Genomic DNA, 54417 nt, shown 5'->3' on the forward strand with positions numbered 1-54417 from the left:
GAAAGGTAAACCGCGCCATCACTTGTTGATGCACCCTGATGACCTGCGTCAGCGCCAACTGCAGGATGGCCAGCAGGTCAGGGTGCGCTCGCGAGCAGGGGCGGTGCAGGTGCAGGTGCAGGCATGCGAAAGCATGATGCCCGGGGTGGTAAGCCTGCCCCATGGCTTCGGGCATGACCGTCAGGGTGTGCGCCTTCAGACTGCCCAGGCGCAGCCCGGCGTCAGCGTCAATGATCTTACTGACGAGCTGCTGCGTGACTCGGTCTGTGGCAATGCTGCGCTCAACGGCGTTCCGGTGTACGTCGAAGCCGCTTGAGCCTTGGCAAGGCCGAGCATGCTGCTCGGCTTTCCGTTACAATGCGTCACCGTGCCGACGCCCGTGTCGGAAAGTCAAGCCGAGGTGCTACATGGATATCATCGAAACGATCAAAGAGCAGATTGCCAACAACACCATTCTGCTTTACATGAAGGGCTCGCCGAATGCGCCGCAGTGCGGCTTTTCGGCCCGTGCCTCCCAGGCAGTGATGGGTTGCGGCGAGAAGTTCGCCTACGTCGACATCCTGCAGAACCCGGAAATCCGCGCCAACCTGCCCAAATATGCCAACTGGCCAACCTTCCCCCAGCTGTGGGTCGGTGGTGAGCTGGTCGGTGGCAGCGACATCGTGCTGGAAATGTTCGAAAAGGGTGAGCTGCAGACCCTGATCAAGGATGCCGCCGCCAAGGCGAAGGCTGCCGAAGCGTAAACACTGCGCTCATAAAAAAACCCGCCATTGGCGGGTTTTTTTGTAGGGGCGTCTTATTCTTCGCCCATCTGCGACTGCAGGTAATTTTCGATACCGATCTTGTCGATCAAGCCCAGCTGGGTTTCCAGCCAGTCGATATGCTCTTCTTCGGACTCCAGAATATCTTCGAGGACGTCACGCGAACCAAAGTCACCCACTGTTTCGCAGTGGGCAATGGCCGCCTTCAGGTCGATCAGGCCTTTCTGCTCGATTCGCAGGTCGCATTCGAGCATCTCCTTGGTGTGCTCGCCAATCAGCAGCTTGCCCAGGTCCTGAACGTTAGGGATACCTTCGAGAAACAGAATACGCTTGATCAATTTGTCAGCGTGCTTCATTTCGTCGATGGATTCTTTGTACTCGTGCTTGCCGAGCTTGTTCAGGCCCCAATCTTCGTACATGCGGGCATGCAGGAAGTACTGGTTGATTGCGACCAGCTCGTTTCCGAGGATCTTGTTGAGATGCTGGATGACGCTGATGTCGCCTTTCATTGGGGTTCCTGCCCTGTCGAAGTGTGCCAATGCAGGGAAGTTTGAGCCTGATGCTCAGGCCTGTCAAACCTAAGTAATTGAATAATAAATGAAAATTAATAGGAATAAGAATGTTTGTGAACCGCGTTGGCGCGCTAACTTGTTGAATTAAAGCGAAAAAAAACCGGACACAGGGTCCGGTTTTTGTCAATCTGGGTATCAGGCAGTGGTGAATTCTACCGGATAGGGCAGGGCGGCCTGGCTGACCTGAAGTTTGGTCAGTGTCTCGCGCACCACTTCCTTGGCCAGGCAAGCGCACTTGCCACACTGGCTGGCGACATTGGTGGCGGCTCGGACTTCCTTGTAGCTGCAGCATCCTTCATAGATCGCATCGCGGATCTGTCCGTCGGTGACGCCGACACAAAGACACACATACATAGGGCTGACCATCGCTGGCGGGTTCGATGGGTTGGAGCTTAATGTGAATGAGAATGCTTGTCAAAGTGGTTTCAGAAGGCATTCGGCCCGGCTGACCAGCGGTCGTACGCTCAGCATTCGGCCTGCCATCGTAACCTGTGTATGATGGTCAACCTTTGCTGCATGTCGGGTCGGCGACTCGGCCTGGCAATGGTTCTTCACTCACATCAGGAGATAACAATGAGCGTACTCGTTGGCAAGAAAGCCCCCGATTTCACCGTACCTGCCGTACTGGGCAGCGGCGAGATCGTCGACAGCTTCAACCTGGCCTCGGCCATCAAGGGCAAGTACGGCCTGGTGTTCTTCTACCCGCTGGACTTCACCTTCGTTTGCCCGTCCGAGCTGATTGCCCTGGACAACCGCATTCCTGACTTCCAGGCGCGCAACGTAGAAGTGATCGGCGTATCGATCGACTCGCACTTCACCCACAACGCATGGCGCAACACCCCCGTCAACAATGGCGGCATCGGCCCGGTCAAGTACACCCTGGCTGCCGACATGACCCACGAAATCTGCAAGGCCTACGACGTGGAGTCCGAAGGCGGCGTGGCCTTCCGTGGCGCCTTCCTGATCGACACCAACGGTGTCGTGCGCTCGCAGATCATCAACGATCTGCCGCTGGGCCGTAACATGGACGAGCTGCTGCGCCTGGTCGACGCCCTGCAGTTCCACGAAGAGCACGGCGAAGTCTGCCCTGCCAACTGGAAAAAAGGCGACAAGGGCATGAACGCATCGCCAGAAGGCGTTGCTGCCTACCTGAGCGAGAACGCCGGCAAGCTGTAAGCCCGCGTCGCGCACAAAAAAACCGGCCCTCATGGCCGGTTTTTTTTGGCCAGCCGCATGGGGCTGACCTGAACCTGGAACGCGCGGATCAATCCTGGCGCCAGCCGCCCATGTCTTTCCAGCGATTGACGATACCGCAGAACAGCTCAGCCGTTTTTTCGGTGTCGTAGCGCGCCGAGTGGGCCTCGCGACCATCGAAATCGATGTCGGCGCTCTGGCAGGCGCGAGCCAGTACGGTTTGCCCATAAGCGAGCCCTGCCAGGGTGGCCGTGTCGAAGCTTGAGAACGGGTGGAACGGGTTACGCTTGAGGTCGTTGCGCGCTACCGCCGCGTTGAGGAAACCCAAATCGAAACTGCTGTTGTGGCCCACCAGAATGGCGCGCTTGCAGCCATTGGCCTTGAGCGCCTTGCGGATGCCTCGGAAGATATCCGTCAGGGCCGTTTCCTCGCTTACTGCCATGCGCAACGGATGGTCGAGCTTGATGCCGGTGAACTCCAGCGCGGCAGCCTCGATGTTGGCGCCTTCGAAGGGCTCCACCCGGTGAAAATAGGTATGTTCGGGGAACAGGAAACCCTTTTCGTCCATGCCAATGGTGACGGCAGCAATTTCCAGCAAGGCGTCAGTGGCGCTGTTGAAGCCGCCAGTCTCCACATCCACCACCACTGGCAGGTAACCCCGGAAGCGTTCTGCCATAGGATGGCGGTGACCACCGCTGCCGGAGGATTCAAGTTCGTCTTCGTACAGGTCTTCGCTCACGCGTGTTCCTCCAGCAGGCGCCAGCGCAGTGTTTCCCCGGCGCGCAGCGGGATCACGGTTTGCTCACCGAAGGGCAGGCTCTCTGGGGCCGTCCACTGATCACGAACCAGGGTGATGGTGTCGGTGTTGGCCGGCAGGCCGTAGAACGCAGGGCCGTGCAGGCTGGCAAAGCCTTCGAGCTTGTCCAGCGCGTTGCGTTGTTCGAACGCCTCTGCATAGAGTTCGATGGCCGCGTACGCGGTATAGCAGCCAGCGCACCCACACGCCGCTTCCTTGGCGTGGCGGGCGTGGGGAGCCGAGTCGGTGCCGAGGAAGAATTTCGGGTTACCGCTGGTGGCGGCGTCGAGCAACGCCACCTGATGCGTGTTGCGCTTGAGAATGGGCAGGCAATAGAAATGGGGTCGTATTCCGCCCACCAGCATATGGTTGCGGTTGTACAGCAAGTGCTGCGCCGTGATGGTGGCGCCAACGTTGGCCGAAGCTTCGGTCACGAACTGGGCCGCATCGCTGGTGGTAATGTGCTCGAAGACTACCTTGAGCGTGGGGAAACGCTCGACCAGACGGCGCATGTGCTCATCGATGAAGCGCTTTTCACGGTCGAACACGTCGATCTCGCTGCGCGTGACTTCGCCGTGCACCAGCAACGGCATGCCGACTTCAGCCAGCGCCTCGATAGCGGGGAAGATGTTGTCGATGCTGGTCACACCAGAATCGGAATTGGTGGTGGCGCCTGCCGGGTAGAGCTTGGCGGCATGCACGATACCGCTGGCCTTGGCATCTCGGATGTCTTGCGCGCTGGTGCGGTCGGTGAGATACAGCACCATCAACGGCTCAAACCGACTGCCAGCCGGGCGAGCAGCCAGGATACGGTCACGATAGGCCCCGGCTTCGGCGGCATTGCGCACCGGCGGCACCAGGTTGGGCATGATGATGGCACGGGCGAAAGTGCGCGCCACATCACCAACGGTGTGGGGCAGGACGGCACCATCACGCAGATGGATGTGCCAGTCGTCGGGGCGCAGGAGGGTCAGGCGATCGGACATTGAGGATTCCAGGCGGGTCGAACTCAAGCCGCAATGCTACCGGAAAAGCCCCTCCAGAGCACAGGTATCAAGTTTTCCCGCGACTGCCCGATAGCGTAAAGGTGAGTGTCGAATTATGTGGAGCCCGCCGTGCGCCAGCGTTACCTAGCCTTGTTTATCGTGTTTGCCAGCTTGCCGGCCGGCGCGTTGACGTTTCAGACGCGCATGGAAAGCATTGCCTGGACGGTGGAGGGCGACGCGTTCGAATGCCGGCTGACCCAGCCGATAGACGGTTTCGGAAGCGGCGAATTCGTGCGTCGTGCCGGTGAGCAACCGGTGTTTCGCCTGCGCTCACAGACCAATGCGCTCGGCGCCGGCGGTGCCACCTTGCTGGCGGCAGCAGCACCCTGGCAACCTGGGCGCGGGGACATCAACCTGGGCAATGTGCGCATGGCGCGCACCGGCGTGCTGTTCAACTCATCCCAAGGCCAGGCCAGTCGGTTGATCAATGGCCTGCTCGATGGCCGCAGCGCCGTGGTGCGCAATTACACCGGGGAGGGGGGCAGGGCAATGGAAGTGCGCGTACTGCCGGTCAGTTTCGCCAAGGCCTACAGCGACTACCAGGCCTGCGCCAGCAAGCTGCTGCCCATGAACTACGACCAGGTACGCCAGACCCAGGTGGGCTTCCCGGGTGGCGGCATCGTGCTGGATCAGGCTGCCAAGGCCCGACTGGATGTGCTGCTTGAGTACATGAAGGCCGACCCCAGCGTCAATCAGGTGGCCTTGGACGGGCATTCCGACAACAGCGGCAACCGGTTGACCAACCGCGACGTGTCCCGCCGGCGAGCCCTGGCGGTCGCCGATTACCTCATGGCCCACGGCGTGCCTGAAAGTCAGATAACCGTGCGTTTCCACGGCGAGCGTTACCCGCTGGCCAAGAACAACAACGCCGGCAATCGGGCCCGTAACCGGCGGGTCAACATCGAGCTAGAGCGAGGCCCTGTCCAGGCGCAGCTCACACAAAAGGTCGCCGAGGCGCCCGCTGCTCCCGCTGCTCCCGCGCAGGCTGCGGGTACCACGACGCCGGCCCAAGGCAAACCCGCCATGGCCAAGTAGCGGCCGTCGCGCCATCGACAATTCTTGTCGCTTTGTCGTCAGAAGCTGTCGCGCCTCTATAAATTGAGCCTCAACGCCGTTAGAATCGGGCCTTTTCCGTACAACCCCGTGGAGTGATGGCATGGCGGACGTAAAAAAGGTCGTACTGGCGTATTCCGGCGGCCTTGATACTTCGGTGATTCTCAAGTGGCTGCAAGATACCTACAACTGCGAAGTGGTGACGTTCACCGCCGACCTGGGGCAGGGCGAAGAGGTCGAGCCGGCGCGCGCCAAGGCTCAGGCAATGGGCGTCAAAGAGATCTACATCGACGACCTGCGCGAAGAATTCGTGCGTGATTTCGTGTTCCCGATGTTCCGCGCCAACACCGTATATGAAGGCGAGTACCTGCTGGGTACTTCCATCGCCCGTCCGCTGATCGCCAAGCGTCTGATCGAAATCGCCAACGAAACCGGTGCCGACGCCATCTCCCACGGCGCTACCGGCAAAGGCAACGACCAGGTTCGGTTCGAACTGGGCGCTTATGCCCTCAAGCCTGGCGTCAAGGTCATCGCGCCATGGCGTGAATGGGACCTGCTCTCGCGCGAGAAGCTGATGGACTACGCCGAGAAGCACGGTATCCCGATCGAGCGTCATGGCAAGAAGAAGTCCCCTTACTCGATGGACGCCAACCTGCTGCACATCTCCTATGAAGGCGGTGTGCTGGAAGATACCTGGACCGAGCACGAAGAAGACATGTGGCGCTGGAGCGTTTCGCCCGAAAACGCCCCGGACCAGGCAACCTACCTGGAACTGACCTACCGCAACGGCGACATCGTCGCGATCGACGGTGTAGAGAAGAGCCCGGCCACTGTCCTGGCTGATTTGAACCGCATCGGCGGCGCCAACGGCATCGGTCGACTGGACATCGTCGAAAACCGCTACGTGGGCATGAAATCGCGTGGCTGCTACGAAACCCCTGGCGGCACCATCATGCTCAGGGCGCACCGCGCCATCGAGTCGATCACCCTGGACCGCGAAGTCGCTCACCTCAAAGACGAGCTGATGCCCAAGTACGCCAGCCTGATCTACACCGGTTACTGGTGGAGCCCGGAGCGCGTCATGCTCCAGCAGATGATCGACGCCTCCCAGGTCAATGTGAACGGTGTCGTGCGTCTGAAGCTCTACAAGGGCAACGTTACCGTAGTCGGCCGCAAGTCCGACGACTCGCTGTTCGATGCCAACATCGCCACCTTCGAAGAAGACGGCGGTGCCTACAACCAGGAAGACGCGGCGGGCTTCATCAAGCTCAATGCGCTGCGTATGCGCATCGCTGCGAACAAGGGCCGTTCGTTGCTCTGATGCAGCAAGCCGCTCTGCAAGAACCCGGCCTAGTGCCGGGTTTTTTGTCTTTACTCCAGCGGGCTGACTGAAAGCCGGACACACTGGCCCCTCGGCACATTGCAGAACTGCCAGGTGCGAGCCGGCTCAGGCGCTTGTGCGAGCGCTTGCAACAACTCCTTTTCCATCAACTGACTTGCCTCTGGCCCGCTGAACATGAAGGTCATCGGCTCCCCATGCGCGATTGCGCTTGGCGTGGTCGTGGAGGTGATCTTGCGGGCACTCTGCGCACTGTCCACAGCTTCAGTGCGCGATCCAGCAGGCGTATAGAAGGACTTGTAATTGAAGTTCAGCGTCAGGAAGAACAAAGCGGTCAGAAAGAAGGGAAAACCAACCAGGAACCACGTGTAAAGCGTCTGGCTGGCTTCGCTGAGAAAAGGCAAGGTAGCCAGGGCGGAGGCTTCGATTATCCCAGCAAAGATGGCGACAATTGTCAGCGGAGCAACGGGTTGTGCTTGATTCATGGGCCTTCTCCTGCGCTTTCGTTACATCTATAGCCTAGGATCTTGCTCAGCTAAACCCTGCACTGTTTCCATGCCGCGGCTGCGCCTGGCTAGCGTTCGAAGCTTAATGAAAACCGTTGTCCGCGGTTGATGTGAAAGTTTCGGGAATTGTCCTCCCGGGGAGTGTTATCCGCTTTTTTATAATTAGCTTGTAACAACTCTTCATATTGTGTGTAGGAAACTTCCGTAAGTTTAGTAATCCGTGTCTGTACGTCCGTTTCTAGGCGAAAACGCCGCGCCATGAGTTCTTCTCTCGGTTATCGTAGCCTGCCAATGCAATAGCAATGAATGGATATCGCATGAACAAAGTGCTTATCGTGGATGATCACCCTGTGATACGTCTGGCCGTACGCATGCTGATGGAGCGGCATGGGTACGATGTCGTCGCTGAAACGGACAACGGAGTGGCCGCGCTGCAACTGACTCGGCAACATCTTCCCGATATCGTCGTGCTGGACATCGGCATACCCAAGCTCGACGGCCTCGAAGTCATCGGCCGCATGGCCAGTTCCAGCCCCTGCAGCAAAGTGCTCGTACTGACCTCCCAGGCACCCGGCAACTTCTCGATGCGGTGCATGCAGGCAGGGGCGGCAGGGTACGTGTGCAAGCAACAGGAACTGACCGAACTGCTCAGCGCGATCAAAGCCGTGCTATCGGGCTATAGCTACTTTCCCAACCAGGCGCTGCACGCCTCGCGAGGGCGCAGCGGCGGCAGTGAAGCGGAAATGGTCAATCGCCTTTCGGCAAGGGAGATGACGGTGCTTCAGCAATTGGCGCGGGGCCGTTCGAACAAGGAAATCGCCGACAGCATGTACTTGAGCAACAAGACGGTCAGTACCTACAAGTCTCGGCTGCTGCTCAAGCTAAACGCTCGGTCATTGGTGGACCTGATCGAGCTGGCGCAGCGACAGGGGTTGAACTGATGGTATGCAGAGCCTCCTCCAGGGGAGCTCTGCGCCGAATTCGAGGCCCTGAACGGCGCAGTCAGGGGAGGGAACGGGGCCATCGAAGGCCCGCCAGCGACCACCTCCCTAGAGGTCGTAATCGAAATCGGCCAGTTGCTTTTGCAATCGACGTTCTTCCAGCAGATTGTCGATGGTGCGACGCTTGCTCAAATTGGTTTTCGCCGGTTCCACGTGCGGCTCGACCTCTTCTTCAGCTGTCACAAAATCATCTTCAATCGCGAGGTCGTCTTTATCAGTGCTCATGAGTCGCTCCACGGCAAGGGCCAATGGCCGACCTTATAACCATAAAGTGAGCGCTGGTAAAAAAGATTTTTTCAATCGAAGCGCAGTGTTTTTACTATTGCTTCAATCATCAGTGGTCTTGTGCTTGTATTCGCACAGGTCCTCGATTCGGCAACTGCCGCATCTGGGCTTACGGGCCTGACAGACATAGCGGCCATGCAAGATCAGCCAATGGTGTGCGTCGAGCAAGTAATCCTTGGGGACGAACTTGAGCAGTTTTTTTTCCACCTCCAGCACCGTCTTGCCCGGGGCGATGCCTGTGCGATTGCTGACGCGGAAGATATGGGTATCCACAGCCATCGCCGGTTGGCCAAACGCCGTATTGAGCACTACGTTGGCTGTCTTGCGGCCCACGCCCGGCAAGGCTTCGAGGGCCTCGCGCGTGTCCGGCACCTGGCCGCCGTGCCGCTCAATGAGCAGACGACAGGCCGCGATGACGTTCTTAGCCTTGCTGTTGTAGAGCCCAATGGTCTTGATGTACTGGCTCAGTCCGTCGACACCCAGCGCGTAGATAGCCTCAGGGGTATTGGCGACTGGAAAAAGTCGCGCTGTCGCCTTGTTCACACCGACATCGGTGGACTGCGCGGAGAGGGTCACGGCTACCAGCAGCTCGAAGGGTGTGGTGTAAGCCAGCTCGGTTTTGGGTGTCGGGTTGTCTTCGTGCAGTCGACGGAAGATTTCTCGACGTTTGACGGCATTCATGAATTGGCAGCGTTCCTGGAGAACGTGAGCAGTCACTTGGACGCGCCTGCTCTAGGCAAAGCGCAGCAGCCCGTGGCTGCGCGCCATTGTCGCAAGGCGGAGCCCAATGCAGGCTCCGCTTGTGGGTCACTTGATGCGCTGACCGGGCTTGGCGCCGCTGTCGGGGCTGAGCAAGTAGATTTCTTCACCGCCAGGGCCAGCGGCCATCACCATCCCTTCAGAGACGCCAAAACGCATTTTGCGTGGCTTGAGGTTGGCGACCATCATGGTCAGCCGGCCTTCGAGCTGGGCGGGATCAGGGTAGGCAGACTTGATGCCGGAGAAAACGTTACGGCGTTCATCACCGATGTCCAGGGTCAATTGCAGCAGCTTGTCAGCACCCGGTACGGCTTCGGCCTTGACGATCAATGCCACGCGCAGGTCGACAGCGGCAAAGGTATCGAAGTCGACTTCCGCCGACAGCGGGTCCTTGTGCAGCTCGCCATTACCCACAGGTGCCTTGGGCTCCTCGGCGGCCAGCAGGTCTTCCTTGCTGGCCGCGATCATGTCTTGCACCTTGGCAGGCTCGATGCGGCTGAGCAGGGCCTTGAACGGGTTGAGCGTGTGATTTTCCAGGCGAGAGCGGTGATCGTCCCAGGTCAACGGTGCGACATTCAGGAAGGCCTCGGCATCGGCCGCCAGCACGGGCAGCACAGGCTTGAGGAAAATCACCAGTTGGCGGAACAGGTTGATGCCCTGAGCGCAAATGGCTTGCACTTCATCCTGCTTGCCCTCCTGCTTGGCCAGCGACCAGGGCGCCTTGTCGGCGATCCAGGCATTGGCACGGTCGGCCAGTGCCATGATCTCGCGCATGGCGCGTGCGAAGTCGCGGCCCTCGTAGGCCTCGGCGATGGACGGCGCAGCTGCCTGGAAGGCTTCTGTCAGCTCTGGCGCCGCATCACCGGCCACCATCACGCCGCCATTGCCTTTGTGGATGAACCCGGCACACCGGCTGGCGATGTTGACCACCTTGCCCACCAGGTCGGAGTTGACCTTCTGCACGAAGTCTTCGAGATTCAGGTCCAGGTCATCGACCCCGCGACCAAGCTTGGCTGCGTAGTAGTAGCGCAGGTATTCGGGTTGCAGATGGTCGAGGTAGGTACGGGCCTTGATGAACGTGCCCCGCGACTTGGACATCTTCGCACCGTTGACGGTGAGGTAGCCGTGCACGTTGACCGCGGTCGGCTTGCGCAAGCCCGCACCTTCGAGCATGGCGGGCCAGAACAGGGCGTGGAAGTTGACGATGTCCTTGCCGATGAAGTGGTAAAGCTCGGCGGTGGAGCCTTGGTTCCAGAAGGCGTCGAAGTCCAGGTCCGGGCGGCGCGCGCACAGGTTCTTGAAGCTCGCCATGTAACCGATTGGCGCGTCCAGCCAGACGTAGAAGTACTTGCCAGGCTCGCCAGGGATCTCGAAACCGAAGTAGGGCGCATCGCGGGAGATATCCCACTCCTGCAGGCCGGCATCCAGCCATTCGGCGAGCTTGTTGGCCACGGCGTCCTGCAACGTTCCGCTGCGCGTCCACTGCTGGAGCATGGCCTGGAAGTCGGGCAGTTTGAAGAAGAAGTGCTGGGAGTCGCGCAGCACCGGTGTAGCACCTGAAATGGCAGACTTGGGGTCTTTCAATTCGGTCGGTGCATAGGTCGCGCCGCATTTTTCGCAGTTATCGCCATACTGGTCTTCGGCCGCGCACTTCGGGCAGGTGCCTTTGATGAAGCGGTCTGCCAGGAACATGCCCTTTTCAGGGTCGAAGTATTGGGTCACCGAGCGGGTAGAGATGTGCCCCGCCTCGCGCAGTCGGGTATAGATCATGCCCGACAGCTCACGGTTTTCTTCGCTATGGGTGGAGTGGAAATTATCGAAGTCCACCAGGAAGTCAGCAAAGTCGGCGCTGTGCTCAGCTTGTACGTTGGCGATCAGTTGCTCTGGCGTGATGCCTTCCTTCTCGGCCCGCAGCATGATGGCCGAGCCGTGTGCATCATCGGCGCAGACATAGATGCACTGATTGCCGCGCAGCTTTTGAAAGCGGACCCACATGTCTGTCTGGATGTACTCGAGCATATGGCCAAGATGGATCGATCCATTGGCATAGGGCAAGGCGCTGGTGACGAGAATCTGACGTGGCTCGGACATGGTGGCTCGGCTACTTATCTGGCGACGGGTGAAAATGAGGATGATCGGCCACTATAAAGGGCTGACGAATATATTTCACCCCGCGTACGCATCTGCTGACGATTGACGGGTTAGGATAGGCGCTTGTTTTACATTCAGTTTGCCAACGGGAGTGTCCATGAGTGCCCTCAATCGCGCCGCCATCGAAGCCGTGCTTCGCCAGTACACCGACCCCTATCTCGAGCAGGATCCGGTCACTGCCGGTTGCGTGAGTGCCATCGAAATCCAGAATGGGCGTGTCAGTGTACAGATGCAGCTCGGCTACGCCGCAGGCCTGTTCAAGCAAGGCTGGGCGCAGGTGCTGGAAACTGCGATCGGTAACCTTGAGGGGGTGACCCACGCCCAGGTGAACATCGAGTGCGTGATTGCGGCCCACAAGGGCCAGGCTCAGGTGCCCGGCATGGCCAACGTCAAGAACGTCATCGCCGTGGCATCGGGCAAGGGCGGTGTAGGCAAATCCACCACTGCCGCCAATCTGGCGCTGGCACTGGCCCGCGAGGGTGCGCGCGTTGGCATTCTCGATGCGGATATCTATGGCCCCAGCCAAGGTGTGATGTTCGGCATCCCCGAAGGTACTCGGCCGCAGATTCGTGATCAGAAATGGTTCGTGCCTATCCAGGCCCATGGGGTCGAAGTGATGTCGATGGCATTCCTGACCGATGACAATACCCCCATGGTCTGGCGCGGCCCCATGGTTTCGGGTGCGCTGCTGCAGTTGGTAACCCAGACGGCGTGGAATGATCTCGATTACCTGGTCATCGACATGCCGCCTGGCACTGGCGACATCCAGCTGACGCTGGCGCAGAAAGTGCCGGTTGCAGGTTCGGTCATCGTGACCACGCCGCAGGACCTGGCGCTGCTCGATGCCAGAAAAGGCGTGGAAATGTTCCGCAAGGTCAACATACCGGTGTTGGGCGTGGTCGAGAACATGGCCGTACACATCTGCTCCAATTGCGGCCATGCTGAGCACCTGTTCGGCGAAGGTGGCGGTGAGAAACTCGCCAGCCAGTACGGCGTCGATCTGCTGGCTTCGTTGCCGCTTTCGATGTTGATTCGCGAGCAGGCCGACAACGGCAAGCCTACGGCTATCGCCGAGCCCGAGAGCCAGATCGCCATGGTGTACCAGGAGCTGGCACGCAAAGTAGGGGCGCGTATCGTACTGCGTGAAGCGGCAGCGCCAGCGATGCCGAGCATCACTATCAGCGAAGACTGATCAAGATCGGAGGGCGGCTCGGTGAGTCGCTCGTGCTGACGGGTCGTGGTTGTTGGAGGCCGATCCATGTTTAACGGGAGCCTTGACCACGGCCAGCATGCTCTGGCGCCTTCTGGCGAAATGACAGGCATAAAAAAACCCGCCGAAGCGGGTTTTTTTGAAAGCTAGAAAGCTCGATCGACTTAGGCGATCTGAACTTCTTCAGCCTGCATACCTTTCTGGCCGCGGGTAGCGACGAAAGTAACAGCCTGGCCTTCTTTCAGGGTTTTGAAGCCGTCAGCTTGGATGGCTTTGAAGTGCACGAACAGGTCGTCGCCCGACTGAGGGGTGATGAAGCCGTAGCCTTTCTCATCGTTGAACCACTTGACGGTACCGCTTTGACGATTGGACATTTTTCTGTCTCCTTGGACAATTTGATTTCGGTCAGGAAAAACCCCGCCCGGGACTGAGCGCAAAGAGAGCAGAAAATTCAGCGATGGGCCGATCAGGATCGTGCATCAAACTAGAGATTCTCGGTGTCACGTGCAGCACAGTGGCAACACCTTACCCCACTTTGCCCAAGCTGCCAATGGCCAGACGCCTCTTTACCCGAAAAGAGATCGACGGCAGCTGCAAGCCACGCCTTGCGGGCACTGTAGCGGCAGCGGGCGGCAAACGCCGGATGGAACTTTGAAGAGCGCGCCGGGACCGGTAAGATGCGCGTCTATCTTTACCTTGCAGACTCTTCAGGACATCCCGCCATGAGCATCAAATCGGACAAGTGGATTCGCCGCATGGCGCAGGAACACGGCATGATCGAGCCGTTCGTCGAGCGCCAGGTGCGTGGCGAACAGGATAACCGGGTCATCTCTTTCGGCGTTTCGAGCTACGGCTACGACGTGCGCTGCGCCGACGAATTCAAGGTCTTCACCAATATCAACTCGGCCACCGTCGACCCGAAGAACTTCGATGCCGGCAGCTTCGTCGACATCAAGAGCGACGTGTGCATCATCCCGCCCAACTCCTTTGCACTGGCACGCACCGTGGAGTACTTCCGCATCCCGCGCGACGTGCTGACCATCTGCCTGGGCAAGAGCACCTATGCGCGTTGCGGCATCATCGTCAACGTGACCCCGCTGGAGCCTGAATGGGAAGGCCACGTGACGCTGGAGTTCTCCAACACCACCACGTTGCCGGCCAAGATCTACGCCAACGAAGGGGTGGCGCAGATGCTGTTCCTGCAGTCGGACGAGCCATGTGAAGTGTCCTACCGGGACCGCGGCGGCAAGTATCAGGGCCAGCGTGGCGTCACCCTGCCACGTACCTGACCGACAGGCGTTGGGAATTTCACTGCCTTTTGACACTCCAACCTGTAACCCTGCCGATTTGCATAAAGCGGGTCGGCTGTTGTCAGGAGGTGCCAATGAAACTCCACCCAACGATCAGTGCGAAGTTGGCTGGCTTGCAGCCCAATCACATCGGGCTGCTGTCCTGGTCACTGCTGGCTGACCCATTGCCGATGAATGCTGGCGGTGTGCCAGGGCAGCCCGATCCGGACACGCCGCAGCCCGGCCAGCCGGGTGATACGCCCATGGAACCCGGTGAGCCTACCCTTCCCGATGAGCCGCCTCCGGCGCCCGTGGCCTGACGCATCTCATAGCGGCCATACCCGGCCGGCGCCCGCCAGATAGACCTGGCTGGTGCTGGCGGGCTCGATTTCCCAACCGCCCGTGAACTCCCCGAAAGCTGGCAACAGGCTGACGTGTTCGTCGATCAAAAAGCACGGCAGGCGAAGCCGTTGGCGGGCCCTGCCGCGCAATACGAATACCGGGTGGACGTGCCCTGAAAGCACCGTGAGCGTCGGATGCTCCTTGGGTTCGTGTTGCAGGGCAAATGGCTCCACCACATAAGGTTCATCCACCACGTCGATCCCCAGCTCCACGGGTGGATCCCCTGCGTTGCGGTCATGGTTGCCGCGTATCAGCACGATGCTCAACCCGGGGTGACGTGCTCGCCAGGCTTGCACCCGGGCCAGCGTAGCCGGCGCCCGCGCAGTACGGGCATGCAGGAAATCACCCAGCACGATCAGTCGCTCGCACTCATGTTCGGCAAGCAGTGTGTCGAGCCGGGCCAAGGTGGCTTCGGTAGTGCCTCTGGGAACGGGTTGGTGCAAGGCCCTGTAGCTCGCCGCCTTGCCGATGTGCACATCGGCCAGCAGCAAGGCCTTGCGGGCCGGCCAATACACGGCCTTGTCCGGAAGCAGCCAGAGTTTCTGCCCGGCCAGTTCGATGGCGCAATGTGTCGTCATGTGTGGATCGCCAGGCCGTCGATGGCAAGCGAGATAACCGCTGCCCCATGAATGCGTTTGGTCGTTATCGGGTTCAACCTGCAATGCTCTCCAATTCCGCCACCATCCGCGCAATGCGGTCGGCCAGTTTTTCCGTGCTGAGGGTTTCACGCAGTCCTTCGACCAGCAGCGCGAACGCCAGCGGCCCGGTGCGCTCCATCACGCGCAAGTCCAGCCTGAGGTCGGTCAGCTTCAGTAGCTGGCCCCGAAGCCGATCGATTTCCAATTCTTCACTCAGTACCTCATCACGTGCCTGGCCCAGCAGCAGGTTGCCTGCATCGTGCTTGCGGAAGACCTCGTAGAACAGCCCGCTTGAGGCCTGGATCTGGCGCATGCTCTTTTGCGCCGCAGGATAGCCACCGAATACGAGCCCTGCGATCTGGGCGATTTCCCGGAACCGCCTCAATGCCATTTCCCCGGCATTGAGGCTGGCAAGCACATCCTCCAATAGATCTTCGGTACTCAACGCCCGGGGCAGGTAGCTGGCCCAATCCACCGGTCCAGGGCTAAGCAGCTCGAAGCCATAGTCGTTGACGGCGATGGAAACCGACAGCGGTTGCTCGCGGCTGACACGCCAGGCAATCAGGTTGGCCAGCCCCATGTTGGCCATGCGCCCGGCAAAGGGGTACACGAACAGGTGCCAGCCCTGCCTGGACTTGAACGTCTCTGCAAGCAGGGTCCCTGTCGTCGGCAGCGCCGACCACTGGGCTTGTACCGTGAGCAATGGCCTTACTGCGCGCATTTCAGGGCTATCGAAGCGCCCGTGCGCGGCGGCGTCAAGTTGTTGCACCACAGCGTCGGCCAGTTCGCTGGAAAGTGGCATGCGCCCGCCGTTCCAGCGGGCCACCGCCGCCTTTCGCGCGTTACTGCGGCGTACATAGGCGGTCATGTTTTCCACGCGAACCAGCTCCAGCACGCGGCCGGCGAACACGAAGGTGTCCCCGGGCCTCAAGCGTGAGATGAACGCCTCTTCCACGCTGCCTAGGTTCTTGCCGCCACCGCCTTTGCTCCAGTATTTCAGGTGCAGCGAAGCGTCACTGACAATGGTGCCGATGCCCATCCGATGGCGGCGCGCCAAGCGCTCACTGGCAACCCGGTACAAGCCGTCGGGGTGCATTTCAACACGTTGATAGTCGGGGTAGGCGCTGAGCGAGCTGCCGCCATGGCAAACGAAGTCCAGTGCCCATTGCCACTGGCTGTCGCGCAGGTCGGCAAAGGCCCAGGTGCTGCGCACTTCAGCGAGCAGTTGCTGCGGATCGAACCCGCTGCCCAGGGCCATGCTGACCAGGTGCTGAACCAGTACATCCATGCACAGGCGCGGCGACCGGCGGCCCTCCAGGTGGCCTGCCGCCAGGGCCTGACGCATGGCGGCGGCTTCCACCAGCTCCAGGCTGTGGGTGGGCACAAGGGTGATGCGCGAGCGCCGCCCAGGCGCATGCCCGGAACGCCCTGCGCGCTGCATCAAACGGGCGATCCCTTTTGCCGAACCGATCTGCAGGACGCGCTCGACCGGCAGGAAGTCCACGCCCAGGTCCAGGCTCGATGTACAGACGACGGCTTTGAGCGTGCCTTCCTTGAGGCTGCGCTCGACCCAGTCGCGGGTGTCACGTGCCAGGCTGGCGTGATGCAACGCAATCAGGCCCGCCCAGTCGGGGCGCTCTTCGAGCAGGGCCTGGTACCAGAGTTCGGCCTGCGCCCGGGTGTTGGTGAAGACCAGGCAACTGCTGCTGGCGTCGATTTCCCGGCTCACCTGCTTCAACATTTTTAGGCCGATATGCCCCGCCCATGGGAAGCGCTCGATGTGCTCGGGCACCAGGGTATCGACCTGCAGCACCTTGTCCTGGCGCCCGCGCACCAGCTGACCACCTTGGGGCAGCAACACGTCCAGGGCATGCTGCAGGTTGCCGAGGGTGGCCGACAACCCCCAGGTCGGCAGGCCAGGGTGCCAACGGCGCAGGCGGGCCAACGCCAGTTGCAGCTGAACCCCCCGCTTGTTGCCGAGCAGCTCGTGCCACTCATCGACCACCACCATGCGCAGCGTCGCGAAGTCATTGCTGGCCTGGGCTCGGGTCAGCAGCAGCGTCAGGCTTTCAGGTGTGGTGACCAGCACGCTGGGCATGCGCCGGGCCTGGCGTGCGCGCTCGGCGCTGCCCGTGTCGCCGCTGCGCACGCCAACGCTCCAGGGCAGGCCCATCTCGTCGATAGGCGCCTGCAGCGCCCGAGCCGTATCGGCTGCCAGGGCGCGCATGGGGGTGATCCAGATGACCTGGAGTGGCGCCGCGTGACGCCCCTGGGCCTGGGCCTTGAATGCCCGCAGGGCCGCCAGCCAGACCGCATACGTCTTGCCAGCGCCGGTGTTGGCATAAAGCAGGCCTGACTCCCCCCGCTCGACGGCGGCCCACACCTTGCGCTGGAAAGCGAACGGCTTCCAGCCGCGTTGAGCGAACCAGGCATTGGCAAGATCGGTGGTGGTGGGCATCAGGCAGGCAGTCCCTCGAAGGCTGTGCTTCTAAAGACCACCGCTGCAAGGTATTGGTTTACTTGTCAGTTGGCCAGCAGATTGCCGCTGCGGCACACCTGCTCGCCGGCCACATGGGCGATCACCATGCCTGCCGTGGCCATGCGCCGCACACTGCGCGCATACAGCAGTCCAGGCTGGCTGTTGCGCAGAGGCATGACGCGATCACTGAGCGGGTCGATGACCTCGGCAATCAGTTGACCTGCCTCCAGGTACTGCCCTGGCTTGGCGTGGTACACCAGCAACCCGCCCGCCGCAGCCGTGATCGGCTCCACAGCAGCCAGTGGCGTGGCTGGCCAGCGCAAGGGCGGCAGGGCAGGGGCATTGCCCTGGATAACGCCAGCATGGGTCAGGAAGTCGAGAATGGCCTGGCAGTCCTGACGCGCCAGGTCATGGCTCACATCAGCCTGACCGCGCAGTTCGAGGGTGACCGAACACGTGCCTGCCGGGATGGGGAAGCGTTTGCCAAAGCGCTGTTGCAGTTGCCACCACAGCAGGCTGAAGCACTCGTCAAATGACTGCCCGCCCGAATCAGTCGCCAATAGGCTGGCCTGGACACCCAGGTAACGGGCCAAGGGCTCGAACTGCGGCCAGGCGTCTGGAGTGGTGTAGAGGTGTTCGACGGCCTCGAAGTCGCAGTGCAGGTCCAGAACCAGGTCGGCATCGCACGCCAGGCGCTGCAGGATCAGGCGCTGCGCTTGCAGGGGGGTACGTGCCGGATGGGCATCCAGGCCGCGGCGCAGGTATTCGCGGATCAGTGCCTGGTTGTGGAGCGGGTCCTGGGTCAGGTGGGCCTCGACCTGATCACCGATGGTGTCTGACAGGTCGACGAAATTGCGGTTGAAGTTCTCGCCACTTTGCAACTCGAACCGGCCCAGCGGGGCGTCGAGCAGCACCTGCTCAAGGCCCACTGGGTTGGCGACCGGCACCAGGATAACCTCGCACTGCAGGTGGCCTTGCTGGTCCAATTCCAGCAACTGGCGCTTGAGGTGCCAGGCCACCAGCATGCCGGGCAATTCGTCGGCATGCAGCGAGGCCTGGATGTACACCTTGCGACCACTGCGTGGCCCGAAGTGAAAACTGTGCAGTTGGCGGGTTACCCCAGGAACAGGGGAAAGAATGTCGTGGGTCGAGTGGTGCATGATGGTCCTGAATACGGGGCTGTACGGTCTGGGGCACGGGTTGAGCCTTCAGATGAAAGCACAGTTTCGCCGCCAGCGCCTCACGCCAGCCCCTCGCCGCCACCTGCGATCCCGATCAGGCCAGCAAGGCCTGCAAGGTCGCCAAGTCGTCAGCCTCCTCGACAGGCTTGTCCAGACGCCAGCGCAACATGCGCGGAAAGCGCACGGCAATGCCGCTCTTGTGGCGCTTGGACAGGGCGATGCCTTCAAAGCCCAGCTCGAACACCAGCGTAGGCGTGACGCTGCGCACTGGGCCGAAGGTTTCCTGGGTGGTCTTGCGCACGATGGCATCGACCTTGCGCATCTCCTCGTCGGTCAGGCCGGAATAGGCCTTGGCGAAGGGGATCAGCGTGCGGTCCGGGGTGCCGGCAGGGCTGTCCCAGACCGCGAAGGTGTAGTCGCTGTACAAGCTGGCGCGCCGTCCGTGACCCCGCTGGGCGTAGATCAGCACGGCATCGACGCTGAACGGGTCGATCTTCCACTTCCACCAGGTGCCCATGTCCTTGGTGCGGCCAACGCTATACAGGGCCTCGCGCTGCTTGAGCATCATGCCTTCCACGCCCAGGCTGCGTGACTGCTCCCGCTGCCGGGCAAGGTCCGCCCAATCGGGCCCTTCGAGCAGTGGGGAGAGCAATACAGGTGCCAGTGGGGAGGCCTCAAGCACGCGCTCGAGCTGCGCGCGCCGTTCATGCTGCGGGCGACTGCGCCAGTCCTCGCCTTGCCACTCCAGCAAGTCATAGGCCTGCAACACCACCGGGGCATCGCTCAGCAATTTCTTGCCCAAGGTCTTGCGACCCAGGCGCTGCTGCAGCAGGGCAAAGGGCTGCACGGACGCCTCTGCCTTGGCATCGCTCGCTTTCCAGACCAGGATCTCGCCATCGAGCACCACGCCATCGGGCAGGGTCTGGGCCAGGCTCTGCAACTCGGGAAAACGTTCGGTGACCAGCTCCTCGCCGCGCGACCAGACCCACAACTGCCCGTCGCGCTTGACCACCTGTGCCCGGATGCCATCCCACTTCCATTCGATTTGCCAAGCGCTGGGCGGCCCGAGCAGCGTATCGAACTGTTCGACCGGGGCCTGCAGAGGGTGCGCGAGAAAGAACGGATACGGCTGCCCACCACGCTGGCTATGCTCATCGGCAGATTCGGGCGCGATCAGTTGAAGGTAGCGCTCGGCGGTTGGCCGGTGGCTGATGTCGGTATACCCGACCAGCCGCTGGGCTATCCGCTTGGCATCCAGCTCCGCCAACTGGGCCAGGGCACGCGTGACCAGCAGCTTCGATACGCCGACGCGGAAACTGCCGGTGATCAGCTTCAGGCACAGCATCAGGCTGGGGCGATCCAGCCGTGCCCACAAAGGTGGCAGACGTTGCTGGAGCTCTTCCGGGGGCAGGCCGCGCAACGGCAGCAGGTAGCTTTCGACCCAGTGCGCCAGGCCTTCGTCATCGCCCTCCTGGGTGTCGGGCAGCAGCAGCGAAATGGTCTCGGCCAGGTCGCCTACCGCCTGGTAGCTTTCCTCGAACAGCCAGTCCGGCAGCCCTGCCATCGCGCCAGCCAGTTCGCGCAGTACCCGAGTGGGTACCAATTGACGCGGCCGCCCGCCCGCCAGGAAATACACCGCCCAGGCGGCGTCCTGGGCCGGTGCGCTGGCGAAGTATTCACGCAGGGCCTGGAGCTTGGCATTGCTGGAGGTGGTGCCATCGAGGCGCAGGTACAGTTCGGCGAAGGCTTTCATGCGCCCGTCTCCCCAGCTGTAGCGTCATCTTCCTCACCGTATTCGGTAACGAATGCGCGGGCGTCGAGCCCCTGTTCATTCAGGTAGCGCACCAGCACGCCCACCGATCCATGGGTGACCATGACCCGTTCGGCGCCTGTCTGGCCGATGGCCCACAGCAGCCCAGGCCAATCGGCGTGGTCCGAGAGCACGAAGCCCCGGTCCACACCGCGTCTGCGCCGGGTGCCGCGCAGCAGCATCCAGCCACTGGCGAACGCGTCGCTGTAATCGCCGAAGCGTCGCATCCAGCTGCTGCCGCCAGCGGACGGCGGGGCCATCACCAGGGCGGTGCGCAATAGCGGGTCGTTGCGTGCAATATCGCCGGCATAGCGGGTTTCAGGTAAATACACGCCCGCTTCGCGATACACCCTGTTCAGCGGCTCGACGGCGCCGTGCACCAGAATCGAGCCGATGCTGGGGTCCAGGCCATGCAGGATGCGCTGCGCCTTGCCGAAGGCGTAGCAGAACAGCACGCTGGCCTTGCCCTGTTCGCTGTTGGCCCGCCACCAGGCGTTGATCCCGGCGAACACATCCGCCTGGGTCGGCCAACGGTAGATGGGCAGGCCAAACGTCGATTCGGTGATGAAGGTATGGCAGCGTACGGGCTCGAACGGCGCGCAGGTGCCGTCGGGCTCGACCTTGTAGTCGCCCGACGCCACCCACACCTCGCCTTGATACTCCAGGCGCACCTGCGCCGACCCCAGCACATGCCCGGCAGGGTGCAGGCTCAAGGTCACGCCGTGGTGCAACAGGCGCTCGCCGTAGGGCAGGGTCTGCAAATTGATGTCCATGCCCAGGCGGCTGCGCAGGATGCCGGCGCCCGGGTCTGCGGTGAGGTAGTGGCGATTGCCGGAACGCGAGTGGTCACCGTGACCATGGGTGATCACGGCGCGGTCTACCGGCCGCCAGGGATCGATGTAGAAATCGCCGGGCGGGCAGTACAGGCCTTCGGGTCGAGCGATGACGAGGTCCATGGCACACGCACTGGTAGGGAGTTACCAGTTAGGAGCCGCTGCGGCCAGGGGAAGTTCGACCGGTGGTTTCTTCACCCCTTGACCGCCGCAAGCGCTGCACGCCGCCGGCCGTTTCTACTTGCCCGGTACCAGGGTCAGGCGCTGGGTGCCATAGGCACGCGCGAAGTGCTGAGGCGCAAGGGGCATGACAGCGAAGCGGCCCTTGAACCAGGCCTCAAGGCCATCCCCGTAATGTGGGCTGGCCGGATTGCCGGACTGGCCGCTGCTGGTCAGCACCTGGAGGGGTTCAGCCTGGCTGAAGTCCACGATCAGCCGCGCCGATGCCGGCAGGCGGGTGACGAAGTCGCTTCCCCAGGCGTAGGGGGTGAAGGCAAGCGTGCTGAAGTCGCCGCCTGCAGGCTGCGCAGGGCGGCTGATGGCATCACCCAGCCCATGGTAGGCCGGTGCAGGCCATTCGTATTGGTGCAGTTTGCCCCATTGCCAGGCGCTGCGGTCGGTGCCCAGTTGGGCGATGCCCGTGTCCATTGCCGCGACCAGGCTGCGGGCCAGGATGGCGGGTTTGTCTTCCTTCTGTGGCGTACTGCGGTCGTCCCAGAACGGGCTGTCATCCCGGCCCAGCAGGTGATCGGCCTGTGCCGAGAACGACAAGCGTGCATTGCTGACCAATGCCTGCCAGGCCGCTCCCGCTTCCGGTCCCAAGTCATCGAGGAATGTCTGACGGGCGACAGCCTGGAGGAACAGGGCGTACAGCGCAGCATCTGCCGACACTGGGCTCAAGCGACCATCGAATGCCTTGAGCCTAGCCAGCGCCGTACGGGCCTTTTCGCGCTGATCGGCGGGCAAGGCATTGATGGCCTGCTGCAGCGGGCCTGCCATGCCTGGCGCTTCGAACATCTGCTTGAGCTTGCCGGCCAACAAGGTGACCTGGTCGTTCTGCAGCGCCATCAGGCTGCGGCTATCAAGGCGGCCACTGCCGGCGAGCTGGCCCAGGCGCTCGGCACGCTCCGGGTAGTACCAACTGCTCGACAGCTGCATGCCGTAGCCGCGCGGCAGGCTGCGCTGGTTGGCGTGGCCGATCCAGCCAGCGGTCGGGTCCTGATCGTATGGGTGCAGCATGGGGTCGGCATAGCCATCCCAGTCATAGCGCCCGTCCCACCCCGGCGAAGGCAACAGGCCTTGGCCTTCTCGGCGATTGGGGTAGCGCCCGCTCACCTGCCAGCCAATGTGCGATACTTCGGCGAAGACGAAGTTCAGCGCCGCAGCCGTGACATCACGGGTGCTGTCGAATGCGCGCTCCACGGTCTTGGCGCGGGTCAGGTCGAACAGTGCATCAAGGCTGCGATCGCCCTTGAACTGCGGCAGGTTCAGTGCAAGGCCCAGGCTGGCATTGCCCGACTGGCCAAGTAGCGTGCCATGGCGCGTGTCGTGCATCACTTCGCGCACTGGGCGCTCGCCGCGCACCAGGAAGGTCTCGGTGTGCGCCCTGGCTGCAACCCATTTGCCGTCCGCCAGGTAACTGACCTGATTGCCCTGGTGGCGCAGTTTTTCCAGGAACAGGTCCTGGTTGTCGGCCATCACCGCGCTGCTGGTCCAGGCCAGCTGGCCGTTGTAGCCAGCCAGCACGATCGGCAGGCCCGGCAGCGACAGGCCGGCCACTTGGTACTTGCTGGAGTGGATCTGCACCGGGCTCAGCGCCCAGGCTGCACGGCTGTCGCTGGCCAGCAGGCTCTTGCCGCTGCGGCTGCGTTGCGGGCCGATGGCCAGGTTGGCCGAACCGGGACTGCCCAGCAGATCAAGGTCGCCCAGTTTTTGACTGGCAGCTGCCAGGGCAGACAACCCCGGCAACTGACTGGCAAGGTCCAGGCCCTTGAGCTTGGCTGCTTCGCCTTCGGGAAGCGGTTCGTCGGCGGCACCGGGTAGCAGCCAGGCCAGCTTGTCGCTGCCGACTTTCTGCGCCAGGGTCAATGCACTGATCTCTTCTTGCAGGTTGACCGACTGACTGAAGGCATACAGCGAAAACATCAGCGCGCAGTCTTCGGGCTTCCAGTACTCGGGGCGGTAGCCGCTGTTGGCCAGGTCCGCTGGCAGCTTGTCGCGGTAGCGGAACAGGTAGGCGTTGACCCCGCGCGCATAGACGTCGAAGAAGCGCTTGAGCCGTGGCGATGCGTCGGCGTACAGCTGCGCCGCGCTTTGCTTGAGGTTGGCCGCCCGCATCAAGCGGTCGATATCCAGTGCATCACGGCCGGCCACTTCAGCCATGCGCCCTTGGGCGAGCAACCGCATGGCGACCATCTGCTCAATCCGGTCCCCGGCATGCACGTACCCCAAGGTGAAGAGCGCGTCATGGAACGAGCTGCTCTCGATCAGCGGAGCGCCCATGGCATTGCGCCTGACCGACACGTTCTGGGCCAGGCCCTTGAGCGGCTGCACGCCGCTGGACGGCGGCAGGCTGTCCTGTTGGGCGGTGGTCTGGCAACCGGCCAGGCCAAGTGAACCGAGCAGCAGGGCAGCCGTTGCAGCGCGCGGGCGGAAAAAGAAAAGGGCGGGGGCGGCCATGGCAAGGCTCCTGCAAGGCGTAGCGGGTATGGAAAGGCGCTAAGGTAGTGAGCAGGCCGCCTGGGTGCAAGGCCTGCCCCGGCTTTATTTCGGCACACTGCCCCAGCGGTGAATGAGTGGCAGGACTCTGTCGGCAATTTGCCAATCCGTGGCCATGACGCTGGGGTACCCAAGCGCGCCTTGCAGTGGGTCAAACCTCGAAATGCTCAGCCATGGCGTCGGAAAAGTGCGTGCAGTTGATGCGGGTGTACTGCACATAGTTACGTGTGATCGCAAAGGATTCGCCAGGCATGAGCAGCACATCGTGCTGTTCGAGTTGGCGCACGAACGGATGCAGGTCGGCGATATCGGGGTGATGGACCCACAGAAACATGCCGCCTTGGGGCGTGATATCGAAGCGCCAACCGCGGTCTGTCAGCGTGCGCTGGGTCTGAACCTGCTGTCGAATCAGGCGTTGCTGCAGATCGCTCATGTGCCTGGCGTAGGTGCCGTCGGTGAGGATGGTGTTGACGAAGCGCTCGCAGAACGCAGGCACCGCCACGCAGGTGAGCAGTTTCAGGCGCATGAGCGGTTCGACCAGTGCAGCCGGGCAAGCGATGTAGCCCACGCGTAGCGAGGCGGACAGGCATTTGGAGAAACTGCCGATATAGATGACCTGCTGCAGGTTGTCCAAGCCGGCGAAGGTCTGGCGTACACCCGGGCTGAAGTCGCCATAGACATCGTCTTCGACGATGTAGAAGCCGTGTTCGATCGCCAGTCTCAGCACGCCGAAGGCGTTGTGCGGGCTGACGTTGCTGCCGGTGGGGTTGTGGAATGTGCTGTTGCAGAAGAATGCCTTGACCTTGTGCTGGACCAGGTGCCGCTGCATGTCCTCAAGGTCCGGGCCGTCTTGCAGCCGACGGATGCCGATCACGTGCCCGCCGGCCAGCTGGATCAGCTTGATCAGGTTACCGTTGCAGGGCTCGTCGACGAACACGTGGTCGCCAGGGGCGATCAGCAGACGGGCCACCAGGTCCAGGGCCTGGGTGGCGCCCAATGTGCTGAGTAATTGCTGTGGACCTACATCGATCTGGGTCATGCGCCGCAGGTGCACGCACAGCTGCTTGCGCATGGGCAGGTAACCCTGGATGTCGCCGTAATCGGCCAGCGAGCTTTGTTCCAGGCGCGCCGTGCGACGCACAGCCTTGGCCAGCAGCTCGGTGTCGCGCCAGGCAGGGGGCAGCCAACCGCAGCCGAGCTTGGTGTAGTGCTGGCCGCCTTGCAGCAGTTTGAACAGCGCGTCCCCGGCCATATGCCCAGGTGCCTCGTCTCTGGCTGGCGGCCGAGCGGTGCCGGCCACGAAATAGCCACGCCCTGGCACGGCCGTCAACAGCCCTTCGCTGACCAGGCGCCCATAGCTGGACACGACCTCGTGGTAGGTCGCACCCGTGCTGGCCGTGAGCTTGCGAATCGACGGCATGCGTTGCCCTGGCAGCCATTCGCTGGCAGCCAGACGCTGCCGGAGTTGATGAAGCAGAGTGTCAGCACGCATCGACGGGTCCGCCAGTGTTAGAAAAAACAGCCTAACAGTTAGCTGGAAACCGCGTCGACTGTTCGCCCGTGCTCGGCCGATCAGTGAGAAGCTTCGGCGCATTCCATTCCTGCATCATCAGCGAGCACGCCATGACCGAAACCCTGCCAGCACGCACCTACCTGTATTTCATTGCGCAGTCGGTCAACCTCACCACGGCTGTGATGTCCGTGACCATGGCGGCCCTGGTCGGTGCTGCTCTGGCGCCCGATCCTGCGTGGTCAACGGTGCCCTACGGGTTTCAGTTTCTCTGCGTGATGCTGGCGACCTACCCGGTGTCGTGGCTGATGGGGCGCATCGGTCGTCGGCGCGCGTTCATGCTGGGTGCTCTACCCTTGGCCCTGTCCGGCGTCAGCGGGTTCCTGGCCGTGCAGCACCAGCACTTTGTTGCCCTGATACTCAGCCACTGCGCATTGGGGGTGTATATCGCGTTCGCCAACTTCAACCGGTTTGCCGCTACCGACAACCTGACGCAACACCTCAAAGCGCGGGCGCTCTCACTGGTGGTGGCAGGCGGAGTGATCGCGGCAGTGGTGGGGCCGGCCTTGACCGGTTGGCTCAGGGATGTGGGTGGGTATCCGCTGTTCTCGCTGTGCTACGCCGCCTTTGTCGGCCTGGCGCTCGTGTCGTGGTTGATAGCCCTTTGCTTGCCTAAAGAGAAACCGGTCAATCGCCCGCAGCAGGACCTGCGAGCGTGCGAGGTAGGGCAGCTTGCGTCACGCAGGGTGCTGGTGATGGCGATGAGCGTGGCAGCGCTGGGGTACGGCATCATGAACCTGTTGATGATCCAGGCTTCGCTGCACATGAAAGGTATGCACCAGGACTTCTCCGACGTGCGCATGGCCATCCAGTGGCATGTCGTGGCGATGTTTGCGCCTTCGTTCTTCACTGGCAGCATCATTCAACGGTTGGGCATCAAGGTGACGATCTGTGCCGGGTTGGGCCTGTTCGTGGTGAGCACGGCCTTGAACATGGGGTCTAGCAGTTATGCCGTGATGACGGCGGCACTGATAGCCCTGGGCCTGGGCTGGAACCTGACCTACGTGGGCGGGGGGGCGCTGCTGGCGCAGGCATTGCAAGATAGCCCGGGGGCGATGCGCCTGCAGGGCAAGAATGACCTGGCCATCGCCGTGTGTGCCACCCTCGGCGCCTTTACGCCATCCTTGTTGCTGGACACCGCAGGCTGGACGGGCACCAACGGTCTATGCATGGTGCTGTGCCTGGGGCTGTTGCTGGCCACCGCGCTTCGGTTGCCAGCCAAGCCAGGCACCTCGGCGCCCGGGCTGCAGACCGCACCGCGCCCGCGCTAACGGACAGGCGCGGTGCTGTCAAACGGCGGGGCGGCTATCAGGCGCCGTGGCACTTCTTGAATTTCTTTTCGCTGCCGCAGGGGCACGGGTCGTTGCGGCCAACATCCTTGAGGGCGTTGCGCACCGGCTCCTGGTGACCGTGGTTGCAGTGCGGCCCGTGGACGTGGCCGTGATCATGGTGATGATCGTGGTCGTGGTCGCAGTCAGGGCCGTGAACGTGAGGCTGTTGGGACATTGCAGGGTTACTCCAGGTAATGATCGCCGGGCATTATCTCACCACCGCGCAACAAGTGCAGGTTCCGATGGATCAACAGGCCGGTGCCCAGTTCGGCCTTGAGCGTGTACTTCAAAGGCTGGTGGCTCTTGAGCATCTTGGCCAAGGGCTTGAGGCGCTGCCACAGGTTGGTTCGGGCGGTGATCTTGAAGGTGCGCTGGTCGTGCCCGCCAACACTGCGCCACAGGCTGGCTTCGTCTTCTGCCAGCAGCACATCGTTCAACCGCAGGGCATAGGACAGGTTGCGGATGAACAGGCGGCTGTCGTTGGGGTTTTCCACCCGCACGTGGAGCACGAATTCCTGTTGCAGCAGGCGGGCCTTGACCGTTTCCACCCTGACCAGGTGGATCTCCGGTTGCCGCCATGGCTCACCACCCCAGCTGACGCAGCCGGCCAGGAGCATCACCAACAAGGCAGGCAGCAGGACACGCAGGCGGGTCATCATGCTCAGCCACCCACATAGCTGGCGCAGCATTTCTTGAATTTCTGCCCGCTTTGGCAAGGGCAGGGATCGTTGCGCGTGGCGTTCAGGCCAACGGTGGGGTCGATGAAGTACCAGCGGCCATCGTGCTGCACGAAGGCTGAGCGCTCGCGGTGCTGGTGATCACCGTCCTGGTCGTGCCAGCGGGCAGTGAAGGTGACGAAGCCGTGTTCAGGCTGGCCACCGATCAGCTCGGCGTCTTCCACTTCCAGGCCCAGCCAGGTGCTCTGGGCACTCCAGGCGGCCATGGCGGCGCGATCGAGGCCGGCCTGTTGGGCTGGCAAGGTGGTCGCCACCAGGTAATCGACCAGCCCCAGCACATAGGCGCTGTAGCGTGAGCGCATCAGGGCTTGGGCGTCCGGTGCAGGCGTGCCGGCGTGGTAATGCCCGCAGCAGGCGTCGAGCAAGTTGCCACTGCCGCATGGACAGACCGAAACACTCATCATCACCACCAGTATTTGCCGAAGTTTTCAGGGTTGGCCCAGAACCGCGCATTCAGCCAGTCAGGGACCTGCTTGTAGTCATGTAGATCATAGGTGAACAGGCTCAGCACCTGCTGGTCGCGTTGAAACTTCTCACTGGCCGACAGGGCCAGGGCGAAGAAGTCCGTGTCTTGCCAGCCGCAGGCGGCCAGGTCGGCCAGCACTGCGACTCGACTGGCGTTGAGATTGCGAATGCCACCCAGCAGTTCCAACCCGTTGCGCTTGGGCAGGTGTTCCAGGCAATCGACCAGAAGCGCCAGGTCAAAGCGCTGGGCTGCCAGTTCAGCCGGCAGCGGGCCCGGCGGCGCGCACGCCAGGCTCGCTTGTGGGTGGGCCTGCAGGAAGGCGTCAAGTGCCGGGAACCGCGTGCCCACCAGCAACAGGCGTTGCGGGGACACGCGCTCGAGCAAGGCGGCAAGCGCCTGCTGCGGTGTGCGTTGGGAAAAACCGTCGGTCATTGCCAGTCCTCATCAAGATCAGCCAAGACTATCGGGCCAGAGCCTGTCGGCATAGGGCCGTGGCATCCGGTCATGGCAAATGGCTGGCAGGCTGTGCAAGCAGCGTCTTTACTGCCCTGATCGGCCACGATGCCGATCCCCCCAAAAGAGGCGATGAGATGAGCATAGTACGCACAGCTGTACCTCTGGTTCTGCTCACCAGTGTGTTGACTGGTTGCGCGGGTTTGCAAAAAACCGACTGGCCCAAGTGTGCGGCGGTCGGCGGTGTGGGCGGCGCAGCGCTGGGCGCGATCGAAAGCTCGAGCTGGGCAGGTTGGGGCGCACTGCTCGGGGGCGGCCTTGCAGCGGGGTATTGCTGGGCCCATGGTGATGGCGACGAAGACGGCGATGGCGTACCCGACAGCCGTGACAAGTGCCCAGGGACGCCGCGCGGCGTCCAGGTCGATGCCAACGGTTGCCCGCCGCCTGCACCGCAGGTCGAGGCCGTGGTCGTCGAGCAAGTGGTGGTCGAGAAAGAAGAGGTGATCGTCATCCGCGATGTGCATTTCGAATTCGACTCTGCACGGCTGACCGCCGCCGACAAGCAGCGCCTCAATACCATCGCTACGCGCCTGAAGCAGGAAGCGCCGTCGGCCCGCCTGAGCGTGAGCGGCCACACCGACAGCGTGGGTGCCGACAGCTACAACCAGAAACTTTCCGAGCGCCGTGCCCACTCGGTCACCGACTATCTGGTCGAAAGCGGCATCCCGCGCAACAGCTTCGTGTCCGTGGTCGGGGCTGGCGAATCCCAACCTGTGGCTGACAACGCCACCGCCGAGGGGCGTGCCATGAACCGTCGTACGGAGATCAAGATCCAGCGCTGAAGCAGCAGCGCCCGCCCAGCGTATCGGCGCGGGCGCTTTGCAAACGCCATAGACGGTAATGGCCGGTGCCCATACATTGCCAAGCGCAGTGTGCGCTGGCGTGAGTCCCGACCGAGCGGTTAATGTGAAATGGTCGCGTTGGCCATCCCGGCAGTACGCCATACGGTGGGGCAGAGCATGAAATTCATCTTGAGCCTGGGCAAGCTCCTGACCATAGTCTTCTGGGGTGTAGTGCTGTACAACCAGATGGTGCCGCAACCTGTGCCGCTGAACCTATTGATCAACGCCACAGGCCTGTTGCTGGTGCTGCTGCATTTGCTCGAAATGCTGTTTTTCAATGCCAGTCTGCGCGGCCGTAGCCATCGCTGGTTCGACCGTCTGCAGATCCTGTTGACGGGCATTTTCCACATCATGTCCATCCCCCGCGCGCAAGAGGCGCCACGAAATGCGTAATCTGATGTTGTTCGCCCTGTTGGCTGCGCCGCTTGCGCAGGCACAGAACCTCGAAGTACCCGCCAATTCCATGCTGCGCTTGCCGACCAAGTCGGCCGAGGTGCATCTGGAGCAGCTCAGGGTGGCGGACGATGCCACCTTGCTGCTTCCCGCCACGCTCGCCTCGCTGACGGTCGATCGGCTGGAGCTGGGCCGTGATGCGCGTATCGCCGTGGCGCCGGCCGATACCCCGCTCCTGATCGAAGCGGCCAGTGCCAGCCTGGGTGAAGGCAGTGAGTTCAGTGCGCCGGGCGCGCCTGGGACTTATGAACGTGCCGCGCGTTCAGGGCGCGGGCTCGACCTCAAGCTTGCCCAGGTGCAGGGCGAACAACTGTCCATCGACGCCCGCGGCGGCGCGGGTGCGCCAGGGTTCGCCGGGCTCGATGGTGCCAACGGCCAGGCCGGTGGCTGCACCTGGGGCCGTGCCAGCCGCGGCTTCAACGGGGATGATGGCGGCAATGGCCACGACGGAGCACCGGGTGGTCGAATTCGCCTGAGCGTGCCCGAGGCCTTCCCTGCCGAGCGCATCAGGGTGCGCCTGGACGGTGGCGCGCCGGGCAAGCCTGGGGCAGCAGGCCAGGCGGGCAAGGGCGGTGCGAGCAAGGGTTGCCTGGTCTACCGCACCTCGCCGGGCAACAGTGGCCGCGCCGGGCAACCCGGTCAGCCAGGCCTTGCCGGGGCTGCCGGCGAGCTGATCCTGCAGCGACTCTGATCGCTGCGGGTACGCTCAGAACATCAGGCGGGCACTGGCCACGGCGACCACGGCCAGGCCCAGCAGCAGGTTCACCCCCACCATCCGGCGGATGCGCCCCAGCACGGCCGCCGCGCCTGGCCAGTCCTCGGCCTGGACCGCCGTTTTCATTTCTGGCAGCAGCAACGCCTGGATGCGCATGAACAGGGCGAACATGACGATACCGCCCCCGATCATCACCTGGACATACCGCGGCGCGGTTTCGAAGCCATTGAAGCGCAGGTGAATCATGCCCACGCCGCTTATCGCCAGAATCGCCACGGCCACCCAGACCCAGCCGAAGAAGCGTCGGAAAACTTCCACCCACAACCGCAGCCTGGCAGGCCCGTCCAGCGCTGCAACCGTTGCCGGGCGCAGCACCATCCAGGCGAAGAACATGCCACCCACCCACACCAGGGCGGCCAGAACGTGCAGGGTGTAGGGCAGGGCAAAGGCAGTCATCCGGATCTCCATGCGGCATAAACAGCGTGAGCGGGGTATGATAGCCGCCCTATGCGCGATACTGAAAATATATCCAGCCCTTCGGGCGCCTGCACACCATGATCAGCACTGAACTCAAAGCCACCATCCAGGGCGCCTACACGCGATTTCTCGAAGCCAAGAGCCTCAAGCCGCGTTACGGCCAGCGCCTGATGATCGCCGAGGTGGCCAAGGTCCTCGGGGATATTCCCTGCGACGACGAAGGCCGCCGTGCCGGCGAGCCCGCCGTCGTGGCGGTGGAGGCGGGCACCGGTACCGGCAAGACGGTCGCCTACAGCCTGGCGGCCATTCCGGCGGCCAAGGCGGCAGGCAAGCGCCTGGTCATCGCCACCGCGACCGTGGCGCTGCAGGAGCAGATCGTCTTCAAGGACCTGCCTGACCTGATGCGCAACAGCGGGCTGAATTTCAGCTTTGCCCTGGCCAAGGGACGGGGCCGCTACCTGTGCCTGTCCAAGCTCGACATCCTGGTCCAGGAAGGTCATGCCCAGACGTCCCAGGCGCAGCTGCTGGAGGAAGAAGGCTTTCGCATCGACGTGGACGAGCGCAGCCTGAAGCTGTTCAACAGCATGATCGAAAAGCTGGCCGGCAACCGCTGGGACGGTGATCGCGACAGTTGGCCAGAGAGCCTCGAAGACGAGGACTGGGCACGGCTGACCACCGACCACAGCCAGTGCACCGGCCGCCACTGCCCCAACTTCCAGCAGTGCGTGTTCTACAAGGCCCGTGAAGGCATGGGCAAGGTAGACGTGATCGTCACCAACCACGACATGGTGCTGGCCGACCTGGCGCTGGGCGGCGGTGCGGTGCTCCCGGCCCCCCGCGACACCATGTACGTGTTCGACGAAGGGCATCACCTGCCAGACAAGGCCATCGGCCACTTCGCTCATTATTCACGGCTGCGTTCGACGGCCGACTGGCTCGAGCAGACCGCCAAGAACCTGACCAAGCTGCTGGCCCAGCACCCCCTGCCGGGTGACCTGGGCAAGCTGATCGAGCAGGTCCCTGAGCTTGCCCGCGAAATCCGCACCCAACAGCAGTTCATGTTCACGCTGTGCGAGCAGGTGGCCGATTTTCGTCCAGGCGAGGACAACGAAGGCCGAGAACGCCCTCGCTATCGTTTTCCAGGTGGCGTGGTGCCCGATGAAATCCGCGAGGTTGGCGTCGAGCTGAAAAAAGGCTTCGCCCGCCTGAACGATGTGTTCACCCGCCTGACCGACCTGCTCAAGGAAGGCATGGGCGGCGAGGTCAGCATTGGCATCGCCAGCCACCAGGCCGAGGAGTGGTACCCGCTGTTCGGTAGCCTGCAGACCCGTGCCCAGGGCAACTGGGAGTTGTGGACGGCGTTCACCGCCGAAGACCCCGAGGACAGCCCGCCCATGGCCCGCTGGCTTACCTTGGCCGAGAGCGGGGCCCTGTTCGATATCGAGGTCAATGCCAGCCCCATTTTGGCGGCCGAGATGCTGCGGCGCAGCTTGTGGAACGTGGCACACGGCGCCTTGGTCACCTCGGCGACCCTGACCGCGCTGGGCAAGTTCGACCGCTTTCGCATGCGCTCGGGATTGCCCCGCGATGCAGTTTCCTGCGTGGTGCCCAGCCCGTTCGTGCACGGTGATGCAGGCCTGCTGCGGGTACCGGACCTCAAGGCTGACCCCCGTGACGCCGCTGGCCACACCGCGGCCATCATCCGCGAGCTGCCGGGCATCGTCGAGGATGCCCGTGGTGCGCTGGTGTTGTTCTCGTCACGCAAGCAGATGCAGGATGTGTTCGATGGCCTGGACCGGGACTGGCGCAAGCTGGTGCTGATCCAGGGCAACCTGTCCAAGCAGGAAACCCTGAACAAGCACAAGGCCCGCGTCGACGACGGCCAGCACAGCGTGCTTTTCGGCCTGGCCAGCTTCGCCGAGGGCGTCGACTTGCCGGGGGCCTATTGCGAGCATGTGGTCATCGCCAAGATCCCGTTCGCCGTGCCTGACGACCCCGTCGAGGCCGCCTTGGCAGAATGGATCGAAGCGCGAGGCGGCAATCCGTTCATGGAAATTGCCGTACCCGATGCCTCGTTGCGCCTGATCCAGGCGTGTGGCCGACTGTTGCGCACCGAGCAGGACCGCGGTGTCATCACCTTGCTGGACCGGCGCCTGGTCACCCAGCGCTACGGCAAGGCTATCCTCAATGCGCTGCCGCCATTTCGGCGGGAGATTTCCTGACGGCCGGAGCGCTTGCGCCGGCACGTTGTCCAACCTCAGTCGTGGGCCATGAGGGCCCTGAAGGAGAGACTCCGCCCTATGGTTCGCCGTACCTTGCCCGCTGTCATCGCTTTGCTGTTGAGCCCGCCGTTGCTGGCGGGGCAGCAGACGTTGTTCAGCTTCGTGCGCCCGGCCTCAGTGGTCAATGTCGAAACCGTGGACGCCGGCATGCCCCAGTACAACGCCGAGCAGACCGCTCAGGGCGAGGTGTTGCGACGCGTGGTGTTCAACGCTGCCGAGCGTCCGACCTTGCGCATGAGCCCACAGAGCGGCACTTGGGACTGGTCTTCCGGCCGCTACCTGACCCTGCGTCTGCAGAACGCGATGGCCTGGGCGCTGACCTTGGATGTGACGGTGAAGGGCAATGACGGCCGTACACTGACCAGCCGCATCGACTTGCCGGCAGGGCCTGCGCAAACGGTGATGGTGCCGTTGACGGCGCGTTCGCCCCTGCAGGAAGGGCTGCGTGCGGGCCCACCCATGCCGTGGAGCTTTAGCGGCCAGCGCGTGCTGCTCGGCAGCAGCACGGGCGCGGTGGACCTTGCACAGGTCGCTGCGGTCAGCCTGAGCATCCCTGCCCCCAAGGCAGCCCAAAGCCTGCTGATCGAACGCATGGGCATCCAGGATGACGACCAGGCATGGCAAGCGGCCTACCACGAACTCATCGATGCCTACGGGCAGTCCACGCGCGGCACGTGGCCTGAGAAAGTGACCAGCGACGAGCAACTCAAGGCGAGCGCCGGGCGCGAACAGCAGCAGATCAAGGGGTGGCTGGCCGAGCGTGAAAAGCAGCCACTGGATACCTATGGCGGCGTGACAGCGGGCACGCCCTTCGAGGCGACCGGGTTCTTTCGCACCGAAAAACGTGAGGGGCGATGGTACCTGGTGACGCCGCTGGGCCACCCGTTCTACTCCCTGGGCGTCAATGCCGTGGCCGCAGATGGCGGGCGCACCTATGTGGCGGGTCGCGAGGCCATGTTCAAGGCGCTGCCGCAACAAGGCGAGCCCTTGTCCGCCTTCTATGGCGAGGGCAACAACGATGATGGCAATGCCTCGTCCCAGGGGCGCGCCTTCAAGAAGGGGCGCTGGTTCGACTTCTACGCCGCCAATCTCGAACGCACCCACGCAGCCCCTTGCCAGGTGGCCGACCCGCAGGCGTCAGCGCAGCCGGTCAATTGCCCGCCCGCCAAGTTGGACAGCGCCCGCTGGCAGCGCCATACGCTCGACCGGCTGCAGGCCTGGGGCTTCAATACACTGGGCAACTGGAGCGATGCGGCCCTGGTCGAGCAGCAGCGCGTGCCCTATACCTTGCCGCTGTCCATCGTGGGCGATTACGCGAGCATCAGCACCGGCATGGATTGGTGGGGCCGGATGCCCGATCCCTTCGACCCACGCTTTGCCATGGCCACCGAGCGGGCCGTGGCCATCGCCGCCCGCGATCACCGCGATGACCCTTGGCTCATCGGTTACTTTGCCGACAACGAGCTGGCCTGGGCGGCCCCGGGCGATGACCCGAAGGCGCGCTATGGGCTGGCCTACGGCACCTTGCGCCTGACCACCGACGTACCGGCCAAGCGCGCTTTCCTCAAGCAGTTGCGTGACAAGTACCGAAACCAGGAGGGCTTGTCCAAGGCCTGGGGCATCGAACTGGCGGCCTGGGAGCTGATGGAAGACCCTGGTTTCGAGGCGCCACTGCCCAGCGCGGAACACCCGGAAATCGAGCGTGACTACCAGTATTTCCAGCAGGTGTTCGCCCAGACCTATTTCAAGACCCTCTCCGACTCGCTCAAGTGGCATGCCCCCAACCACCTCTTGCTGGGCGGTCGGTTTGCCGTGAGTACACCCGAAGCGGTCAAGGCCTGCGCCGAGTTCTGCGATGTGCTCAGCTTCAACTTCTATACCCTCAAGCCTCAGGATGGCTATGACTTCGCGCGCCTGGCAGAGCTGGACAAGCCGGTGCTGGTGTCCGAGTTCCAGTTCGGCTCGCGCGATCGCGGGCCTTTCTGGCCGGGGCCGGTGGAGGTCGCGCGCGAGGAAGACCGCGGGCCTGCCTATGGCAATTTCCTCAAGGCGGCGCTCGCCCAGCCCATGATCGTTGGCGCCCATTGGTTCCAGTACCTCGATCAGCCTGCCAGCGGCCGTTTGCTGGACGCAGAGAACGGGCACCTGGGGTTGGTTGCCATCACCGACGTGGCTTACTCAGGCTTCGTCCAGGCCGTGCGCAAGAGCAATCTGGAGGCATTGGACCAGTTGCGCACTCACAGCCAAGCACCCGCGTCGCCGTGACGTGCGATGCGCGCCTGTAGGCAAAAGGCCGAACTACTGAAACAATGCAGGCCCTTTTGCCAACATGCCGCATGGAGAACACAGGGTGCAGATTCAGGGTCATTTCGAGCTGAAATTCGAAGCAGTGCGCGAGGCCTTCGCGGCGCTGTTCGATGATCCCCAGGAACGCGGGGCTGCGCTGTGCATCCAGGTGGGTGGTGAAACGGTAGTGGACCTGTGGGCGGGCACCGCCGACAAGGATGGCCAGCAGCCATGGCACAGCGATACCATCGCCAATCTGTTTTCCTGCACCAAGCCCTTTGCCGCCGTCACCGCCTTGCAGTTGGTGGGCGAGGGCAAACTTGAACTCGATGCCCCGGTAGCGCGTTACTGGCCTGAGTTCGGTCGGGCGGGCAAAGAGGCCATCACGCTGAGGCAACTGCTTAGCCACCGTGCCGGGCTGCCTGCGATTCGCGAATTGCTGCCGGCCGAGGCCCTCTACGACTGGCAGGCAATGGTCGATGCCCTGGCCGCGCAAACGCCGTGGTGGACACCGGGCAGCGAGCACGGCTACGCCGCCATCACCTTTGGCTGGCTGATCGGCGAGTTGATTCGTCGCGCCGATGGGCGCGGCCCAGGCGACTCGATCGTGGCGCGTACGGCGCGGCCGCTGGGGCTGGACTTCCATGTCGGGCTGGCCGACGAGGAGTTCTATCGGGTAGCCCATATCGCGCGTGGCAAAGGCAACCCCGGTGACGCCGCTGCCCAGCGCTTGCTGCAGGTCACGCTGCGCGAGCCCGAGGCATTGTCCACAAGGGCGTTTACCAACCCGCCCGCCATTCTGACCAGTACCAATAAACCGGAATGGCGGCGCATGCAACAACCTGCTGCCAATGGCCATGGCAATGCCCGGAGCCTGGCTGGGTTCTATGCAGGCCTGCTCGATGGCAGCCTGCTGGAGTCGGACCTGCTGGAGGCGTTCACCCGCCAACACAGCCTGGGCCAGGACCGGACCTTGCTGACCCAGACGCGCTTCGGCCTAGGGTGCATGCTCGACCAGCCCGATGTGGCCAATGCCACCTTCGGCCTGGGCGCTCGCGCATTCGGTCACCCCGGTGCCGGGGGCTCGGTCGGATTTGCCGATCCGGAGCGAGATGTGGCTTTTGGCTTTGTCGTCAATACCTTGGGGCCCTATGTGCTGATGGACCCTCGTGCCCAGAAACTGGTGCGCGTGCTTGGGCAATGCCTTTGATCGGTTAGTGCGGGTATTGACCAGCCTCTTTGACTATCCTCAATGCCGACGCCTCAAGAGTGTGGGCAAAATTCCTTTCTAATTCATGGTGTATCGCTGATGTCTTCACATAAAACCTTAGCACTCGCCCTGTGCCTGACCGCTGTCACCGGCTGCGCCAGCCATCCCGAGGGTTCTGCCAAGAGCGCCAGTTCAAGCTGGTGGCCATTCGGCTCGGACAAGGTCGCCGAACAGGAAGTGAAGGCAGCAGTCACGGAAAAGGTCGCCAAGGCCGACGCCAAATCCGAAAGCACCAGCCGCTGGTGGTGGCCATTTGGCGGTGAGCAGAAGCAGGCCCAAGGGCCGGTGGTGCCGAAGATCGACCAGCAGGCCACCCAGGCCTGGTTGGACGAGTACGAGCCCAAGCTGCGCGAGGCCATCAAGGACAGCAAGCTGGAGCTCGAGCGGCGCGACAACGTGCTGGCAGTCACCTTGCCAGTGGACGGTGCGTACAACCCTGACCGTCCGAACATGTTGTTGCCCGTCACCCTGGGCCCTATCACCCGCGTGGCCAAGACGGTAGAAGGCGACCCCAAGACGGCCGTACTGGTCCTGGGCCACGCCGACACCAGCGGCGTGGTGGCTGCCAACCAGAAGCTGAGCCTTGAGCGTGCTGCCTCGGTGTCGGCCATTTTCCGCCTGAGCGGGTTGCAACGTGACCGCCTGATCCTCAAGGGCATGGGCTCGGTGATGCCTCGCGCCGCCAATGACAGTGCCGAAGGCCGTGCGCTGAACCGCCGCGTGGAAATGCTGCTGACCCCACAGAACACCATGGTCGCGCTGCTGAGCAAGTATCAACAGGCCACACCAACGCCGTCGCCAGCCACCATGGTGGCCGTGCAGGATGCCAAGGCGCCTGTGTCCAAGGCTCCAGCCGCCAAAGCCCAGCCAAGCAAGGCTGCAGCCAAGCCAGCCGTCAAAACCGCTGCCAAGAAACCTGCCGCCAAAGCCAAGACCCCGGCCAAGACGGCGACCAAGAAAGCGGCGACCGCCAAGCCTGTCGCCAAGAAAGCTGCCACTGACAAGAAGGTAGCCTCCAACAGCCCTGCGAAGACCAACTGATCGTCAAGGAACGCAGTAATGACCCAATCCCTGGCCGATATGCGCCGCGATTACACCCGGGACGGCCTGGCCGAAGCTCAGGCTCCGGCCGAGCCGTTCGCTTTGTTTCACCAATGGTTCGGCGATGCCGTGAAAACAGAGCAGGCGCCGGTGGAAGCCAACGCCATGACCCTGGCCACGGTCGATGCCGATGGGCGACCACACTGCCGTGTGCTGTTGCTCAAGGGGCTGGATGAGCAGGGCTTCACGTTCTTCACCAACTATGACAGCGCCAAGGGTAGGCAACTGCAGGTTAACCCGTTCGCCGCCATGACCTTTTTCTGGCCGGCGCTCGAGCGGCAAGTGCGTATCGAGGGCCGTGTCGAGAAGGTCTCGGCCAAGGAGTCCGACGATTACTACCAGGTCAGGCCGTTGGGCAGCCGCCTGGGCGCCTGGGCATCGCCCCAGAGCCAGGTGATCGCTGGGCGCGAGGCGCTCGAAGCCCTGGTCAAGGCGACCGAGGCGCGTTTCTCCGACACGCAGCCTCACTGCCCCGAGCATTGGGGTGGCTACCGCCTGCTGCCAGAGCGCATCGAGTTCTGGCAAGGACGCGCCAGTCGCCTGCATGACCGCCTGAATTACCGCAAGGCGGCCCAAGGCTGGTACCGCGAGCGCCTGGCGCCTTGATAGGCGGGGCTACCAGATAGCCCCATTCGCCCTGGCGCTCAGCGCGAATACGCCGCCGCCTCCTGCGCAAGCCACTGAACCCGTGCCTTGCGCCCCATCTTCGACTGACGCGCATGCTGCCACCGCTGCAGCATGTACGCCTGCATGTGCGGGTCGCCACCTGCCAGTGACAGCGCCAGGTCGCGGTCCATCCACTGCCGCATGAGCATGTAGAGCCAGGCGTGAAACCCCAACCCTGCGAGGGTGGCGACCACGACGATGAAGTAATCCATGGTTATCCTTGGTCTGATCGGTAAGCGCCCTGCCTGATCGCGTTGGCTGTACGCTGGCTGAATGAAAGCAATTTTATGCAGTGAGTACCGTGACAGCCGTCAATGTGCAGCGTCTAATGAATACCTGACTTATGGAGATTCTACCCATGCGTAAATCCGCTTTGCTGGTTGCGACCTTCACAGCCACCACGTTGCTACTCGGTGGCTGTGCGTCAAACTTGAGCGGCGACAGCTATTCGCGCGATGAGGCCCGCCGTGTGCAAACCGTGCGCATGGGCACCATCGAATCGCTGCGCCCTGTGAAGATCGAAGGCACCAAGACGCCGATTGGCGGAGGCGCCGGTGCCGTGGTAGGTGGCTTGGCGGGCAGCGCCGTTGGCGGCGGGCGTGGCAGCATCGTCGCTGCCGTGATTGGTGCCGTAGCCGGTGGCTTGGCCGGTTCGGCCGCCGAAGAGGGTATCACCCGTACCCAGGGTGTGGAGATCACGGTGCGCGAAGACGATGGCAGCATGCGTGCCTATGTGCAGTCCGTGCAGGAAAACGAGATTTTCCGGGTGGGCGACCGCGTGCGCATCATGACGGTCGATGGTACCAGCCGCGTCTCGCACTGATCGCAGCCCTGAAAAAACCCGATCAGGCTTCTGGCCTGGTCGGGTTTTTTTTGTACCGGCAATTCAGGGCTTGTTACTGGGCTAGCATGGCCTTGGCCACCGCTTCGGCAACCCGAATGCCATCAACCCCTGCAGACAGAATGCCGCCTGCATAGCCAGCCCCTTCGCCGGCAGGGAACAGGCCCTTCACGTTCAGGCTCTGGAAGTCCTCACCCCGCGTGATGCGCAGCGGCGAGGAGGTGCGTGTCTCGATCCCGGTCAACACCGCGTCATGCAGGTTGTAGCCCTTGATCTGCCGATCGAAGGCGGGCAGGGCCTCGCGTATCGCCTCGATGGCGAAGGCCGGCAGGCTTGGCGCCAGGTCCCCCAGGGTCACGCCAGGCTTGTAGGACGGCTCGACACTGCCCAGCGCGGTCGAAGGCTTGCCAGCCACGAAATCGCCCACCAGCTGAGCCGGCGCCTGGTAGTTGCTCCCGCCCATGACGTAGGCGTGCGCTTCCAGGCGTTCCTGCAACTCGATGCCCGCCAGCGGGCCACCGGGATAGTCCCGTTCCGGGTCGATGCCGACGACGATGCCGGAGTTGGCGTTGCGTTCGTTGCGTGAGTACTGGCTCATGCCATTGGTGACGACGCGGCCCGGTTCACTGGTGGCGGCCACTACCGTTCCGCCAGGGCACATGCAGAAGCTGTAGACCGACCGCCCGTTCTTGGCGTGGTACACCAGCTTGTAGTCCGCCGCACCCAGTTTGGGGTGGCCTGCATATTTGCCCAGGCGCGCCTTGTCGATGAGCGATTGCGGATGCTCGATGCGGAAACCGACGGAAAACGGTTTGGCTTCCATGTACACACCCTGCGCGTGCAGCATGCGGAAGGTGTCCCGGGCACTATGGCCCAATGCCAGAACCACATGCCGTGAAAGCAGTTGCTCGCCACTTTCAAGCACTACGCCTTGAACCTGGCCTTCTTCGATCAGCAGGTCGGTGACCTTTTGTTCGAAACGAACCTCGGCCCCCAGGGCGATCATTTCCTGGCGCATCTGCTCAACCATGCCGGTGAGGCGGAAGGTGCCGATGTGCGGCTTGTTGATGTACAAGATCTCGTCAGGCGCACCGGCCTTGACGAACTCTTCCAACACCTTGCGGCCATGATGCTGCGGGTCCTTGATCTGGCTGTACAGCTTTCCGTCGGAGAATGTCCCAGCGCCGCCTTCGCCGAACTGCACGTTGGACTCGGGTTTGAGCACACTTTTGCGCCACAGGCCCCAGGTGTCCTTGGTACGCTGGCGCACTTCCTTGCCGCGCTCGAGGATGATCGGCTTGAAGCCCATCTGCGCCAGCAGCAAGCCGGCGAAAATCCCGCACGGGCCCAGACCCACCACGATTGGTCGTGCGTCCAGGCCTTCAGGGGCTTGGGCGACGTACCTGTAGGTAACGTCCGGCGCGGGCACGACATTATGGTCGTCGGCAAACTTGCGCAGCAGCTCTTCTTCGTTGCTGGCATGCAGGTCGATGGTGTAGATGAACAGCAGTTCGGTGTTCTTCTTGCGCGCATCGTAGCTGCGCTTGAACAGGTTGAAGCTGATCAGCTGCTCGTCGCGGATGCCTAGGCGCTGGACGATGGCCTCGCGCAGTGCTTCATCGGGATGGTCCAGGGGCAGCTTGAGTTCGGTGATTCGTAGCATGGCAGGGTCCAGTATCCCGGCCGTGGGCGGCCGGCGGCTTAACACAAACCGCCAAGTATAAAGCTTTAGCCGCCTCGACTGGCAGGATTAAGCCGCCCGGTCATCAGTCATCGCGCGCGCCACCGTAATAACCGCAACCTTGAAGGGTCGTGCCATCGATGCGCAGTTCTGCGCGCAAGTGGTTGAACGCGCCCGTGGCCGGGTCCATGCAGCGCTGTGGCGCCAGCCAGAGTTCGACGCGCTGCCCGTTGGCTTCGCTGGTCAGGGTCAAGCCGCCACCGGGTACCTGCTCCTCCAGAAAGGGCAGGGCAAGCGGGGGCTGATCAGCACGGTTGAGCACCATGCCCCGGCTGTTGGCCTTGACGTCCCAATCGGGCTTGTGGCCACCGGCGCGCAGGGTAAGCTGCTTGAAATTGGGGTCGATGCACCCGTTGCTGGCGTGCTCCAGGCGGTACAGGCGGCGCAGGTCCAGCTGTCCATCGGTGCTGGCCTGCTTGCTGCCTGTAAGTCGGCCACGCACGTCGGCGAACAGGGTGTCGTTGGCCCCGGTTGCAAGGTTCGCCGCTTCCTGCAGGATGCCCGTGGCGGCGGCGTCGTTGATGACGAAGCTGCGGGGTTCGTTGCAGGGCTTGAACAGCAACTGCCCACCGGCAGCGCGAACCTGGCCTTGCATGCGAGTGCTGCCGATATCAGGGTCGACGGGTTTTTCGGCCAGCAGCTGGCAGCCCGCGAACAGGGGCAACAAGGCGGTCAGTAGCAGGGAAGGGGTCAGGCGCATGACGGGCTCCGGTGTTCGAGAGGCCGTCACGTTACTGAGGCGGGCAGGGGCAATACAAGCCCGGCGAAGAGAAATAGACGGCTGTCACCTGCATGCAGCCTGCCCTGTTTGATCGTGAAGCGGGGTGCAAGCGTAGCGTCTTCAAGACAACGGGGCCCCTGCAGGCCCCGCTGGCATCAACCGCCCAGGTAGGCGTCACGCACTTTTGGATCGGTCAGCAGCCCCTCGCCCGTACCCTGCATCACCACATGGCCATTCTCCAGCACATAGGCCCGGTCGGCGATCTTCAGCGCCTGGTTGGCATTCTGCTCTACCAGGAACACCGTCACGCCGTCACGGCGCAGTTGTTCGATGATGTCGAAGATCTGCTGGATGATGATCGGTGCCAGGCCCAGGGAGGGCTCGTCGAGCAGCAGCAACTTGGGTTTGCTCATCAGGGCACGCCCGATGGCCAGCATTTGCTGCTCGCCCCCGGACATGGTGCCGCCACGCTGGGCATACCGCTCCTTCAGGCGCGGGAACAGCTGCAGCACTTTGTCCAACTGCGCCTGATAGTCACCCTTGTCGGTGAAGAACCCGCCCATGGCCAGGTTCTCCTCGACGGTCAGCCGGGCGAACACCCGGCGGCCTTCCGGCACCACGGCAATGCTCTTGCGCATGATGTGCGACGAAGGCTGACCGACCAGTTCCTCGCCCAGGTACTTGATGCTGCCGCTGTGGGCTTGGGGTGAACCGCACAGGGTCATGAGCAAGGTGGATTTGCCGGCGCCGTTGGCGCCGATCAGGGTGACGATTTCTCCCTGGTTGATCTCCACGTTGACGCTGTGCAGCGCCTGGATCTTGCCGTAGAAAGTGGAAACGTTCTCGAACTTCAGCATTTACGCTTCCCCCAGGTAGGCTTTGATCACTTCAGGATTGTCGCGGATTTCCTGGGGCGTACCGTGGGCCAGGGGTGTGCCCTGGTTGATGACCACGATGTGATCGGAAATGCTCATCACCAGCTTCATGTCATGCTCGATCAGCAGCACGGTCACGTTGTGCGATTCACGCAAATAGGCAATCAATGCCTTCAGGTCCTCGGTCTCTTTCGGGTTCAACCCCGCAGCCGGCTCGTCGAGCATGATGATCCGCGGGCGGGTCATCATGCAGCGAGCGATTTCCAGGCGACGTTGTTGGCCGTAGGCGAGGGTGCCGGCAGTGCGGTTGGCGAACTCGGTCAGGTTGACCTTGTCCAGCCAGTACTGCGCACGCTCCATGGCTTCCTTTTCACTGCGGCGGAACCCTGGGGTCTTGAACAGCCCGGCGAAGAAGTTGGTGTTCAAGTGCCGGTGCTGGGCGATCAGCAGGTTCTCGAGCGCTGTCATTTCCTTGAACAGGCGCACGTTCTGGAAGGTGCGTACCACCCCTTTGCGCGCGATCTGATGGCCGGCCAGCCCTTGGATGGGTTCGCCATCGAGCAGGATGGTGCCGCCGCTGGGCCGGTAGAAACCGGTCAGGCAGTTGAACACCGTGGTCTTGCCGGCGCCGTTCGGACCGATCAGCGCCACCACTTGTTTTTCCTTGACGGTCAGGCCCACGCCGTTGACCGCCAACAAGCCGCCGAAGCGCATGCTAAGGCCGCTGACTTGCAGAATTTCGCGGCTCATCGACGCAGCTCCATGTGGGGACGTTGCATTGGCAGCAGACCTTGCGGACGCCAGATCATCATCAGCACCATCAGCGCACCGAACATGAGCATCCGGTATTCACTGAATTCGCGCATCAGCTCAGGCAGCAGGATCATGACAATGGCAGCGAGGATCACGCCCAACTGAGAGCCCATGCCGCCGAGCACCACGATGGCCAGGATGATGGCCGACTCGATGAACGTGAACGATTCCGGCGTGACCAACCCTTGGCGAGCGGCAAAGAAGCTGCCGGCAAACCCTGCGAAGCAGGCACCCAGGGTGAAGGCCGAGAGCTTGATCACGGTCGGGTTCAGGCCCAGGGCGCGGCAGGCGATCTCGTCTTCACGCAACGCTTCCCAGGCACGGCCGATGGGCATGCGCAACAGGCGGTTGATCACGAACAGCGCAAGCAGTGCCAGCAACAGTGCAACCAGGTACAGGAAGATGACCTTGTTGATCGAGTTGTAAGGCAGGCCGAAATACTCGTGGAAGGTCTGCATGCCTTCGGCGGCGCGGCGTTCGAAGGTAAGGCCGAAGAATTCGGGCTTGGGAATGTTGCTGATGCCGTTAGGGCCACCGGTCCAGTCGGTGAGGTTACGCAGGAACAGGCGAATGATCTCGCCGAAGCCCAGCGTCACGATCGCCAGGTAGTCGCCGCGCAGGCGCAACACCGGGAAACCGAGCAGGAAGCCGAAGGTGGCGGCCATCAGGCCGGCAATCGGCAGGCAGACCCAGAAACTCCACCCCAGGTAGTGCGAGAGCATGGCGTAGCTGTAAGCGCCCACGGCGTAGAAGCCCACATAACCCAGGTCCAGCAACCCGGCCAGGCCGACCACGATGTTCAGGCCAAGGCCGAGCAACACATAGATCAGGATCAGGGTGGCGATGTCGACAGCGCCGCGCGAGCCGAAGAACGGCCAGATCAGGGCTACCACGACCAGCCCCAGAATCACCCAGCGCTGGGTTTTGGGAAGGGTCAGGTAGTTGCTCAGCGCAGGTGGAATCAGCTTGCGGTCCGAGCGTCGGCCCATCACCGAGCTCCACTGCCGGTCGAACAGCACGCGCAGGAACATCAGCACCGAGCATACGGCGATGATGCTGATGGTGAACGAGCCCTGGCTATGCACCACCAGGCTGATGCCGTCGATGCTCAGTTTCAGGCCCAGCACCGGGAAGGCCACGGCCCAGACCAGCAAGGCGCTGAAAAACGCCGGTTTGAGATTCTTGTTCATACTTTTTCAACCTCCGGGCGGCCCAGAATGCCGGTCGGCCGGAACAACAGGACGAGAACCAACAAGCCGAATGCCACGACGTCCTTGTACTGATCACCGAAGATGTCGGCGCCGAACGCTTCGGCCACACCCAGCACCAGCCCACCGAGCATGGCGCCCGGAATGCTGCCGATACCCCCCAGCACTGCGGCGGTAAACGCCTTCAGGCCTACCAGGAAACCGGCATTGGGGTTGATGACCCCGTATTGCATGCTCAGCAGCACGGCCGCGACGGCCGCCAGGGCAGCGCCGATGACGAAGGTGAGGGCGATGATGTTGTTGGTGTTGATGCCCAGCAGGTTGGCCATCTTGATGTCCTCGGCGCAGGCGCGACACGCGCGGCCCAGTCGCGAACGGGAGATGAACAGGGTCAGCAGGGTCATGGCCACGAGCGTCACCACGAACACCAGCACTTGCATGTAGGACACCAGGACTTCTTCTGCGCCGCCTGGTCCGAACGAGAAGCTGCCCGGAATCAGGTTGGGAATGGACTTGTCCTTGGAGTCTTGGGACAACAGCACGGTGTTCTGCAGGAAAATCGACATGCCGATGGCAGAAATCAGCGGAATCAGCCGGTTACTGTTGCGCAGTGGTCGGTAGGCAACCCGTTCGATGCTGTAGCCATAGGCACTGGTCACGAAAATGGTCGCGACGAAGGCAACGGTCATCAGGATCGGCAGCGAATGAATACCCATCATGGCCAGACCCGCCAGGGCGATGAACGCCACGTACGAGCCGATCATGTAGACCTCGCCATGGGCGAAGTTGATCATGCCAATAATGCCGTACACCATCGTGTAGCCGATGGCGATCAAGGCATAGGTGCTGCCGATGGTCAATCCATTAACCAGTTGTTGGAAGAAATGGTAGATCTCAGGCATTACAGCGCTCCTAAAAACCTGATTTGCATTTCGCTGGCCGGGGTACGGCCAGGAAACCGCGGGTGACGGTTTTAAGATTTTCAGGTGAGCCCGTCCCCGGATCGCGGGGGCGTGCCCATGAACCTCGTAAAACAAAGCCCACTGCTCGCACAGTGGGCTTCTCGGTCAGCTATTAGTCACGCTTGTTACTGAGGGGAGACTTCGGTCTTCGGCTTGCCGAAGTGCCATTCGTAGACCACGAACTTGAAGTCTTTGAGGTCACCCTTGTCGTCATAGGTCAGGGTGCCGGTAGGGGTCTTGAACGAACCTTGGTGGATGGCCTCGGCCACCTTGTCGGTGTCCTCGGAGCCTGCGGCCTTGATGCCCTGGGCGATCAGCTCGACGGCCGAGTAGGCAGGGAAGACGAACGGGCCGCTTGGGTCCTTGCCGTCAGCCTTGATCGCGTCGACGATCTTCTTGTTCTCAGGGTCGGCATCGAACGACTTCGGCAGGGTGACCAGCAGCCCTTCGGAGGCATTCTGGGCGATTTGCGAGATGGAGTCGTTACCCACACCTTCCGGACCCATGAACTTGGCTTTGAGGCCTTTTTCCTGTGCTTGACGCAGGATCAGACCCAGCTCTGGGTGGTAGCCGCCGTAGTAGACGAAATCGACGTTGTTCTGCTTGAGCTTCTGAATGATGGACGAGAAGTCCTTGTCGCCGGCGTTGAGGCCTTCAAACACGGCAACCTTGGTGCCTTTTTGCTCCAGAGTCTGTTTGACGGCCGTGGCGATGCCTTCACCGTACTGCTGCTTGTCGTGCAGCACTGCGACCACCTTGGGCTTGACGTGATCGGCGATGTAGTTGCCTGCGGCAGGGCCCTGGGCGCTGTCCAGGCCGATGGTGCGGAAGATCAGCTTGTAGCCGCGGGAGGTGATTTCCGGGGATGTTGCCGCCGGGGTGATCATGATCACGCCTTCGTCTTCGTAGATGTCGGACGCTGGCTGGGTGGAGCTGGAGCACAAGTGGCCGATGACGAACTTGACGCCATCGTTGACCACTTTGTTGGCGACGGCCACGGCCTGTTTAGGGTCGCAGGCGTCGTCGTATTCCTTGGCTTCTAGCATCTTGCCATCGACACCGCCTGCTGCGTTGATGTCCTTGATGGCTTGCTTGGCGCCGATGAACTGCATGTCGCCATATTGGGTCACGGGGCCAGTCTTGGGCCCGGCGATCCCGATCTTGATGGTATCGGCGGCAAACGAATGACTGGCTACCCCGGCCAGAACCATTGCGGCGAACAGCTTGGAAATCTTGATCATAATGCTCCACTCATTCTGTTGTAATTCTTATAGTCCTGGCGGCCAGGGCTACAGACCAGGCGGGTTGCGGCGTGGCCATGCCAACGCGCAAGCCCACCTTCCCCGGAACATGTCCCGGAACTGTACCGGTACAGTGTAGAGCGCTGTCAGCGCGCTTGAAAAGCGGGCAAAAAGCGCCTGGTTTAACGGTTGTCGCTTGCTTGACACAAAAGTACAGAAAGGCGCCATCAAATGGCTTATCCTGGCAGTCGTACCCCGAAAATACGGGGCCTGATACCCAAATGCATATTTGAAGCCGGGTTTTTCTGCAAAAATGCCGGCTTTTTCAAAAGCCAGATTTCCAGCGGATATTCCCATGACTGATCGAACAAGCACCCTCTATGCCAAACTGCTCGGAGAAACCGCCACCATCGAGTGGAAAGCCTTGGAAAGGTTCTGGGCAAAGGGTGACCTGATTTGGGTCGATCCCGCCCTGGATTTAATCACCGTGGCCACGGCAATGGCCGAAAACCGCAGTGACCTCTTCGATAAGTGGCGCTCTGATGGCACTGTCGGCCCGGTTACGGCAGAACAGGCCAGTGACCTGCAAACCCGCGATCCAGAGATATGGGCGGTAGTCGTATCGCCGTTCATCGTCATTCAAGTCAGGCGGTGAATGACAGCCTTGTGCTTTTTTGGTGCGCGAAAACGCGCAGGCGCCTCTTTTGGGTGCTTGTGATTGCTCAATCGAGGTAGAGGTAAGTAACAATTCGGCGTGGCGGTAACAGTTTACGGCATGCGTAAAGGTGGCCATCGCCGCAGTCATGCAGCGCAGCATTGCCCCAGCCATCCTTTTTCAGCCAGGAGTTCCTGATGAGCAACGCATTACCCTCCCTAGGTTTCGCTGGTGTCGGTCTGATGGGCCTGCCGATGTGCCAGCGCCTGCTGGCGGCCGGCTATGGGCTGTGGGTGTGGAACCGCAGCCCGGAAAAATGCCAGGCGCTGGTTGACGCAGGCGCGCGACTGGCCGCGAGCCCTGCCGAGCTTGCGCAGCAGGTGGACATGGTATTGCTGTGCCTGGCCGATACCGCCGTGGTGCGCGACGTGGTATTTGGCGATCAGGGCGTTGCCACAGGCGGGCGGCAGGGTCAGCTGCTGGTGGATTTTTCCAGTCTGGAGCCTGGCGCTACCCGGGAAATGGCAGCCCAGCTGGGCGCCTTGTGTGGGATGGGGTGGCTGGATGCCCCGGTGTCCGGCGGCACGGCAGGTGCGCAGGCAGGTACCCTGGCGATCATGGTGGGCGGGGAGGTGGCTGACCTGGCGCGTGCTCGCCCAGTGTTGGAGGTGCTCGGCGAGCGGGTGACACACATGGGGGGCGTTGGCGCAGGCCAGGTGACCAAGGCCTGCAACCAGATGATCGTGGCGTGCAACGCCCTGGTCATCGCCGAGGTCATCGCGCTGGCCGAGCGTTCCGGGGTGGACGCCGGGTTGATCGCCCAAGCCCTGGCAGGCGGCTTTGCCGACTCCAAGCCTTTGCAGATACTGGCCCCACAGATGGCAGAGAGCCGTTTCGCTCCCATCAAGTGGCACGTGCGGACCCTGCTCAAGGATCTGGACGGTGCCGTGAAGTTTTCACGCGAACAGGGCGCAGCGACGCCGCTTACGGGCCTGGCTGCCCAGTTGATGCGGTTGCACGGCAGTCAGGGTTACCTGGACCAGGACCCTTCGACGTTGGTCGAGCAGTATCGAATCAAACGCCAGGACTAGGTGCTGACCCGGCGCGTGGTGGGTACGTTCTGCCCAGGGGCGACCTCATCCCAGAAACGATGAGGCCGCTGCAGGTCAGGTGGGCTTGCCGGGGTCAGCCTGCGACCAGCACCCGTATCGCTTCAAGACGCAGTGCTGCTTTGGCCAACATGGCCAGGCCCTCTTCGCGCTGCTTGCGCAACGCGTCGATTTCACTGTCCCTCACGCTCGGGTTGACCGCTTGCAGTGCCACCAGGCGTGCGAGCTCTTCGTCGGCTTCGGCGGCCAGGCGACGTTGGGCGTCGGCCACCCGTTGCTCGTGGAGCGGGACGATCTTTTCTTCGCCGCTGCCGATGCGCTTTGCAAGCACGTCACGCTGGGCCTGGACGAACTTGTTGGCGCTGGCACGCGGCACGCTCTCGAGCTGATCGTTCAGGGTCTCGAATGCGACCCGCGAGGCCAGGTCATTGCCGTTGGCATCAAGCAGGCAGCGCAGGGCGGCGGGCGGCAGGTACCGGCCCAGTTGCAAGCTGCGCGGCGCGACCACCTCGCTGACGAACAGCAGCTCCAGCAGCACGGTCCCAGGCTTGAGCGCTTTGTTCTTGATCAGTGCCACGGCGGTATTGCCCATCGAGCCGGACAGCACGAGGTCCATGCCGCCTTGCACCATCGGGTGCTCCCAGGTCAGGAACTGCATGTCTTCACGCGACAGCGCCTGGCCGCGGTCGTAGGTGATGGTCACACCTTCATCATCGCCCAGGTGGAAACTGGCATCGAGCATCTTCTCGCTGGGCTTCAGGATCAGTGCGTTTTCCGAATGGTCTTCACTGTCGATACCGAACGCATCGAACAGGGTTTCCATGTAGATCGGCAGGGCGAACTGATCGTCCTGCTCGAGGATGGCCTCGACCAGCGCTTCACCTTCGCCGGCACCGCCGGAATTGAGTTCGAGCAAGCGGTCACGGCCGGTATGCAGTTCGGCTTCGAGCCGCTCACGTTCGCTTCTCGCTTCGTTGACCAGGCTATCCCAGGCCTTGCTGTCATCGCTGTCGAGCAGTGCCAGCAGGCGTGGGCCGAATTGGTGCTGCAGGGCGTTACCGGTGGGGCAGGTGTTCAGGAACGCGTTGAGCCCCTCGTGGTACCACTGGAACAGGTGCGCTTGCGGCGTGCCTTGCAGGTACGGTACGTGCAACTCGATGGTGTGCTTCTGGCCGATACGGTCCAGACGCCCGATACGTTGTTCGAGCAGGTCGGGGTGAGCAGGCAAGTCGAACATCACCAGGTGATGGGCGAACTGGAAGTTGCGCCCCTCACTGCCGATTTCCGAACAGATCAGCACCTGGGCGCCGAATTCTTCGTCGGCGAAGTAAGCCGCCGCGCGGTCGCGCTCCAGGATGCTCATGCCTTCGTGGAAGACAGAAGCCGGAATACCGGAACGCACGCGCAGGGCGTCTTCCAGGTCCATGGCGGTCTCGGCATGGGCGCAAATGACCAGCACCTTGGTACGCTTGAGCATTTTCAAGGTGTCGATCAGCCAGTCGACCCGCGGGTCGAAGCGCCACCAACGCTCTTCTTGCGCCTGGTCCGCCTGGGACTGGAACGCCACCTCAGGGTAGAGCTCGGCGTGTTCACCCTCGGGCAAGCTGGCGTATTGCTCCGGATTGGGCAGTGAGTGAGGGTGCAACTGACGCTCAGGGAACCCCTGGATGGCGGCACGGGTGTTGCGGAACAGCACTCGCCCGGTGCCATGACGATCGAGCAGTTCGCGGATCAGTCGGGCACTGGCCTGGCTGTCCCCGTCGTTGACCGCAGCGAGCAGTGCATCGCCCTCGGCCCCGAGGAAACCCTGGATGGTGGCGTGTGCCTTCGGCGACAAGCGCCCCTCGTCCAGCAGCTCCTGCACCGCCTCGGCCACCGGCCGGTAGTGCTCGCTTTCGGCGCGGAAGGCCGCCAGGTCATGGAAACGGTTGGGATCGAGCAGGCGCAGCCGCGCGAAATGGCTGTCCTGGCCCAGTTGCTCAGGGGTTGCGGTGAGCAGCAACACGCCGGGAATGACCTGGGCCAGCTGTTCGACCAGCGCATATTCGGCACTGGCGTGTTCCTCGTGCCAGACCAGGTGGTGCGCTTCATCGACCACCATCAGGTCCCAGCCTGCCGCGAACAGTGCATCCTGGGCCTTCTCGTCGTCGACCAGCCACTCCAGCGCGACCAGCGCGAGCTGGGCATCCTCGAAGGGGTTGCTGGCATCGCTTTCGATGAACCGCTCGGCATCGAACAGGGCGACCTGCAGGTTGAAGCGCCGGCGCATCTCTACCAGCCATTGATGCTGGAGGTTCTCAGGCACCAGGATCAGCACCCGGCTGGCGCGGCCGGTCAGCAGCTGGCGATGAATCACCAGGCCTGCCTCGATGGTCTTGCCCAGGCCCACTTCGTCGGCGAGCAGTACGCGAGGTGCGCTGCGGTCGGCCACTTCGCGGGCGATGTGCAACTGGTGAGCGATGGGCTGGGCGCGGCAGCCGCCCAGGCCCCACAGCGTGGACTGCATCTGCTTGCTGGTGTGCTGAAGGGTGTTGTAGCGCAGGCTGAACCACGACAGCGGGTCGATCTGGCCGGCGAACAGGCGGTCGCTGGCCAGGCGGAACTGGATGAAGTTCGACAGCTGGGTCTCCGGCATCGTGCGGGGCTGATTCTGCCCGTCGAGCCCGTGATAGACCATCAAGCCGTCGATGTCCTCGACTTCGCGCACGGTCAGCTTCCAGCCTTCGAAGTGAGTGATCTGATCACCTGGCGAGAAGCGCACGCGTGTCAGCGGCGCATTGCGCAGGGAATATTGGCGGGTATCGCCAGTGGCCGGGTAGAGGACGGTCAGGAGGCGGCCATCCTGCGCCAGGATGGTACCCAGGCCGAGCTCTGCCTCGCTGTCGCTGATCCAGCGTTGCCCCGGTTGATACTGCTGCGCCATACTGCCTGCACTCCCGCGATGAAAAAGCCGATTATGTTAACGGATCGGCCGGGCAGACCAAAGTGCCGAGTGCACCTGAGGGTGCCGAACGGTATCGGCCGGTGCATCAGTCTAGCCGTTTCGTCGCTTCATGCCGTGCCGACGAGGGTTCTGCATCCCATGCCTGCCAAGCCCCTTTGCGTTGTCTTGAGCCTTACGGCCGGCGGTCTGCTCCTGGCAGGCTGCGAGCCCAAGACCTTCGAAACCTTGCCGCCCATCCCCATGGAGCAGTTGGAGGTGCTGGGTGTGCAGGCACCGCTCAAGAGCGTGCACTACCGTGACAGGAACGGCGAAGGCCTGTTGGTCTTGAGCCGTGTCGATGGCCAGGCCAGCGACCCGGAAAGTGAACAGGAAGTGGACAAGGTCGTGCTCAAGGCAACCTTGTACGGCCGCCGCAAAGCGCAAGAAGCTTTCCAGGCGCGCTGGCAGATCGATCAGCAAACCACGTGTCCGGGCCTGGACCTGGACGTGGATTTCTACACCGATGTCAGCGGCGTGGCCGACCTCGATCAGAACGGTGAGGCCGAGGTGACGGTGGCCAGTCATGCCTTCTGCGGAGGAGGTGTCGAGCCCCATGACATCGCCATCGAGATGCGTGACGGGCAAACGGTCTACAGCATCACGGGTCAGTCGCTGATCACCCCGGCAGGCGAAGACCCGATCGGCGGCGAGCGCCAGGACAGTGCCTCGCTCAAGGCTGCCCCGGCCTGGGTTCGAGCCCATATGGATGCAGTGTGGCAGCAGGTCTACCAGCGTCCCTGGAGCGAAACTGCCTTGCAGGACCAGGACGAGGCGCAGGACGAACCGGGCTGAATGTTGTCCATGACTTCAAGGCAGCTGTGTGGTTGCCGATACAGGGGTACAGGAGAACGCCATGCTGCCACCGATCATTCCGCTCAGCGCTGCCCCGGTCACCTCGCAGCAGGACCCGGTCAAACCGACCCCGGATATAAAGCCGGTAGTGCCGGCGCAGCCTGCGTCCGGTGAAAGTGCGATCGACCTCAAGCGCCAGCGTGACCCGCAGGAACAGCAGTTGCTGCTGCGCGAGGAGCAGCGCCGGCAGCAGCAACGCCAGGGTAAAGGCAAAGGTAATGATGAACGGTTCGATGCGTTGCCAGGCCATGAGGTCAACGCCGACAATACCGTGCCAGTGGTGCCGCTGATGGGCGAGCCCGTGCGTCAGGGGCTGCTGGTGGACATCGAGGTATGAAGCAGGGCTGGCAAGTGTCTGGTTCTAGCCCCATCATGCAGCATCCGTAGCGTGTAGAGCCCAGTATGAGCCAAGACAATCTCATTGATTTCGATGCCGAACGTGCCCGCCGCGTGCATGACATCAAGGAAAAGCGCCTGAACGAGATGCGCGATGCGTTCGAACAGGCATTGCCCTTGAACGCTGCCAAGAAGAAGTCCAAGCGCAAGCCCAAGAAGCGCTGACGCTTGACGCAGGTCAACCCTGCGCCCGCCCCGTGCGCCCGTCCCCGGGCGTCATTGACCCTGGTCAATTTCCTTGCGCCCGACATTGGTTACTGTTTCCCCATCGGACAACGGCGAACAAATGGAGAGGTCGGCATGTTCTTCGACAACGTGGTTATCGCAGGGGTGGTAACGGTGGGGTTGATGGTGGCTTTCTTCGCCGGTCTAGGCATTTTCATCTGGAAAGACTCGAGCAAGCGCAAGCGCCCTTGACCTTCCTGATTCATGAGCACGCAAGGCATTTAGGGCGACTTCGGTCGCCCATTTTTTTGCCTTGCATCTGTTCCGGCGACGTGGCCCGTTGGGCACGGGCGTGGCCTGCAGTGGCAAGCGTTCCCGTGTGACGGCTGCGCAGCGCTTTCCATTGACCATGAGGTGGGGCATGACCATTACATCCCAGGATATCTGCAAGGCGGCCGAGCAGCTCAAGGGCTTCGTGGGCTTTCACGGTAAACGTGGCATCTATATCGTGCGTTTCTCCGAGGATGCCTTCGGTATGGATATCGCCGACGACAGCATCACCCCGTGCAACGAGTTCGTATGGCGGCCTGAGCAGGGACATCGCATGGCCTTGTGTCGCGAGCGACTGGGCTTGCTGATGGAGCAACACATGGATGAGCGGCTGAATGTGAGTGAGCCGTTGAAGGCTTACCTTCGCCGGCATGACCTGCCTGAGATTGTGGCCGAGCGACGCTTGCACCCGGCAGGTGTCATCGCGCCAGCGATATGAAGGCGGGGGGTTCGGCAGAAGGCGCCACGCTGGCATTGGCCCGATGAGTGACCATGACCCGATCCCGGCCATTGCGCTTGGCGACATACAAGGCGGTGTCCGCCTGGCGTAACCAGCCGTCCGGAGTCTCCAGCGAGGGGTCGAACGGGCACAGGCCAATGCTCAAGCTGATGCGCAATTGAGGCGTCTGCGGGTCGCGGTAGCTCGCCACACGCTCACGCAGGCGTTCCATGGCCTGACACGCCTGGGCTTCGGTGGTGCTGGGCAGTATCACGCAAAACTCATCACCCCCGTAGCGTCCGGCCTTGTCGCCTTCGCGCAGGGCGCCGCGCAACTCGATGCTGACCTGGCGCA

57 protein-coding genes (2 of these 57 running past the window's edge) are annotated in these 54417 nt (G+C 62.5%); 26 read left to right on the plus strand and 31 right to left on the minus strand.

Annotation, left to right across the window (positions count from 1 at the left end; genetic code table 11):
• On the plus strand, positions 1–316 hold the end of the coding sequence (locus tag PFU01S_RS15980; protein ID WP_028687591.1) for a molybdopterin-dependent oxidoreductase. Its footprint begins 1793 nt before the window's first position; the window shows 316 of its 2109 coding nt (coding positions 1794–2109); the start codon falls outside the window, past its left edge; its stop codon occupies positions 314–316.
• A 91-nt stretch (positions 317–407) separates the two neighbouring features.
• Positions 408–743, plus strand: coding sequence for a Grx4 family monothiol glutaredoxin (grxD, locus tag PFU01S_RS15985; RefSeq protein ID WP_023535214.1), 336 nt, complete (start codon positions 408–410; stop codon positions 741–743).
• 53 nt (positions 744–796) lie between these two features.
• Here the strand turns inward: grxD and bfr are convergent, their stop codons facing one another.
• Together bfr and PFU01S_RS15995 are read right to left on the minus strand one after the other, a co-directional pair.
• The gene (bfr, locus tag PFU01S_RS15990; protein WP_027915350.1) at positions 797–1270 is read right to left on the minus strand and encodes a bacterioferritin; all 474 of its coding nucleotides are present in this window, start codon (positions 1268–1270) and stop codon (positions 797–799) included.
• A 198-nt stretch (positions 1271–1468) separates the two neighbouring features.
• Positions 1469–1687, minus strand: a complete 219-nt coding sequence (locus tag PFU01S_RS15995) for a bacterioferritin-associated ferredoxin (RefSeq protein WP_027915349.1) — start codon at positions 1685–1687, stop codon at positions 1469–1471.
• 219 nt (positions 1688–1906) lie between these two features.
• On the opposite strand from PFU01S_RS15995, the gene PFU01S_RS16000 reads away from it, so the two are divergent.
• Positions 1907–2509: a peroxiredoxin gene (locus PFU01S_RS16000; RefSeq protein ID WP_023535284.1), complete on the plus strand. Its 603-nt coding sequence runs from the start codon at positions 1907–1909 to the stop codon at positions 2507–2509.
• Positions 2510–2597: 88 nt separating this feature from the next.
• Here PFU01S_RS16000 and rnt read toward each other — a convergent pair whose 3' ends face one another.
• Both rnt and pyrC read right to left on the minus strand, forming a co-directional pair.
• Positions 2598–3266, minus strand: coding sequence for a ribonuclease T (gene rnt, locus PFU01S_RS16005; RefSeq protein ID WP_027915348.1), 669 nt, complete (start codon positions 3264–3266; stop codon positions 2598–2600).
• A complete protein-coding gene (gene pyrC / locus PFU01S_RS16010) occupies positions 3263–4309 on the minus strand; it encodes a dihydroorotase (protein WP_027915347.1) in 1047 nt (348 codons plus the stop codon). Before pyrC ends, rnt begins: the two co-directional genes overlap by 4 nt.
• A gap of 129 nt (positions 4310–4438) precedes the next feature.
• Here pyrC and PFU01S_RS16015 point away from each other — a divergent pair, with 129 nt between their 5' ends.
• Together PFU01S_RS16015 and PFU01S_RS16020 are read left to right on the plus strand one after the other, a co-directional pair.
• Entirely contained in the window at positions 4439–5404 is a 966-nt protein-coding gene (locus tag PFU01S_RS16015; RefSeq protein ID WP_033737031.1) for a flagellar protein MotY, read from the plus strand.
• 121 nt (positions 5405–5525) lie between these two features.
• The gene (locus PFU01S_RS16020) at positions 5526–6743 is read left to right on the plus strand and encodes an argininosuccinate synthase (protein ID WP_023535267.1); all 1218 of its coding nucleotides are present in this window, start codon (positions 5526–5528) and stop codon (positions 6741–6743) included.
• Positions 6744–6793: 50 nt separating this feature from the next.
• Here PFU01S_RS16020 and PFU01S_RS16025 read toward each other — a convergent pair whose 3' ends face one another.
• Positions 6794–7246: a hypothetical protein gene (locus tag PFU01S_RS16025; protein ID WP_027915345.1), complete on the minus strand. Its 453-nt coding sequence runs from the start codon at positions 7244–7246 to the stop codon at positions 6794–6796.
• A 338-nt stretch (positions 7247–7584) separates the two neighbouring features.
• Here PFU01S_RS16025 and PFU01S_RS16030 point away from each other — a divergent pair, with 338 nt between their 5' ends.
• Positions 7585–8208, plus strand: a complete 624-nt coding sequence (locus tag PFU01S_RS16030; protein ID WP_023535252.1) for a response regulator transcription factor — start codon at positions 7585–7587, stop codon at positions 8206–8208.
• A gap of 108 nt (positions 8209–8316) precedes the next feature.
• Here the strand turns inward: PFU01S_RS16030 and PFU01S_RS22385 are convergent, their stop codons facing one another.
• From PFU01S_RS22385 to metG, 3 genes are all read right to left on the minus strand, one after another.
• A complete protein-coding gene (locus PFU01S_RS22385; protein ID WP_027915344.1) occupies positions 8317–8493 on the minus strand; it encodes a PA3496 family putative envelope integrity protein in 177 nt (58 codons plus the stop codon).
• A gap of 102 nt (positions 8494–8595) precedes the next feature.
• Complete coding sequence (gene nth / locus PFU01S_RS16040; protein WP_028687592.1) at positions 8596–9234, minus strand: endonuclease III; 639 nt, start codon at positions 9232–9234, stop codon at positions 8596–8598.
• 126 nt (positions 9235–9360) lie between these two features.
• Positions 9361–11403 carry a methionine--tRNA ligase gene (gene metG, locus PFU01S_RS16045; protein WP_027915342.1) on the minus strand — a complete coding sequence of 681 codons (2043 nt, stop codon included), beginning with the start codon at positions 11401–11403 and terminating at the stop codon, positions 9361–9363.
• 157 nt (positions 11404–11560) lie between these two features.
• Here metG and apbC point away from each other — a divergent pair, with 157 nt between their 5' ends.
• Entirely contained in the window at positions 11561–12655 is a 1095-nt protein-coding gene (gene apbC / locus PFU01S_RS16050; protein ID WP_027915341.1) for an iron-sulfur cluster carrier protein ApbC, read from the plus strand.
• A 182-nt stretch (positions 12656–12837) separates the two neighbouring features.
• Here apbC and PFU01S_RS16055 read toward each other — a convergent pair whose 3' ends face one another.
• Positions 12838–13047, minus strand: coding sequence for a cold-shock protein (locus tag PFU01S_RS16055; RefSeq protein ID WP_016488765.1), 210 nt, complete (start codon positions 13045–13047; stop codon positions 12838–12840).
• Positions 13048–13395: 348 nt separating this feature from the next.
• On the opposite strand from PFU01S_RS16055, the gene dcd reads away from it, so the two are divergent.
• Both dcd and PFU01S_RS16065 read left to right on the plus strand, forming a co-directional pair.
• Positions 13396–13962: a dCTP deaminase gene (gene dcd / locus PFU01S_RS16060; protein WP_023535255.1), complete on the plus strand. Its 567-nt coding sequence runs from the start codon at positions 13396–13398 to the stop codon at positions 13960–13962.
• A 95-nt stretch (positions 13963–14057) separates the two neighbouring features.
• Positions 14058–14282 (plus strand): hypothetical protein, encoded by a 225-nt coding sequence (locus tag PFU01S_RS16065; RefSeq protein WP_027915340.1) that lies wholly within the window; start codon positions 14058–14060, stop codon positions 14280–14282.
• 6 nt (positions 14283–14288) lie between these two features.
• On the opposite strand, the gene pdeM is transcribed toward PFU01S_RS16065, so the two are convergent.
• The 7 genes from pdeM to PFU01S_RS16100 form a co-directional block, all read right to left on the minus strand.
• Positions 14289–14942 carry a ligase-associated DNA damage response endonuclease PdeM gene (gene pdeM, locus PFU01S_RS16070; RefSeq protein ID WP_028687593.1) on the minus strand — a complete coding sequence of 218 codons (654 nt, stop codon included), beginning with the start codon at positions 14940–14942 and terminating at the stop codon, positions 14289–14291.
• 73 nt (positions 14943–15015) lie between these two features.
• Positions 15016–17460 carry a ligase-associated DNA damage response DEXH box helicase gene (locus tag PFU01S_RS16075; RefSeq protein ID WP_028687594.1) on the minus strand — a complete coding sequence of 815 codons (2445 nt, stop codon included), beginning with the start codon at positions 17458–17460 and terminating at the stop codon, positions 15016–15018.
• Between the two features lie 65 nt (positions 17461–17525).
• Positions 17526–18641 (minus strand): succinylglutamate desuccinylase/aspartoacylase family protein, encoded by a 1116-nt coding sequence (locus tag PFU01S_RS16080; protein ID WP_027915337.1) that lies wholly within the window; start codon positions 18639–18641, stop codon positions 17526–17528.
• 115 nt (positions 18642–18756) lie between these two features.
• Complete coding sequence (locus PFU01S_RS16085) at positions 18757–20415, minus strand: ATP-dependent DNA ligase (protein ID WP_027915336.1); 1659 nt, start codon at positions 20413–20415, stop codon at positions 18757–18759.
• Positions 20412–21428 carry a ligase-associated DNA damage response exonuclease gene (locus PFU01S_RS16090; RefSeq protein ID WP_023535285.1) on the minus strand — a complete coding sequence of 339 codons (1017 nt, stop codon included), beginning with the start codon at positions 21426–21428 and terminating at the stop codon, positions 20412–20414. Before PFU01S_RS16090 ends, PFU01S_RS16085 begins: the two co-directional genes overlap by 4 nt.
• A gap of 114 nt (positions 21429–21542) precedes the next feature.
• Positions 21543–23984: a penicillin acylase family protein gene (locus PFU01S_RS16095; RefSeq protein WP_028687595.1), complete on the minus strand. Its 2442-nt coding sequence runs from the start codon at positions 23982–23984 to the stop codon at positions 21543–21545.
• 190 nt (positions 23985–24174) lie between these two features.
• Positions 24175–25515, minus strand: a complete 1341-nt coding sequence (locus PFU01S_RS16100; RefSeq protein ID WP_028687596.1) for an aminotransferase-like domain-containing protein — start codon at positions 25513–25515, stop codon at positions 24175–24177.
• Between the two features lie 131 nt (positions 25516–25646).
• Here PFU01S_RS16100 and PFU01S_RS16105 point away from each other — a divergent pair, with 131 nt between their 5' ends.
• The gene (locus tag PFU01S_RS16105; protein WP_028687597.1) at positions 25647–26864 is read left to right on the plus strand and encodes an MFS transporter; all 1218 of its coding nucleotides are present in this window, start codon (positions 25647–25649) and stop codon (positions 26862–26864) included.
• 37 nt (positions 26865–26901) lie between these two features.
• Here PFU01S_RS16105 and PFU01S_RS16110 read toward each other — a convergent pair whose 3' ends face one another.
• The 4 genes from PFU01S_RS16110 to PFU01S_RS16125 are packed head-to-tail and all read right to left on the minus strand — an operon-like array spanning position 26902 to position 28559.
• Positions 26902–27099, minus strand: a complete 198-nt coding sequence (locus PFU01S_RS16110; protein WP_023535239.1) for an SEC-C metal-binding domain-containing protein — start codon at positions 27097–27099, stop codon at positions 26902–26904.
• Positions 27100–27106: 7 nt separating this feature from the next.
• Positions 27107–27583, minus strand: a complete 477-nt coding sequence (locus PFU01S_RS16115; protein ID WP_027915331.1) for an LEA/WHy family protein — start codon at positions 27581–27583, stop codon at positions 27107–27109.
• Positions 27584–27585: 2 nt separating this feature from the next.
• Positions 27586–28062 carry a YchJ family protein gene (locus PFU01S_RS16120; protein ID WP_027915330.1) on the minus strand — a complete coding sequence of 159 codons (477 nt, stop codon included), beginning with the start codon at positions 28060–28062 and terminating at the stop codon, positions 27586–27588.
• A 2-nt stretch (positions 28063–28064) separates the two neighbouring features.
• Entirely contained in the window at positions 28065–28559 is a 495-nt protein-coding gene (locus PFU01S_RS16125; protein ID WP_027915329.1) for a DUF6231 family protein, read from the minus strand.
• 158 nt (positions 28560–28717) lie between these two features.
• Between PFU01S_RS16125 and PFU01S_RS16130 the strand changes: the two genes are divergently transcribed.
• The 3 genes from PFU01S_RS16130 (at position 28718) to PFU01S_RS16140 (ending at position 30626) form a co-directional block, all read left to right on the plus strand.
• Positions 28718–29422: a PA1041 family peptidoglycan-binding anchor lipoprotein gene (locus PFU01S_RS16130; protein WP_027915328.1), complete on the plus strand. Its 705-nt coding sequence runs from the start codon at positions 28718–28720 to the stop codon at positions 29420–29422.
• 177 nt (positions 29423–29599) lie between these two features.
• Positions 29600–29875 (plus strand): DUF1145 domain-containing protein, encoded by a 276-nt coding sequence (locus PFU01S_RS16135; RefSeq protein WP_027915327.1) that lies wholly within the window; start codon positions 29600–29602, stop codon positions 29873–29875.
• Complete coding sequence (locus PFU01S_RS16140) at positions 29868–30626, plus strand: hypothetical protein (RefSeq protein ID WP_027915326.1); 759 nt, start codon at positions 29868–29870, stop codon at positions 30624–30626. The genes PFU01S_RS16135 and PFU01S_RS16140 overlap by 8 nt, the downstream gene beginning before the upstream one ends.
• 15 nt (positions 30627–30641) lie before the next feature.
• On the opposite strand, the gene PFU01S_RS16145 is transcribed toward PFU01S_RS16140, so the two are convergent.
• Positions 30642–31106: a CopD family protein gene (locus PFU01S_RS16145; RefSeq protein ID WP_027915325.1), complete on the minus strand. Its 465-nt coding sequence runs from the start codon at positions 31104–31106 to the stop codon at positions 30642–30644.
• A gap of 98 nt (positions 31107–31204) precedes the next feature.
• Here PFU01S_RS16145 and dinG point away from each other — a divergent pair, with 98 nt between their 5' ends.
• The 5 genes from dinG (at position 31205) to pdxH (ending at position 38672) form a co-directional block, all read left to right on the plus strand.
• On the plus strand, positions 31205–33349 hold the full coding sequence (gene dinG, locus PFU01S_RS16150; protein WP_027915324.1) for an ATP-dependent DNA helicase DinG: 2145 nt from the start codon (positions 31205–31207) through the stop codon (positions 33347–33349).
• Between the two features lie 78 nt (positions 33350–33427).
• The gene (locus PFU01S_RS16155) at positions 33428–35674 is read left to right on the plus strand and encodes a beta-galactosidase (protein WP_028687598.1); all 2247 of its coding nucleotides are present in this window, start codon (positions 33428–33430) and stop codon (positions 35672–35674) included.
• An 85-nt stretch (positions 35675–35759) separates the two neighbouring features.
• Entirely contained in the window at positions 35760–36905 is a 1146-nt protein-coding gene (locus PFU01S_RS16160) for an EstA family serine hydrolase (protein WP_028687599.1), read from the plus strand.
• Between the two features lie 99 nt (positions 36906–37004).
• Positions 37005–38006, plus strand: a complete 1002-nt coding sequence (locus PFU01S_RS16165) for an OmpA family protein (protein ID WP_027915321.1) — start codon at positions 37005–37007, stop codon at positions 38004–38006.
• Between the two features lie 18 nt (positions 38007–38024).
• Positions 38025–38672 carry a pyridoxamine 5'-phosphate oxidase gene (pdxH, locus tag PFU01S_RS16170; RefSeq protein ID WP_028687600.1) on the plus strand — a complete coding sequence of 216 codons (648 nt, stop codon included), beginning with the start codon at positions 38025–38027 and terminating at the stop codon, positions 38670–38672.
• Positions 38673–38710: 38 nt separating this feature from the next.
• On the opposite strand, the gene PFU01S_RS16175 is transcribed toward pdxH, so the two are convergent.
• Positions 38711–38944, minus strand: a complete 234-nt coding sequence (locus PFU01S_RS16175; RefSeq protein ID WP_028687601.1) for a hypothetical protein — start codon at positions 38942–38944, stop codon at positions 38711–38713.
• A 146-nt stretch (positions 38945–39090) separates the two neighbouring features.
• Here PFU01S_RS16175 and PFU01S_RS16180 point away from each other — a divergent pair, with 146 nt between their 5' ends.
• Positions 39091–39555 (plus strand): outer membrane lipoprotein, encoded by a 465-nt coding sequence (locus PFU01S_RS16180; RefSeq protein ID WP_027915318.1) that lies wholly within the window; start codon positions 39091–39093, stop codon positions 39553–39555.
• A 73-nt stretch (positions 39556–39628) separates the two neighbouring features.
• On the opposite strand, the gene PFU01S_RS16185 is transcribed toward PFU01S_RS16180, so the two are convergent.
• The 7 genes from PFU01S_RS16185 to PFU01S_RS16215 form a co-directional block, all read right to left on the minus strand.
• A complete protein-coding gene (locus tag PFU01S_RS16185) occupies positions 39629–41236 on the minus strand; it encodes an NAD(P)/FAD-dependent oxidoreductase (RefSeq protein WP_027915317.1) in 1608 nt (535 codons plus the stop codon).
• Positions 41237–41339: 103 nt separating this feature from the next.
• Complete coding sequence (locus PFU01S_RS16190; RefSeq protein ID WP_027915316.1) at positions 41340–42014, minus strand: COG3650 family protein; 675 nt, start codon at positions 42012–42014, stop codon at positions 41340–41342.
• A gap of 176 nt (positions 42015–42190) precedes the next feature.
• Positions 42191–42892 (minus strand): ABC transporter ATP-binding protein, encoded by a 702-nt coding sequence (locus tag PFU01S_RS16195; RefSeq protein WP_023535231.1) that lies wholly within the window; start codon positions 42890–42892, stop codon positions 42191–42193.
• On the minus strand, positions 42893–43660 hold the full coding sequence (gene livG / locus PFU01S_RS16200; protein WP_023535212.1) for a high-affinity branched-chain amino acid ABC transporter ATP-binding protein LivG: 768 nt from the start codon (positions 43658–43660) through the stop codon (positions 42893–42895). It abuts the gene before it with no gap.
• Positions 43657–44913, minus strand: a complete 1257-nt coding sequence (locus PFU01S_RS16205; RefSeq protein WP_023535261.1) for a high-affinity branched-chain amino acid ABC transporter permease LivM — start codon at positions 44911–44913, stop codon at positions 43657–43659. Before PFU01S_RS16205 ends, livG begins: the two co-directional genes overlap by 4 nt.
• Positions 44910–45833, minus strand: coding sequence for a high-affinity branched-chain amino acid ABC transporter permease LivH (gene livH, locus PFU01S_RS16210; protein ID WP_023535272.1), 924 nt, complete (start codon positions 45831–45833; stop codon positions 44910–44912). The genes PFU01S_RS16205 and livH overlap by 4 nt, the downstream gene beginning before the upstream one ends.
• Before the next feature lie 185 nt (positions 45834–46018).
• The gene (locus PFU01S_RS16215; protein WP_027915315.1) at positions 46019–47134 is read right to left on the minus strand and encodes a branched-chain amino acid ABC transporter substrate-binding protein; all 1116 of its coding nucleotides are present in this window, start codon (positions 47132–47134) and stop codon (positions 46019–46021) included.
• Positions 47135–47489: 355 nt separating this feature from the next.
• On the opposite strand from PFU01S_RS16215, the gene PFU01S_RS16220 reads away from it, so the two are divergent.
• Both PFU01S_RS16220 and PFU01S_RS16225 read left to right on the plus strand, forming a co-directional pair.
• Positions 47490–47789, plus strand: coding sequence for a DUF2288 domain-containing protein (locus tag PFU01S_RS16220; RefSeq protein WP_027915314.1), 300 nt, complete (start codon positions 47490–47492; stop codon positions 47787–47789).
• Positions 47790–47986: 197 nt separating this feature from the next.
• Positions 47987–48880, plus strand: coding sequence for an NAD(P)-dependent oxidoreductase (locus PFU01S_RS16225; RefSeq protein ID WP_028687602.1), 894 nt, complete (start codon positions 47987–47989; stop codon positions 48878–48880).
• Positions 48881–48974: 94 nt separating this feature from the next.
• Here the strand turns inward: PFU01S_RS16225 and rapA are convergent, their stop codons facing one another.
• Positions 48975–51821 carry an RNA polymerase-associated protein RapA gene (gene rapA, locus PFU01S_RS16230; protein ID WP_028687603.1) on the minus strand — a complete coding sequence of 949 codons (2847 nt, stop codon included), beginning with the start codon at positions 51819–51821 and terminating at the stop codon, positions 48975–48977.
• Between the two features lie 159 nt (positions 51822–51980).
• Here rapA and PFU01S_RS16235 point away from each other — a divergent pair, with 159 nt between their 5' ends.
• From PFU01S_RS16235 to PFU01S_RS16250, 5 genes are all read left to right on the plus strand, one after another.
• A complete protein-coding gene (locus tag PFU01S_RS16235; protein ID WP_028687604.1) occupies positions 51981–52673 on the plus strand; it encodes a M949_RS01915 family surface polysaccharide biosynthesis protein in 693 nt (230 codons plus the stop codon).
• Between the two features lie 61 nt (positions 52674–52734).
• A complete protein-coding gene (locus tag PFU01S_RS16240) occupies positions 52735–53070 on the plus strand; it encodes a hypothetical protein (protein WP_028687605.1) in 336 nt (111 codons plus the stop codon).
• Positions 53071–53135: 65 nt separating this feature from the next.
• Positions 53136–53294 (plus strand): hypothetical protein, encoded by a 159-nt coding sequence (locus tag PFU01S_RS22390; RefSeq protein WP_088523537.1) that lies wholly within the window; start codon positions 53136–53138, stop codon positions 53292–53294.
• Between the two features lie 135 nt (positions 53295–53429).
• Positions 53430–53546 (plus strand): cytochrome c oxidase subunit CcoM, encoded by a 117-nt coding sequence (gene ccoM / locus PFU01S_RS22790; protein ID WP_023535213.1) that lies wholly within the window; start codon positions 53430–53432, stop codon positions 53544–53546.
• Between the two features lie 169 nt (positions 53547–53715).
• Positions 53716–54063, plus strand: coding sequence for a DUF2025 family protein (locus PFU01S_RS16250; protein WP_028687606.1), 348 nt, complete (start codon positions 53716–53718; stop codon positions 54061–54063).
• Here the strand turns inward: PFU01S_RS16250 and PFU01S_RS16255 are convergent.
• A protein-coding gene (locus tag PFU01S_RS16255) for a diguanylate cyclase (RefSeq protein ID WP_042139682.1) crosses the window boundary here: on the minus strand, positions 54044–54417 show its end. 724 nt of this gene lie beyond the right edge of the window; the window shows 374 of its 1098 coding nt (coding positions 725–1098); its start codon lies off the right edge, out of view — the gene reads right to left on this strand; it ends in the stop codon at positions 54044–54046. The genes PFU01S_RS16250 and PFU01S_RS16255 overlap by 20 nt on opposite strands.

The sequence above is a fragment of the Pseudomonas fulva NBRC 16637 = DSM 17717 genome, from assembly GCF_000730565.1.
GTDB classification, from domain to species: Bacteria; Pseudomonadota; Gammaproteobacteria; order Pseudomonadales; family Pseudomonadaceae; genus Aquipseudomonas; species Aquipseudomonas fulva.

What these genes read in the sequence shown, in the direction of transcription:
- grxD (WP_023535214.1), top strand. Translation starts at nt 408, where the DNA reads ATGGATATCATCGAAACGATCAAAGAGCAGATTGCCAACAACACCATT.
- bfr (WP_027915350.1), bottom strand. Translation starts at nt 1,270, where the DNA reads ATGAAAGGCGACATCAGCGTCATCCAGCATCTCAACAAGATCCTCGGA.
- PFU01S_RS15995 (WP_027915349.1), bottom strand. Translation starts at nt 1,687, where the DNA reads ATGTATGTGTGTCTTTGTGTCGGCGTCACCGACGGACAGATCCGCGAT.
- PFU01S_RS16000 (WP_023535284.1), top strand. Translation starts at nt 1,907, where the DNA reads ATGAGCGTACTCGTTGGCAAGAAAGCCCCCGATTTCACCGTACCTGCC.
- pyrC (WP_027915347.1), bottom strand. Translation starts at nt 4,309, where the DNA reads ATGTCCGATCGCCTGACCCTCCTGCGCCCCGACGACTGGCACATCCAT.
- PFU01S_RS16020 (WP_023535267.1), top strand. Translation starts at nt 5,526, where the DNA reads ATGGCGGACGTAAAAAAGGTCGTACTGGCGTATTCCGGCGGCCTTGAT.
- PFU01S_RS16025 (WP_027915345.1), bottom strand. Translation starts at nt 7,246, where the DNA reads ATGAATCAAGCACAACCCGTTGCTCCGCTGACAATTGTCGCCATCTTT.
- PFU01S_RS16030 (WP_023535252.1), top strand. Translation starts at nt 7,585, where the DNA reads ATGAACAAAGTGCTTATCGTGGATGATCACCCTGTGATACGTCTGGCC.
- PFU01S_RS22385 (WP_027915344.1), bottom strand. Translation starts at nt 8,493, where the DNA reads ATGAGCACTGATAAAGACGACCTCGCGATTGAAGATGATTTTGTGACA.
- nth (WP_028687592.1), bottom strand. Translation starts at nt 9,234, where the DNA reads ATGAATGCCGTCAAACGTCGAGAAATCTTCCGTCGACTGCACGAAGAC.
- metG (WP_027915342.1), bottom strand. Translation starts at nt 11,403, where the DNA reads ATGTCCGAGCCACGTCAGATTCTCGTCACCAGCGCCTTGCCCTATGCC.
- apbC (WP_027915341.1), top strand. Translation starts at nt 11,561, where the DNA reads ATGAGTGCCCTCAATCGCGCCGCCATCGAAGCCGTGCTTCGCCAGTAC.
- PFU01S_RS16055 (WP_016488765.1), bottom strand. Translation starts at nt 13,047, where the DNA reads ATGTCCAATCGTCAAAGCGGTACCGTCAAGTGGTTCAACGATGAGAAA.
- dcd (WP_023535255.1), top strand. Translation starts at nt 13,396, where the DNA reads ATGAGCATCAAATCGGACAAGTGGATTCGCCGCATGGCGCAGGAACAC.
- PFU01S_RS16065 (WP_027915340.1), top strand. Translation starts at nt 14,058, where the DNA reads ATGAAACTCCACCCAACGATCAGTGCGAAGTTGGCTGGCTTGCAGCCC.
- pdeM (WP_028687593.1), bottom strand. Translation starts at nt 14,942, where the DNA reads ATGACGACACATTGCGCCATCGAACTGGCCGGGCAGAAACTCTGGCTG.
- PFU01S_RS16075 (WP_028687594.1), bottom strand. Translation starts at nt 17,460, where the DNA reads ATGCCCACCACCACCGATCTTGCCAATGCCTGGTTCGCTCAACGCGGC.
- PFU01S_RS16080 (WP_027915337.1), bottom strand. Translation starts at nt 18,641, where the DNA reads ATGCACCACTCGACCCACGACATTCTTTCCCCTGTTCCTGGGGTAACC.
- PFU01S_RS16085 (WP_027915336.1), bottom strand. Translation starts at nt 20,415, where the DNA reads ATGAAAGCCTTCGCCGAACTGTACCTGCGCCTCGATGGCACCACCTCC.
- PFU01S_RS16090 (WP_023535285.1), bottom strand. Translation starts at nt 21,428, where the DNA reads ATGGACCTCGTCATCGCTCGACCCGAAGGCCTGTACTGCCCGCCCGGC.
- PFU01S_RS16095 (WP_028687595.1), bottom strand. Translation starts at nt 23,984, where the DNA reads ATGGCCGCCCCCGCCCTTTTCTTTTTCCGCCCGCGCGCTGCAACGGCT.
- PFU01S_RS16100 (WP_028687596.1), bottom strand. Translation starts at nt 25,515, where the DNA reads ATGCGTGCTGACACTCTGCTTCATCAACTCCGGCAGCGTCTGGCTGCC.
- PFU01S_RS16105 (WP_028687597.1), top strand. Translation starts at nt 25,647, where the DNA reads ATGACCGAAACCCTGCCAGCACGCACCTACCTGTATTTCATTGCGCAG.
- PFU01S_RS16110 (WP_023535239.1), bottom strand. Translation starts at nt 27,099, where the DNA reads ATGTCCCAACAGCCTCACGTTCACGGCCCTGACTGCGACCACGACCAC.
- PFU01S_RS16115 (WP_027915331.1), bottom strand. Translation starts at nt 27,583, where the DNA reads ATGATGACCCGCCTGCGTGTCCTGCTGCCTGCCTTGTTGGTGATGCTC.
- PFU01S_RS16120 (WP_027915330.1), bottom strand. Translation starts at nt 28,062, where the DNA reads ATGAGTGTTTCGGTCTGTCCATGCGGCAGTGGCAACTTGCTCGACGCC.
- PFU01S_RS16125 (WP_027915329.1), bottom strand. Translation starts at nt 28,559, where the DNA reads ATGACCGACGGTTTTTCCCAACGCACACCGCAGCAGGCGCTTGCCGCC.
- PFU01S_RS16130 (WP_027915328.1), top strand. Translation starts at nt 28,718, where the DNA reads ATGAGCATAGTACGCACAGCTGTACCTCTGGTTCTGCTCACCAGTGTG.
- PFU01S_RS16135 (WP_027915327.1), top strand. Translation starts at nt 29,600, where the DNA reads ATGAAATTCATCTTGAGCCTGGGCAAGCTCCTGACCATAGTCTTCTGG.
- PFU01S_RS16140 (WP_027915326.1), top strand. Translation starts at nt 29,868, where the DNA reads ATGCGTAATCTGATGTTGTTCGCCCTGTTGGCTGCGCCGCTTGCGCAG.
- PFU01S_RS16145 (WP_027915325.1), bottom strand. Translation starts at nt 31,106, where the DNA reads ATGACTGCCTTTGCCCTGCCCTACACCCTGCACGTTCTGGCCGCCCTG.
- dinG (WP_027915324.1), top strand. Translation starts at nt 31,205, where the DNA reads ATGATCAGCACTGAACTCAAAGCCACCATCCAGGGCGCCTACACGCGA.
- PFU01S_RS16155 (WP_028687598.1), top strand. Translation starts at nt 33,428, where the DNA reads ATGGTTCGCCGTACCTTGCCCGCTGTCATCGCTTTGCTGTTGAGCCCG.
- PFU01S_RS16165 (WP_027915321.1), top strand. Translation starts at nt 37,005, where the DNA reads ATGTCTTCACATAAAACCTTAGCACTCGCCCTGTGCCTGACCGCTGTC.
- pdxH (WP_028687600.1), top strand. Translation starts at nt 38,025, where the DNA reads ATGACCCAATCCCTGGCCGATATGCGCCGCGATTACACCCGGGACGGC.
- PFU01S_RS16175 (WP_028687601.1), bottom strand. Translation starts at nt 38,944, where the DNA reads ATGGATTACTTCATCGTCGTGGTCGCCACCCTCGCAGGGTTGGGGTTT.
- PFU01S_RS16180 (WP_027915318.1), top strand. Translation starts at nt 39,091, where the DNA reads ATGCGTAAATCCGCTTTGCTGGTTGCGACCTTCACAGCCACCACGTTG.
- PFU01S_RS16185 (WP_027915317.1), bottom strand. Translation starts at nt 41,236, where the DNA reads ATGCTACGAATCACCGAACTCAAGCTGCCCCTGGACCATCCCGATGAA.
- PFU01S_RS16190 (WP_027915316.1), bottom strand. Translation starts at nt 42,014, where the DNA reads ATGCGCCTGACCCCTTCCCTGCTACTGACCGCCTTGTTGCCCCTGTTC.
- PFU01S_RS16195 (WP_023535231.1), bottom strand. Translation starts at nt 42,892, where the DNA reads ATGCTGAAGTTCGAGAACGTTTCCACTTTCTACGGCAAGATCCAGGCG.
- livG (WP_023535212.1), bottom strand. Translation starts at nt 43,660, where the DNA reads ATGAGCCGCGAAATTCTGCAAGTCAGCGGCCTTAGCATGCGCTTCGGC.
- PFU01S_RS16205 (WP_023535261.1), bottom strand. Translation starts at nt 44,913, where the DNA reads ATGAACAAGAATCTCAAACCGGCGTTTTTCAGCGCCTTGCTGGTCTGG.
- livH (WP_023535272.1), bottom strand. Translation starts at nt 45,833, where the DNA reads ATGCCTGAGATCTACCATTTCTTCCAACAACTGGTTAATGGATTGACC.
- PFU01S_RS16215 (WP_027915315.1), bottom strand. Translation starts at nt 47,134, where the DNA reads ATGATCAAGATTTCCAAGCTGTTCGCCGCAATGGTTCTGGCCGGGGTA.
- PFU01S_RS16220 (WP_027915314.1), top strand. Translation starts at nt 47,490, where the DNA reads ATGACTGATCGAACAAGCACCCTCTATGCCAAACTGCTCGGAGAAACC.
- PFU01S_RS16225 (WP_028687602.1), top strand. Translation starts at nt 47,987, where the DNA reads ATGAGCAACGCATTACCCTCCCTAGGTTTCGCTGGTGTCGGTCTGATG.
- rapA (WP_028687603.1), bottom strand. Translation starts at nt 51,821, where the DNA reads ATGGCGCAGCAGTATCAACCGGGGCAACGCTGGATCAGCGACAGCGAG.
- PFU01S_RS16235 (WP_028687604.1), top strand. Translation starts at nt 51,981, where the DNA reads ATGCCTGCCAAGCCCCTTTGCGTTGTCTTGAGCCTTACGGCCGGCGGT.
- PFU01S_RS16240 (WP_028687605.1), top strand. Translation starts at nt 52,735, where the DNA reads ATGCTGCCACCGATCATTCCGCTCAGCGCTGCCCCGGTCACCTCGCAG.
- PFU01S_RS22390 (WP_088523537.1), top strand. Translation starts at nt 53,136, where the DNA reads ATGAGCCAAGACAATCTCATTGATTTCGATGCCGAACGTGCCCGCCGC.
- ccoM (WP_023535213.1), top strand. Translation starts at nt 53,430, where the DNA reads ATGTTCTTCGACAACGTGGTTATCGCAGGGGTGGTAACGGTGGGGTTG.
- PFU01S_RS16250 (WP_028687606.1), top strand. Translation starts at nt 53,716, where the DNA reads ATGACCATTACATCCCAGGATATCTGCAAGGCGGCCGAGCAGCTCAAG.